Origin of the sequence: Marinactinospora thermotolerans DSM 45154, from assembly GCF_900167435.1 — a bacterium.
GTDB lineage: Bacteria > Actinomycetota > Actinomycetes > Streptosporangiales > Streptosporangiaceae > Marinactinospora > Marinactinospora thermotolerans.
In genome coordinates this window covers 1-55,787 of the sequence record NZ_FUWS01000011.1, presented here as the reverse complement: position 1 = coordinate 55,787, position 55,787 = coordinate 1, and the positions used below count along the sequence as shown (strand labels likewise).

General features: G+C 71.3%; 49 protein-coding genes and 2 tRNA genes (1 of these 51 running past the window's edge). 22 read left to right on the top strand and 29 right to left on the bottom strand.

Going from position 1 to position 55,787, the window contains the following annotated elements:
• A protein-coding gene (locus B5D66_RS18950; protein ID WP_200813716.1) for a glucose 1-dehydrogenase crosses the window boundary here: on the bottom strand, positions 1–749 show its 5' portion. The gene continues 43 nt to the left of window position 1, outside the view; only the first 749 of its 792 coding nucleotides appear in the window; it begins with the start codon at positions 747–749; its stop codon lies beyond the left edge, outside the window.
• Between the two features lie 771 nt (positions 750–1,520).
• Between B5D66_RS18950 and B5D66_RS18940 the strand changes: the two genes are divergently transcribed.
• Positions 1,521–2,108, top strand: coding sequence for a class IV adenylate cyclase (locus B5D66_RS18940; RefSeq protein WP_078763128.1), 588 nt, complete (start codon positions 1,521–1,523; stop codon positions 2,106–2,108).
• Between the two features lie 919 nt (positions 2,109–3,027).
• Here B5D66_RS18940 and B5D66_RS18935 read toward each other — a convergent pair.
• Positions 3,028–3,453, bottom strand: coding sequence for an ATP-binding protein (locus B5D66_RS18935; protein WP_078763127.1), 426 nt, complete (start codon positions 3,451–3,453; stop codon positions 3,028–3,030).
• Between the two features lie 155 nt (positions 3,454–3,608).
• Between B5D66_RS18935 and B5D66_RS18930 the strand changes: the two genes are divergently transcribed.
• The 7 genes from B5D66_RS18930 to B5D66_RS18900 all read left to right on the top strand — a co-directional run bounded on the left by B5D66_RS18930 (position 3,609) and on the right by B5D66_RS18900 (position 10,314).
• On the top strand, positions 3,609–3,917 hold the full coding sequence (locus B5D66_RS18930) for a putative quinol monooxygenase (protein WP_078763126.1): 309 nt from the start codon (positions 3,609–3,611) through the stop codon (positions 3,915–3,917).
• Positions 3,914–5,125: a helix-turn-helix domain-containing protein gene (locus B5D66_RS18925; RefSeq protein WP_078763125.1), complete on the top strand. Its 1,212-nt coding sequence runs from the start codon at positions 3,914–3,916 to the stop codon at positions 5,123–5,125. The genes B5D66_RS18930 and B5D66_RS18925 overlap by 4 nt, the downstream gene beginning before the upstream one ends.
• Before the next feature lie 153 nt (positions 5,126–5,278).
• The gene (locus tag B5D66_RS18920) at positions 5,279–5,698 is read left to right on the top strand and encodes a plasmid replication, integration and excision activator (RefSeq protein WP_078763124.1); all 420 of its coding nucleotides are present in this window, start codon (positions 5,279–5,281) and stop codon (positions 5,696–5,698) included.
• Positions 5,699–5,816: 118 nt separating this feature from the next.
• Positions 5,817–7,256 carry an FtsK/SpoIIIE domain-containing protein gene (locus tag B5D66_RS18915; RefSeq protein ID WP_078763123.1) on the top strand — a complete coding sequence of 480 codons (1,440 nt, stop codon included), beginning with the start codon at positions 5,817–5,819 and terminating at the stop codon, positions 7,254–7,256.
• Complete coding sequence (locus B5D66_RS18910; RefSeq protein WP_078763122.1) at positions 7,257–8,939, top strand: replication initiator; 1,683 nt, start codon at positions 7,257–7,259, stop codon at positions 8,937–8,939. It abuts the gene before it with no gap.
• A complete protein-coding gene (locus B5D66_RS18905) occupies positions 8,936–9,130 on the top strand; it encodes a helix-turn-helix domain-containing protein (RefSeq protein WP_078763121.1) in 195 nt (64 codons plus the stop codon). The genes B5D66_RS18910 and B5D66_RS18905 overlap by 4 nt, the downstream gene beginning before the upstream one ends.
• The gene (locus B5D66_RS18900; RefSeq protein WP_235001103.1) at positions 9,130–10,314 is read left to right on the top strand and encodes a tyrosine-type recombinase/integrase; all 1,185 of its coding nucleotides are present in this window, start codon (positions 9,130–9,132) and stop codon (positions 10,312–10,314) included. The genes B5D66_RS18905 and B5D66_RS18900 overlap by 1 nt, the downstream gene beginning before the upstream one ends.
• A 66-nt stretch (positions 10,315–10,380) precedes the next feature.
• Here the strand turns inward: B5D66_RS18900 and B5D66_RS18895 are convergent.
• The 7 genes from B5D66_RS18895 to topA form a co-directional block, all read right to left on the bottom strand.
• Positions 10,381–10,454, bottom strand: a tRNA-Thr gene (locus B5D66_RS18895).
• Positions 10,455–10,529: 75 nt separating this feature from the next.
• Entirely contained in the window at positions 10,530–12,020 is a 1,491-nt protein-coding gene (locus B5D66_RS18890) for an aminotransferase class V-fold PLP-dependent enzyme (RefSeq protein WP_078763120.1), read from the bottom strand.
• Between the two features lie 126 nt (positions 12,021–12,146).
• Positions 12,147–13,679 carry an alpha/beta hydrolase gene (locus B5D66_RS18885; RefSeq protein ID WP_235001102.1) on the bottom strand — a complete coding sequence of 511 codons (1,533 nt, stop codon included), beginning with the start codon at positions 13,677–13,679 and terminating at the stop codon, positions 12,147–12,149.
• Positions 13,676–14,527, bottom strand: a complete 852-nt coding sequence (locus tag B5D66_RS18880) for a PSP1 domain-containing protein (RefSeq protein WP_078763118.1) — start codon at positions 14,525–14,527, stop codon at positions 13,676–13,678. The genes B5D66_RS18885 and B5D66_RS18880 overlap by 4 nt, the downstream gene beginning before the upstream one ends.
• Positions 14,528–14,603: 76 nt before the next feature.
• Positions 14,604–15,776, bottom strand: a complete 1,173-nt coding sequence (locus B5D66_RS18875) for a DNA polymerase III subunit delta' (RefSeq protein ID WP_078763301.1) — start codon at positions 15,774–15,776, stop codon at positions 14,604–14,606.
• Between the two features lie 609 nt (positions 15,777–16,385).
• Entirely contained in the window at positions 16,386–18,443 is a 2,058-nt protein-coding gene (gene tmk / locus B5D66_RS18870) for a dTMP kinase (protein ID WP_078763117.1), read from the bottom strand.
• Between the two features lie 214 nt (positions 18,444–18,657).
• Positions 18,658–21,399 (bottom strand): type I DNA topoisomerase, encoded by a 2,742-nt coding sequence (topA, locus tag B5D66_RS18865; RefSeq protein ID WP_078763115.1) that lies wholly within the window; start codon positions 21,397–21,399, stop codon positions 18,658–18,660.
• A 242-nt stretch (positions 21,400–21,641) separates the two neighbouring features.
• Between topA and B5D66_RS18860 the strand changes: the two genes are divergently transcribed.
• A complete protein-coding gene (locus B5D66_RS18860; protein WP_078763113.1) occupies positions 21,642–21,827 on the top strand; it encodes a DUF5703 family protein in 186 nt (61 codons plus the stop codon).
• 443 nt (positions 21,828–22,270) lie between these two features.
• Here B5D66_RS18860 and B5D66_RS18855 read toward each other — a convergent pair whose 3' ends face one another.
• From B5D66_RS18855 to B5D66_RS18845, 3 genes are all read right to left on the bottom strand, one after another.
• Positions 22,271–23,287 carry a chaplin family protein gene (locus B5D66_RS18855; RefSeq protein ID WP_078763112.1) on the bottom strand — a complete coding sequence of 339 codons (1,017 nt, stop codon included), beginning with the start codon at positions 23,285–23,287 and terminating at the stop codon, positions 22,271–22,273.
• A 590-nt stretch (positions 23,288–23,877) separates the two neighbouring features.
• The gene (locus B5D66_RS25535; RefSeq protein WP_078763110.1) at positions 23,878–24,801 is read right to left on the bottom strand and encodes a hypothetical protein; all 924 of its coding nucleotides are present in this window, start codon (positions 24,799–24,801) and stop codon (positions 23,878–23,880) included.
• A gap of 237 nt (positions 24,802–25,038) precedes the next feature.
• Positions 25,039–26,361: a M20/M25/M40 family metallo-hydrolase gene (locus B5D66_RS18845; protein ID WP_078763109.1), complete on the bottom strand. Its 1,323-nt coding sequence runs from the start codon at positions 26,359–26,361 to the stop codon at positions 25,039–25,041.
• A 185-nt stretch (positions 26,362–26,546) separates the two neighbouring features.
• Here B5D66_RS18845 and B5D66_RS18840 point away from each other — a divergent pair.
• From B5D66_RS18840 to B5D66_RS18825, 4 genes are all read left to right on the top strand, one after another.
• A tRNA-Leu gene (locus tag B5D66_RS18840) sits at positions 26,547–26,634 on the top strand.
• A gap of 535 nt (positions 26,635–27,169) precedes the next feature.
• Complete coding sequence (locus tag B5D66_RS25190) at positions 27,170–27,427, top strand: hypothetical protein (protein ID WP_144390203.1); 258 nt, start codon at positions 27,170–27,172, stop codon at positions 27,425–27,427.
• Positions 27,424–27,951, top strand: coding sequence for a GNAT family N-acetyltransferase (locus tag B5D66_RS18830; RefSeq protein WP_078763106.1), 528 nt, complete (start codon positions 27,424–27,426; stop codon positions 27,949–27,951). Before B5D66_RS25190 ends, B5D66_RS18830 begins: the two co-directional genes overlap by 4 nt.
• 88 nt (positions 27,952–28,039) lie before the next feature.
• Positions 28,040–28,753, top strand: coding sequence for a DUF7737 domain-containing protein (locus tag B5D66_RS18825; protein WP_200813708.1), 714 nt, complete (start codon positions 28,040–28,042; stop codon positions 28,751–28,753).
• A gap of 479 nt (positions 28,754–29,232) precedes the next feature.
• On the opposite strand, the gene B5D66_RS18820 is transcribed toward B5D66_RS18825, so the two are convergent.
• Positions 29,233–29,925, bottom strand: a complete 693-nt coding sequence (locus B5D66_RS18820; RefSeq protein ID WP_078763104.1) for a TetR/AcrR family transcriptional regulator C-terminal domain-containing protein — start codon at positions 29,923–29,925, stop codon at positions 29,233–29,235.
• A 39-nt stretch (positions 29,926–29,964) separates the two neighbouring features.
• Here B5D66_RS18820 and B5D66_RS18815 point away from each other — a divergent pair, with 39 nt between their 5' ends.
• Entirely contained in the window at positions 29,965–30,849 is an 885-nt protein-coding gene (locus tag B5D66_RS18815; RefSeq protein WP_078763103.1) for a CPBP family intramembrane glutamic endopeptidase, read from the top strand.
• A 232-nt stretch (positions 30,850–31,081) separates the two neighbouring features.
• On the opposite strand, the gene B5D66_RS18810 is transcribed toward B5D66_RS18815, so the two are convergent.
• The 6 genes from B5D66_RS18810 to B5D66_RS18785 form a co-directional block, all read right to left on the bottom strand.
• Complete coding sequence (locus B5D66_RS18810) at positions 31,082–32,029, bottom strand: aromatic prenyltransferase (RefSeq protein ID WP_159457289.1); 948 nt, start codon at positions 32,027–32,029, stop codon at positions 31,082–31,084.
• Between the two features lie 706 nt (positions 32,030–32,735).
• Positions 32,736–33,950, bottom strand: coding sequence for an SMI1/KNR4 family protein (locus B5D66_RS18805; RefSeq protein WP_078763100.1), 1,215 nt, complete (start codon positions 33,948–33,950; stop codon positions 32,736–32,738).
• Between the two features lie 129 nt (positions 33,951–34,079).
• Positions 34,080–35,120 (bottom strand): FecCD family ABC transporter permease, encoded by a 1,041-nt coding sequence (locus B5D66_RS18800; RefSeq protein ID WP_078763099.1) that lies wholly within the window; start codon positions 35,118–35,120, stop codon positions 34,080–34,082.
• Entirely contained in the window at positions 35,117–36,160 is a 1,044-nt protein-coding gene (locus tag B5D66_RS18795) for a FecCD family ABC transporter permease (RefSeq protein ID WP_078763097.1), read from the bottom strand. The genes B5D66_RS18800 and B5D66_RS18795 overlap by 4 nt, the downstream gene beginning before the upstream one ends.
• Entirely contained in the window at positions 36,160–37,182 is a 1,023-nt protein-coding gene (locus tag B5D66_RS18790; protein ID WP_078763095.1) for an iron-siderophore ABC transporter substrate-binding protein, read from the bottom strand. The genes B5D66_RS18795 and B5D66_RS18790 overlap by 1 nt, the downstream gene beginning before the upstream one ends.
• A 294-nt stretch (positions 37,183–37,476) precedes the next feature.
• The gene (locus tag B5D66_RS18785) at positions 37,477–38,316 is read right to left on the bottom strand and encodes an AraC family transcriptional regulator (RefSeq protein WP_078763094.1); all 840 of its coding nucleotides are present in this window, start codon (positions 38,314–38,316) and stop codon (positions 37,477–37,479) included.
• 705 nt (positions 38,317–39,021) lie between these two features.
• Between B5D66_RS18785 and cas6e the strand changes: the two genes are divergently transcribed.
• The gene (gene cas6e, locus B5D66_RS18780) at positions 39,022–39,735 is read left to right on the top strand and encodes a type I-E CRISPR-associated protein Cas6/Cse3/CasE (protein WP_327309028.1); all 714 of its coding nucleotides are present in this window, start codon (positions 39,022–39,024) and stop codon (positions 39,733–39,735) included.
• A gap of 316 nt (positions 39,736–40,051) precedes the next feature.
• Here the strand turns inward: cas6e and B5D66_RS18775 are convergent, their stop codons facing one another.
• Both B5D66_RS18775 and B5D66_RS18770 read right to left on the bottom strand, forming a co-directional pair.
• Entirely contained in the window at positions 40,052–40,363 is a 312-nt protein-coding gene (locus B5D66_RS18775; protein WP_078763092.1) for a hypothetical protein, read from the bottom strand.
• Between the two features lie 15 nt (positions 40,364–40,378).
• Positions 40,379–40,726 (bottom strand): hypothetical protein, encoded by a 348-nt coding sequence (locus B5D66_RS18770; protein ID WP_078763091.1) that lies wholly within the window; start codon positions 40,724–40,726, stop codon positions 40,379–40,381.
• A 111-nt stretch (positions 40,727–40,837) separates the two neighbouring features.
• Here B5D66_RS18770 and B5D66_RS18765 point away from each other — a divergent pair, with 111 nt between their 5' ends.
• Together B5D66_RS18765 and B5D66_RS26170 are read left to right on the top strand one after the other, a co-directional pair.
• On the top strand, positions 40,838–41,752 hold the full coding sequence (locus tag B5D66_RS18765; RefSeq protein ID WP_078763300.1) for a helix-turn-helix domain-containing protein: 915 nt from the start codon (positions 40,838–40,840) through the stop codon (positions 41,750–41,752).
• Positions 41,712–41,840: a DUF397 domain-containing protein gene (locus tag B5D66_RS26170; protein ID WP_327308939.1), complete on the top strand. Its 129-nt coding sequence runs from the start codon at positions 41,712–41,714 to the stop codon at positions 41,838–41,840. The genes B5D66_RS18765 and B5D66_RS26170 overlap by 41 nt, the downstream gene beginning before the upstream one ends.
• Before the next feature lie 954 nt (positions 41,841–42,794).
• Here B5D66_RS26170 and B5D66_RS18750 read toward each other — a convergent pair.
• The 3 genes from B5D66_RS18750 to B5D66_RS18740 are packed head-to-tail and all read right to left on the bottom strand — an operon-like array spanning position 42,795 to position 44,904.
• Entirely contained in the window at positions 42,795–42,995 is a 201-nt protein-coding gene (locus B5D66_RS18750) for a ferredoxin (protein ID WP_078763088.1), read from the bottom strand.
• A complete protein-coding gene (locus B5D66_RS18745; RefSeq protein WP_078763087.1) occupies positions 42,992–43,696 on the bottom strand; it encodes a TetR/AcrR family transcriptional regulator in 705 nt (234 codons plus the stop codon). The genes B5D66_RS18750 and B5D66_RS18745 overlap by 4 nt, the downstream gene beginning before the upstream one ends.
• Complete coding sequence (locus B5D66_RS18740) at positions 43,690–44,904, bottom strand: cytochrome P450 (protein ID WP_078763086.1); 1,215 nt, start codon at positions 44,902–44,904, stop codon at positions 43,690–43,692. Before B5D66_RS18740 ends, B5D66_RS18745 begins: the two co-directional genes overlap by 7 nt.
• Positions 44,905–45,330: 426 nt before the next feature.
• Here B5D66_RS18740 and B5D66_RS18735 point away from each other — a divergent pair, with 426 nt between their 5' ends.
• From B5D66_RS18735 to B5D66_RS18725, 3 genes are all read left to right on the top strand, one after another.
• Positions 45,331–46,656, top strand: coding sequence for an MFS transporter (locus tag B5D66_RS18735; RefSeq protein WP_235001111.1), 1,326 nt, complete (start codon positions 45,331–45,333; stop codon positions 46,654–46,656).
• Between the two features lie 209 nt (positions 46,657–46,865).
• Positions 46,866–47,294 carry an MFS transporter gene (locus tag B5D66_RS18730; RefSeq protein ID WP_078763084.1) on the top strand — a complete coding sequence of 143 codons (429 nt, stop codon included), beginning with the start codon at positions 46,866–46,868 and terminating at the stop codon, positions 47,292–47,294.
• Between the two features lie 115 nt (positions 47,295–47,409).
• Positions 47,410–47,826 (top strand): DUF6924 domain-containing protein, encoded by a 417-nt coding sequence (locus B5D66_RS18725; RefSeq protein ID WP_078763083.1) that lies wholly within the window; start codon positions 47,410–47,412, stop codon positions 47,824–47,826.
• Between the two features lie 78 nt (positions 47,827–47,904).
• On the opposite strand, the gene B5D66_RS18720 is transcribed toward B5D66_RS18725, so the two are convergent.
• Both B5D66_RS18720 and B5D66_RS18715 read right to left on the bottom strand, forming a co-directional pair.
• The gene (locus tag B5D66_RS18720; protein WP_078763082.1) at positions 47,905–48,984 is read right to left on the bottom strand and encodes a maleylacetate reductase; all 1,080 of its coding nucleotides are present in this window, start codon (positions 48,982–48,984) and stop codon (positions 47,905–47,907) included.
• 181 nt (positions 48,985–49,165) lie between these two features.
• Positions 49,166–49,954: an MBL fold metallo-hydrolase gene (locus B5D66_RS18715; protein WP_078763081.1), complete on the bottom strand. Its 789-nt coding sequence runs from the start codon at positions 49,952–49,954 to the stop codon at positions 49,166–49,168.
• 90 nt (positions 49,955–50,044) lie between these two features.
• Here B5D66_RS18715 and B5D66_RS18710 point away from each other — a divergent pair, with 90 nt between their 5' ends.
• Complete coding sequence (locus B5D66_RS18710) at positions 50,045–50,653, top strand: CGNR zinc finger domain-containing protein (protein WP_078763299.1); 609 nt, start codon at positions 50,045–50,047, stop codon at positions 50,651–50,653.
• Between the two features lie 314 nt (positions 50,654–50,967).
• Here B5D66_RS18710 and B5D66_RS18705 read toward each other — a convergent pair whose 3' ends face one another.
• Complete coding sequence (locus B5D66_RS18705; RefSeq protein ID WP_078763080.1) at positions 50,968–51,627, bottom strand: TetR/AcrR family transcriptional regulator; 660 nt, start codon at positions 51,625–51,627, stop codon at positions 50,968–50,970.
• 98 nt (positions 51,628–51,725) lie between these two features.
• Between B5D66_RS18705 and B5D66_RS18700 the strand changes: the two genes are divergently transcribed.
• Positions 51,726–52,925 (top strand): DUF418 domain-containing protein, encoded by a 1,200-nt coding sequence (locus B5D66_RS18700; RefSeq protein ID WP_078763079.1) that lies wholly within the window; start codon positions 51,726–51,728, stop codon positions 52,923–52,925.
• A gap of 298 nt (positions 52,926–53,223) precedes the next feature.
• On the opposite strand, the gene B5D66_RS18695 is transcribed toward B5D66_RS18700, so the two are convergent.
• Positions 53,224–54,048, bottom strand: coding sequence for a methyltransferase domain-containing protein (locus B5D66_RS18695; RefSeq protein ID WP_078763078.1), 825 nt, complete (start codon positions 54,046–54,048; stop codon positions 53,224–53,226).
• A 648-nt stretch (positions 54,049–54,696) separates the two neighbouring features.
• Positions 54,697–55,787, bottom strand: a 1,091-nt coding sequence (locus B5D66_RS18690) for a beta-ketoacyl reductase (RefSeq protein WP_144390200.1), incomplete at its 5' end; no start/stop codon positions are given.

The window sequence follows — 55,787 nt, the reverse complement described above, 5'->3', positions numbered from 1 at the left end:
GAGGTGTAGCTCGACTCGTCGGAGGCGAGCATGACGTAGACGGGCGCGAGCTCGGCCGGCTGCCCCGGGCGTCCCAAGGGCGCGTCCGCGCCGAACTGGGCGACCTGCTCGGCGGGCATGGTCGAGGGGATCAGCGGGGTCCAGATGGGCCCCGGTGCCACGCTGTTGGCCCGGATGCCCTTCTCCCCGAGGAGCTGGGCCAGGCCCCCGGTGAAGTTGACGATGGCCGCCTTGGTCGCGGAGTAGGCGAGCAGCATCGGCTTGGGACTGCTGTAGTTGACCGAGGAGGTGTTGATGATCGAGGACCCCGGCCGCATGTGGGGGACCGTGGCCTTGCACAGGTGGAACATCGCGGTGATGTTGGTCTGGAAGGTGTGGTCCCACTCCTCGTCGGGGATCTCCTCCAGGGACGCCCGGGTCATCTGGAAGGCGGCGTTGTTGACGAGCACGTCGATCCGGCCGAACGCCTCGACCGCGGTCGCGACGATGTGGCGGCAGTGCGCGGGATCGGCGACGTCGCCCGGCACCTGCACGGCGGTGCGGCCGGCCTCCTCCACCAGCCGGACGGTCTCGCGCGCGTCCTCCTCCTCGTCCAGGTAGGAGACGAGGACGTCGGCGCCCTCGCGGGCGAAGGCCAGGGCGACGGCCCGGCCGATCCCGGAGTCGGCCCCGGTGATGACGGCCTTCTTGCCCTCGAGCCGGCCGCTGCCCCGGTAGGTGCGCTCGCCGTGGTCGGGCCGCGGGTCCATCGCCGCCGTGTCGCCCGGGGGACGTTGCTGCTGCTCGGAGAACTCCGGACGCGGGTACCGCTCCCCCGAACCGCCGGATCCCTGTGCCGCTGAGGCCATCTCGACCTTCCCTCCTGGTTCGCGCGGGTGCCTACCGTGGCCGGTTACCCGAGGCCCCCCCGGCACAAACGGTGGGGGATCCCCGCGGGGAAGGGAAGGTCCCGTCCTCCAGAGACCCGGCCGCCGACGCCCTGGAGAACGGCTGCCCCGCCTCCCGGCGTAGCGAACCGGAAGGGAGGAGGGACGCCCTTCGCCGTCCCGCCAGGCGGGCGTGGCGCTGCGCGGGGCGGAGCGGGTCCGCTCCTCCGCGAAGGAACCGCCGCCCCGCGGTGCGGCGCCCGGCGTTCCCGATCCCCTGTGCCTGCCCCCGGCCACGGCGGCACGGCGCATAGCGCGATGCGGTCTGGACGAGCTGCTCGTGGCACTACAGTGCCAACCACCACCGCCCGCTCGCCGAGTTCGTCGAACGTATGCAGCGCCTGATCCGTCCAGGCGGTGTGTTCGGTGCGGAGTTCATGATGCCCGTCGAAAAGCGCCATCACCTGATGGAGCACTACACCTCTCCCGAGAGCCTGCAGCGTCACTTCCCCGACGACTGGAATGTGCTGCTCACCCTGCGCACGAACGAGTTCGGCCCCACATCGGCCGGCCGCACGACCACATCCACCGCATGGGCCTGCTCCTGGCGGCTCGTTCCTCCGCCCTCACCGATCGTTTCTGAAAGAAGGAAGCATGAAGCACGAGTACGAGGCGAAGTTCCTGGCCGTAGACGTCGCCGGCCTGCAGGCCAAACTGTCCGCCCTCGGCGCCGTCCAGGCGTTCCCCCGCACTCTCCTCACCCGCAAGATCTTCGAGAGCGACTCCCTCGACGGCGGGGCCTGGCTCCGGCTGCGCGACGAGGGGACCCGTTCGACGCTCACGCTCAAGCAGGTCACCGACGCCACGACGATCGACGGCACCAAGGAGATCGAGACCGAGGTCGCCGACCTGCACGCCATGGCCGACATCCTTCGCCGGATCGGCCTCAGCGAGGTCCGGTACCAGGAGAACTACCGCGAGGAATGGCGCCTGGGAGACGTCACCTTCGACTTCGACACCTGGCCCGACCTCCCCACGTTCCTGGAGATCGAGGGGCCCGACGAGGCGTCCGTCCGATGGGCCGCCGATCTTCTGGGACTCGACTACTCCGAGGCCCGGTTCGGCAGCGTCGACGAGATCTACAAGAGCGAGGCCGGCCGCGACATCCTCGCCGAACCCACCCTGCTGTTCTCCGACGGGGAGAAGCAGGAGAACGCCTCCTCGGCGGCCCAGGGATCCTGATCGAGGAAGCGGACGAACCACCCGTCCCGGCGACCGCGGACGGCGGCGACGCATGCTCGGCAGGATCTGCTGGCCCCACCGTGGCCAGTGCTGGGCACGCGTCCTGTGGAATGGCCCCGCCAGAGTCGTCGATGCCCGAACGCCACCCGTATGCGTGCGATCCCTGCATTCGGGTGAGCGGGTTTGGCGGTCTCTCCTCAGCACGGTCGCGGCACCCCGGCAGCGGGACACGCCACGCCCCGAGCAACACAAAACCCCAGGCCACGCGCCATGTGACCTGGGGTTTCCCTGAGCCGCCTGTCGGAATCGAACCGACGACCTACGCATTACGAGTCTGGCGAGAGATGTCCGGGGACGTCCGGGTCCGGTGTCTGAGCTGGGTGAACGCCTTTCCGAGAGGGCGATGATTCCGGGACTGTCCAGACCTGTCCGAGGCCGTTGTTAGCAGCCGTGTTAGCACGGGAGGCGACGCCGAGGGATTGGGGACCGCCTTGCGTCACCCGAGATTTCGGCAACCACAGCGGCGGGCAACCACGGTCCTCGGTCCGTGGTGCTCGATCGCGCCGGAGTCCTCAGCCACAGACAGGCAGAGTCGCGCGATCGAGTGCCACGGGACCCGAGGACGTCAGGAACCACAGCTCGATAACTGCGGCGGTTGGGCGGTCGCCTGCGGCAAGCGGCATCAGAAGCCTTTTGGGGGTGGCTCCGGACCGGGCGGCAGCCCGCAGCCGGAGCCACCCCCAGACATCGCGACGGCGCGAAGCGCCGTCGCCTTGATCCCATACAGCTCAACTCGGCAGCGAATGGCCATTCAAGGCGTCATCACGCAGAGGCGCATGTGGAAACAGGCCGATCATGTGCCCACCTCTCCTTCTCCGGGATGCGCTCGCCGGTCCAGGGACATTCCGTGCAGGGGTGTTCACCTGTGGCAGTCAAGCTCGAACCAGGTCTTGCGTCCGAGGTGTTCCCTGCGGGTGCCCCAGCGGCTCGCGATGGAGTTGACGAGGAACAGGCCGCGCCCATGTAGGGCGTCGGGCGCGGGGAGGGTCGCGCAGGGCTTCTTGTCCGTTTCCAGCGCACCGGCGTCGCGCACGGTGACGCGCAGGCGGAGTCCGGGGGTGTGGTCGACGGTCAGCAGGAATCCGGTGCGCCAGCGTCGTGAGCGCGTGTGGCGGATGGCGTTGGTGGCCAGCTCACTGGCGAGAAGGCTCGCGTCGTCGGCACGGGAGCAGCCGTGGAGCCGGTCGATGACGAACCAGCGGGCGGCTGCCACCTGAGAGGGGTAACCGGGAAACCAACGGCAGTGGGAGTCGGAGGGTCGATCCTGGTCGTTGATACGAAACATGCTGGTTTCACCTCACGAGTCAGGCAGCCCTGAGAGACACTGAGCTGCGTCTCTAGTATTATTAGTACGGCTACCGTACACGAGGTATCTGTTACTGGCGCTACGTTTGGCGCACAATTAGTACTACTGCTGTCCATGCAAGCTGAGGAGTCCACATGTTCGGACTGGTCGTCCGATTCACGCTGAAGGACGCGGAGAGCGCGGCCGGCTTCGACGGCCTGGTGGCGGAGACGCTTCCGCGCATCAGGGAGAACGAGCCGGGCACGCTCGTCTACGCGGTGCATCAGGTCGACGGCAAGCCGCTGGAGCGCGTCTTCTACGAGCTGTACCGCGACCGGGCCGCGTTCGACGCGCACGAGGAACAGCCCTATGTGAAGAGGTTCCTTGAGGCGCGCGGCGCCTACCTCGACACCTTCGAGGTGGACTTCCTGGCTCTCCAGGATGGCAAGGGCGTGTCCGGGTGAGCGAGGACTACCAGCGGGCACTCGGGCGCAAGATCGCCAAGTACCGCAAGCGGCGCGGGCTGTCCCAACGTGAGTTCGCGGGCCGTGTCGGCCGATCGGAGGCGTGGGTATCCCAGGTCGAACGCGGGGTGCGCAAGATCGACCGGATGTCGGTGCTGGAGATCATCGCCGACGTCCTTGAGGTGCCGCTGAGCGACCTCGCCGCCGAAGCGCCCATCGTCGCCTCGACTGCGGAGGAGACGCCGGGAAACAGTCGTCTGCGCCTGGTCCTCAGTGGCGCGCACGCTCTGAGCGCCATGCTGCGCGCGGACCACGAACCCGTCGACGTGGCGGAACTGGGTCGACGGGTGGAACGCGCCTGGACCCTGACTCACGAGAGCCGCTATCTGGAGCTGACCGAAGAGCTGGAGTCGCTGATCCCCACCCTGGAGGCTGCGGCGCGGGCGGTGCCCAACGGGGATCGCGTGGAACTGTTCCGGCTCCTCAACGCCACCTATCAGGCGTGCTCCTCGGCGCTGACCAAGATGGGCGAGTTCGAGGCGGCCTGGATCGCTGCGGACCGCGCCATCACGGCGGCGGAGCGGGCCGGTGACCCGCTGCTCATGGCGGCCGGGGAGTTCCGGCTCTGCCTGACCTTCCAGGGAGCGCGTCACTTCGATCAGGTGGAGGCGACCGCCGGGACCGCCTGCGAGGCGCTGTCTCCCCTGGCCGAAGGCGGTGGGGATCCGGAGGCGATGTCAATCTTCGGCGCTTTGACCTTGCAACGGGCCGTGGCCGCAGCTCGGCGCAACGACGCGACCGCCGCCTACCGCAACATCGCGCACGCCCGGTCGGTGGCTGAACGCATCGGGACCGAGCGCAACGACTACAACACCGAGTTCGGGTTGACCAACGTCGCGCTCCATGAGGTCGCCGTCGCGGTGGAGCTGGGGGACGCCGGCGTCGCCCTGCGGGCGGCCGAAGGGGTCGACGCCTCGGGGCTGTCCGCGGAGCGGCAAGGGCGCTTCCTCATCGACGTCGCACGGGCTCACCTCCAGCGTCGCAACGTCGATCAGGCGGTGTCCACGCTGGAGCGAGCCGAAGAGGTCACTCCCGAACAGGTGCACACCCACCCATTGGTGCGGCAGGCGATCGGGGATCTGCTGACGATTCAGGACCCTCCCGGTCCCGCGTTGCACGCGCTCGCGCGAAGGGTCGGCGCACTCTGAGTACTAGGTGGTACATGAAGTACTAGACAAAACTAAAAGTACGGTTTAGCGTGTGGGTCATCGCCGCTCACCTTCCGTGTCTGGAAGGGGCGATGTCCCACACGCTTTCGTATGCGTCCGGCCTGGTCGGGCGCCGATTTAAGGAGGTTGTCGATGGCGATTCAGGGCGCGATCCCGGTGGAGTTCACAACGGTGTTCCCGCACGGCTGCTATGCGCTCGGGGTGGAGGCGATCACCGACTTCGAGACCAAGCGTCCCCAGACCGACAGGGCCACCGGCCTGCCGCTGTGGTCCGTTGATGTGATCGACGCCGACCCCGAGGCGCGCGGCAAGGCCAAGAGCGTGAAGGTCAAGGTGGCCTCCGAGGTCTGCCCCACCCTGCCGGACGAGGTACCGGGGCTGCCGTTCCGGCCGGTGGAGTTCGAGTCCATGTCGGTCATGCCCTACGTCGACGACAACGGGCGCCATCCCCGGGTGGCCTACTCGCTGCGCGCCAAGGGTGTGAAGACCCCCGGCGCCTCGTCCTCACGCAAGGTCCCGACCGCCTCCGGCGCGAAGGACACCGCTGCCTGACCCTGACCCCGGATGTGAAGCGGGGCGGCCTGGTGCGCCAACACCATGAGCCGCCCCCAATACCCCCTCCCGCTACGCGATTGCCCTCGCACGAACACGAGAGAGGTGTGTCCAGCTTATGCTGCGCAACAACCACGCCGGCGCTGCCCAGACACCACCGACCCTGCCCATGCCCGCGCAGGCCTTCCGCTTCTCCACCCCCGTGGTCGAGACGCCCGGGATCTTCGTCCTGGCCTCCTGGATCATCCGTCTGCTCCGCGTCCTGGTCCTGGCCCCGATCCGCTTCCCCGTCGCCGTGGGCTCGACGGCCGCCCTCACCACAACCGGCTACCTGTTCGGAACGGTGGGCCTGACCGTCACGGTGATCGCGGCGACTTCGGTCCTGCTCACCTGGCGGACTCGCTGGCCGCTGTCCTTCCACCGTCTGGTGGCGTTGCGGGTCCTGGCGGCGTGGCGGTGGATCACGGTCTACCGGCGGCATTGGCAACCCGTCCTCGTCGTGGCCGGGCTGGCCGAGTCCTACCAGGAACGCCGCTACCTTCCCCGTATCCGCAAGGTGACGTGCTCGTCGTGGGCCGACCGGGTACGGGTGCGCCTGGTGGCCGGCACCGCCCCCGCCGACGTCGAGCAGCGGGTGGCCGAACTCGCCCATGGGTTCGGCGCGGCCTCCTGCCGGGTGACGGTCCTCGGCCCCCGGGACGTGGTGCTGGAGTTCCCCCGCCACGACACCCTCGCCGACCCCCTCGACGCCCTGCCCATACCGAGGGATCCGGATCTCGCGGCGCTGCCCGTGGGCCGGCGGGAGGACGGTGAGCCCTGGCACCTGCGTCTGCACGGCACCCATGTCCTGGTCGTCGGCGTCACGGGGGCCGGTAAGGGTTCGGTGTTGTGGTCGGTGATTCGCGCGATGTCGCCCGCTGTGCGAGACGGGACGGCGCAGGTGTGGGCGGTGGATCCCAAACGGATGGAGCTGTCCTACGGCCGGGGCCTGTTCGCCCGTTACGCCGACACCGGGGAAACGGCGGTGGCCTTGCTGGAGACGGCCGTGGCCGGCATGCAGGATCGGGCTGAACGCTACGCCGGCCGCCAACGCGCCCACGTTCCGACCGTCGATGATCCGTTCGTGGTGGTGGTGCTGGACGAGGTGGCGTTTTTGACCGCCTACCACCCCGACCGCGATGTGCGGCGGCGTGCCGAGAACGCCATCGCCACCCTCACCTCACAGGGCCGGTCGGTGGGGTTCTGCGTCCTCGCCGCGTTGCAGGACCCGCGCAAGGAGGTCATGAACCTGCGCAACCTCTTCCCCGACAAGATCGCCCTGCGCCTGGACGAAGCCTCGCAGGTCGACATGGTGCTGGGTGAGGGCGCGCGGGAGCGCGGGGCCAACGCCCATCTGATCGACCCGGACCTTCCCGGCGTGGCCTTCGTCCGCGTGGAGGGCTCGCCGATCCCGGTCCGGGTCCGAGCGGCCTACGTCTGTGACGACGACATCGACACCATGGTGACCGAGTATGGTGCTGCGCCCTTGCGCCCGGTCTCGGACGAGGGGGCCGCGTAGATGCCGACTCCCACGGGTAAATCCACCCGCGCCGAACGGCTCGCGCAACCGCTGGCCCGTGAGGTGGCCGAACAGGTCGCCGCCGACCATGGGGTGTGCGTCCGTCCCGTCACCCTGCGCCGCACCGACCTCGCTTCGGGCCGCACCGAGATCATCGACGTGCCCTGCGGCTCCACCCTGGAATCCCGGTGTCCGGCCTGTGCCCGGCGCAAGCGATCGCTTCGCCGCACCCAGTGTGAAGAGGGCTGGCACCTGACCACTGAACCGGTGGTGGAACCCGACCCGCCTTCCCAAGCCCAACGCTCCTGGGTCGAACAGCGGGCCGTGGTCACCGCCGAACGCGACCGCCTCGCCGCCACCGGCACCACCGGTCCCGAGGAACTCCAAGCCCTGGACGCGGCGATCGCCGACCTGGATGAGGAGATCACCGCCTCGGGCCTGCGCGGTTCGGTGACCCGCTCGGCCTCCTCCTCGCCCCGGCCACGCCGGACGCGCTCGACCCGGCGCCGCTCCGACGCGCCCGACCTGCCCAAACGGCCCATGACCCGGCGCACCATCGGCCGGGCCTTCACCGACCCGGAAAGCGGGAAGGTGTTCCGTCCCTCGCTGTTCGTCACGTTGACGTTGGACTCCTACGGGCGCGTGCGCTCCGACGGAACACCGGTGGATCCGGCCACCTATGACTACCGGCGGGCCGCGCGCGACGCCCTGCACTTCTCCAAGCTCATCGACCGGTTCGTGCAGAACCTGCGCCGGGTGGCCGGCTTCGAGGTGCAGTACTTCGCCACGGTGGAGCCGCAGCGGCGTCTCGCCCCGCACCTGCACATGGCGATCCGGGGCACGATTCCGCGCGCTGAGTTGCGGCAGATCGCGGCGGCCACCTACCACCAGGTGTGGTGGCCCAACGCTGATGAGGTCGTCTACGAGGGGGAGCGCCTGCCTGTCTGGGATGAGGACACCGGCGTCTACGTCGATCCGGTGACGGGTGAGGTGCTGCCGTCCTGGGATGAGGCTCTGGACGCCCTGGACGACGACCCGGATGCGGAACCGCACCACGTGTGCCGGTTCGGCCCCCAGGTCGACACCAAGGGCGTCCTCGCGGGTTCAGAGGATGCGGACCGGTGCGTGCGCTACCTGGCCAAGTACCTGACCAAGGACATCGCGGAATGCCACCAGGTCGAGTCTGCGGCGCAGGAACGGCACGTCGACCGGCTGGTGGAAGCGCTGCGGTTCGAGCCCTGCTCGCCGCGCTGTGCGAACTGGCTGCGCTACGGCATCCAACCCAAGAACGCCAAGGCCGGCCTACGCCCCGGCTTCTGCCGCTCCAAAGCCCACCGCCGCGAACACCTCGGCTACGCCGGACGCCGCGTCCTGGTCTCCCGCAAATGGTCCGGCAAAACCCTCGCCGACCACAAAGCCGACCGCCTCACCTGGGTCCTCAACACCCTCGGCATCGACCCGGACAACCCCGATCACCGCGACGGGACCCAACGACCGGCCCTCCCCTTCGCGGTCACCGGCAACGGCCACGCCTGGGAGCTGGCACGCCCCACCGATCCCGACGTCCCACCCCGCGAACACCGCCTCCTGCGCGCCGTCGGCGAAGCCCTCAAACGCCGCGCCCAACTCGACGTGGCACGGCAATCCAGTCTTTCGGCAAGCAGTGAAGGCAGGGCAGCATGACCAACCCCCCGCGTCTCCTCCTCACCGTTCCCGAAGCCGCGCGCATGCTGGCGGTCTCCCGGAGCAAGCTCTACGAACTACTCGCCTCCGGAGAGGTCCGCTCACTGCGCATCGGCGGTTCCCGCCGTATCCCCGTCTCGGCGCTGAACGACTACGTCTCCGGGCTCCTCGACCAGAAGGAGGCGGCCTGATGGGCAAGCTCCGCGATGGCGTGATGAAACGCGGCAAGACCTGGTCCTACGTCATTCGCGTACCCGATCCGGAAACCGGGGTGAGCAAACCCAAGTGGGTCGGCGGCTTCGCCACCGAAGACGAAGCCAAAGCCGCCCGTGACGAAGCGCGGTTCAAGGCCCGTCGCGGCGAGTACATCGAACGCTCTGACCTGACCGTGGCGGACTACCTCGCCGAATGGCTGGACGGGCACGCGATGGAGGTCAAGCCGCGCACACTCGACGACTACCGCAACTGCCTTCGGCTGTACGTGCTGCCGCGCATCGGGTCGGTGAAGGTCCAGGCGCTGCGGCCGTCCACGTTCACCAGGCTCTACCTGGATCTGCGGGCTCGCGGCGGCAAGGGCGGTCGTCCGCTGGCGGTGAGCACGGTGACCCACCTGCATGCCGTGCTGCGCAAGGCGTTCCGCGACGCCGTAGAGGTCGAACAACTCCTTCCCAACAACCCCGTGGAGCGGGCTAAACGGCCTCGGGACGTCTACCGGGAGGTGGGTGACGTCTGGACCAAAGCGCAACTGCGGGCCTTCCTGGAGGTCGCGCGCGGGCATCGCCTGTTCGCGTTCTTCCACCTGGCGGCCTACACCGGGGCGCGTCGGGGTGAGCTGCTGCACCTGCGGTGGCCTGACGTCGACCTCGACGGCCGGCGCATCACCATCACCGGCTCCACGGCGGTGATCAGCGGGGTCCGGGTGGAGGGCACCACCAAGAGCGGCCGGTCCCGGGTGGTGACCATCGACGCCGAAACGGCGGGGGTGCTGCGCGTGCACCGCGTTCGGCAGTGCGAGGAGGCCGAGACGGCCGGGGAGGAATGGCGCGGCGAACCCAACGGCTACGTGTTCACCACGGCGTGGGGTGAGCCGGTCTACCCGGACACGGTGACCGGGCTGTTCCGCACCTTCACCAGGGTGTACAACGCGCCGACCGACCGTCCGGCTCCGGCCGAACCGCTGCCGCCCGCCCGGCTGCACGACCTGCGGCACCTGCACGCGACAACGCTGCTCATGGCGGGCGTTCCGGTCCATGTGGTGGCGGCTCGGTTGGGACACGCCGATCCGGCGATCACGTTGCGGGTCTACGCGCACGTGGTGCGCGACGCCGAGACGGCGGCGGCCGAGGTCTTCGCCCAGGCGCTCGCCGACGGCTGAGCGCGTGTTAGCAAGGGTGTTAGCAAAGGGCCTCTCCCGAGTGCGGGAGAGGCCCTTTGACCTGGGAGCCGCCTGTCGGAATCGAACCGACGACCTACGCATTACGAGTGCGTCGCTCTGGCCGACTGAGCTAAGGCGGCACGTCTCGTCGCTGACGAGACGACCACCAGTCTAACCCCCTCCGGAGAGTGCTCGCGCCCCGCCGCGGCGCGGGATCAGGGGCCGGGGCGGGACAGCAGGCCGCCCCGGTCGGGGAAGCGATCGAGGTAGGTGTCAACGGCGAACTCGACGAAACGCGACACGTCGGTCAGGTCGGAGACGATGCCGGTCGAGACGCGGACCGCCCGCGCCGGAGACGGCCCCAGGCGGTCGAGGACCTCGTCGACGACCATGGCGGGCGCCGGCCGGGCGGACAGGCGGTCACGGTCGAGGGCGAACGCCGCGGCGGCCGCGCCGGGGTTGTGGAAGTCCCCGACGCGCAGCGATATGCGCTGGGCCGCGGCGTCACGGGCGACGATCCGCTCGTCCACCACGGCCCCGGAGGGGTCGAGGAGGTTGAAGGTGACGATGCCGCCCCGCCCCTCGGCGCCGTCGGGGCCGTAGACCCGCACCAGGGGCATCCCGGTCGCGTGCCGGGCCGAGGTGAGGCGCTCCAGCAACCGGTCGGTGAGACACCGGACGCGCAGGTCCACGGTGTCGACGTCCACCTCGTCGAGGAGGCGCAGCCCCTCCAGGAGGCCCTGGAGGGCCGCGGGGCCCGGCACGTCCTCCTCGCACACCCCCGCCAGCGGCCGCTCCAGCCGGGCCAGCGCGGCACGGCGGGCGACCAGGCTCCCCAATCCGGCAGGAGGGCCGAACACCTTGTACCAGCTCACCGCGACGAAGTCCGGCGCCACCGCGCCCAGGTCGAGCCTGCGGGAGGACACGGACGCCGCGGCGTCCAGGAGCACGTCGAAGCCCCGTTCGTGGGCAAGGCCGACCCACTCCAGCGGGTGGCGGACACCGGTGAAGTTGCTCTGCGCCGGATAGGCGAACAGGCCGGCGCGGCCCCCCGCCCCGCCGTGGGCGCGGCGCAGCCTCGGCCGCGCGGCGGGACGTTCGAGGAGGGCGCGCAACCGCGCCTCGTCCCCGCGCAGTTCGGGGCCTGCCAGACCGACGGTCCGCACCTCGGCCCCCTTGGCCCGGGCGAACCCACGGATGCTGTTGACGGCCTGGTGCCCGTCCAGCAGGTGCACGAACCGTCCGCCGGGATCGAACCGGTAGCACTCGCCGACGAGGCGGCACGCCTCGGTCGCCCCCGCGGTGAAGACGACCGTGTACTCCTCCGGGGAGGCGCCGAAGTGCCGCAACACCGCGGAACGCGCCTGCTCGATCAGGTCCGCGTGGGAAGGGGAGGCCCCGCGTCCCACCGACCCCACCCGGACCGCGCGCAGGCGCTCGGCGTGCCGCACGCTCTGGGCGCGGGTGGGCAGCCCCGCGCCCGCGTAGTCGAGATAGACGTGCCCGTCGGCGTCGAGGTGGGCGTACTCCTCGGCGCGCAGTTCGTCGAGCCGCGCGGTGAGCCCGTACTCCGGGTGGGCGGAGAGAAAGGCCAGCCGTCCGGGGACGGCGTTGCCCGGCCGAGGCCGGGGGCGGAACTCCGGAGCGCGGAGACGGCGTAGTTCCGGCAGCAGGTGTGGTGGCGACGGGTAGTCGGCCCTCGTCATGGTGCATCCCCCCGCCGGGATCTTCCCTCCGGGGAGAGCACCGAGCCCACGCCGCCGCGGACTTTGTGGAGAATTTAGCCGACCGGGCGAACCCCTCCCGTCGGTCCCCGTGCCCGCGGGGACCGGTCAGGCGCAGACGGTGCCGTCCTCCGGCACCCGCTCCTCCAGCAGATAGGCGTCCACGGCGGCGTCCACGCAGGGGTCACCGGTGCGGTAAGCGGTGTGCCCGTCGCCCTCGTGGGTCAACAGCACGCCCGACTCCAGTACTCCGGCGAGATTCTGCGCCCACTGGTAAGGGGTGGCCGAATCCCGGGTCGTGCCCACGACCAGAATCGGGGGCGCGCCGCTCCCGTCGATGTCGACGGGTTCGGCGACCGCGTCGCGCGGCCAGTAGGCGCACGGCAGCGCTCCCCACGCCAGCGACGGGCCGAACAGGGGGGACGCCTCGGCGGCGGCGTCCGCCGCCTCCTCGTAGGCGGCGATGTCCCGGGGCGCGGCGCGGTCGGCGCAGTTGACGGCGATGAGCGCCGCCGTCGAGTTCTCGTACCCGCCGCCCGGCTCCCTGCCGTACAGCTCGTCTCCGAGTTCCAGCAGCGCGGTCCCGTCTCCGCGCTCGAAGGCGTCGGTGAGCGCCGAACGCACCCGCGGCCAGTAGGACTCGCTGTACAGCGCGGCCAGGACCCCGGTCTCGACCCTGGCGCGGTTGACCTCGCGCCCGTCCCCGAGCCCGTTGCGCAACGGCTCCTCTGCCGTGCGCTCCAGCAGGTCGGTGAGGCGCCCGTTGGCCTGCTCGACGGTGGTGCCGGCGCCCTCGGCCAACGGGCACTCCGCCTGGGAGAGACAGTCCTCGACGAAGGCGGTCAGCGCCGTGGTGAACCCCTTCGCCTGCTCCACGCTGGTCTCCAACTGGCCCAGCTCCGGGTCCATGGCCCCGTCGAGGACGAGCGCGCGCACCCGGTCGGGGTGGAGTTCGGCGTACATCGCCCCGATGTAGGTGCCGTAGGACTTGCCGAGGTAGGTGAGCCCGTCGTCGCCGAGGACCCCGCGCAGCACGTCGAGGTCGTGGGCGACGTCGGCCGTACCGATATGGGGCAGCAGGTCGGCGGAGTGCTCGACGCACCCCTCGACGAACCCCCGGTTGGCCTCCTCCAGCTCCTCCAGCCCTTCGGGGGTGACCTCGGTGGGATCACCGTCGCCGTCCTCGGTGTCGTACTGGCCGCCCAGGTAGGCGTCCAGTTCCTCGCGGTCCAGGCAGTGGACGGGGCTGCTGCCGCCCACGCCGCGCGGGTCGAACCCGACGACGTCGAACCGCTCTCGCACCTGTTCGCTGACGATGTGCTCCGCCGCGCGCGCGTAGTCGACCCCCGAGGCACCGGGCCCGCCCGGGTTGACCAGCAGCGACCCCACCGGATCCGCGCCGGAGGCGGGCAAGCGGATCACCGCGATGGTCAGCTCGGCCCCGGCCGGGTCGTCGTAGTCGAGCGGGACCCGCACGTCGGCGCACTCGAACCCGCCACCGCAGTCCTCCCAGGCGACCTCCTGCTCGTAGAAGGCCCGCAGGGGCGCGGGGGCCTCCTCCTCACGGGGGGAGGCGCCGCCACAACCCGAGGCGAGGAGCGCCAACGCCAACGCGGCCCCTGGCACCGCGAACCTGTTCACCGGTCGTTTCCTTCCTCCGTGCCGGTCCGCGCCGGCGGGTGGGCGCTGTCATAGGCCCGGCGAGGTCCGCAGACGTCGGCGCGGTCGCAGGCGCAGCGTCGCCCGCTGCCGCTGATCCGCACCACCACCCGCTCCCTGGGAACGTCGTGCCCGACGACCACCCCGTCGCCCTCGGGGGTGGACACCCGGCTGCCCGGCGCGGGCGTGGTGGCCTTGAACTCCTGGTAGAGGGGGTGCTCGTACTTGAGGCAGCACATGAGCCGGCCGCAGGCACCGGAGATGCGCATGGGGTTGACCGGCAGGTTCTGCTCCTTGGCCATGCGCACCGAGACGGGCTCGAAGTCCTTGAGGAAGGTGGCACAGCACAGGTCCCGGCCGCACGGGCCGATCCCCCCTTGGAGGCGCGCCTCGTCTCGGGCGCCGACCTGGCGCAGCTCCACCCGGGCGCCCAGCGCCCGCGAGAGTTCGCGCACCAGCTCCCGGAAGTCCACGCGCCGGGGAGAGGAGAAGTACACGGTGAAGACCTCGGGGGAGGGGACGTAGTCGATCCCCACCACCTTCATGGGCAGCCCGTGGGCGCGGACGAGCCGTTTGACGACCGGGCGCGCGGCCCCACGGCGCCGCCGGTTGCGCTCGTCCCTGGCGAGGTCGGCGCGCGTGGCGATGCCCGCGCACACCGGCAGCCCCTCGACGTCCTCGCTCACCCACTGCGGCGCCCACACGCACTCGGCGACCTCGGGACCGGAGTCGGTGGGGACGAGGACCTTGTCCCCCACGGCCGGGGTGAGCCCGCCCGGATCGAGGTAGTACAGCCGGCCGTACCGTTCGAAGCTGACCGCCATCATCATCCCCACGGAGGTCACCCTATGGGGTGGGCGGCGGCCCGGGAGGGATGAGGCCGGGACGGGCCACGGCCTTTCCGGCTCACCCGAGGTACAGGGCCGCGGTCATGGCCTCCATCGCGATCTGCGGGTGGACGTTGGCGCCGATCCTGCGGCGGCACTCCATGATGGCGTCGATGCGGCGCAGGGTGGACTCGGGCGTCGAGGAGGCCGCGACCCGTTCCAGGTCGGCCCGGCGGTTCGCCGTGCTCAGTTGCACGGTCGCCCCCATCTGCACGGCGAGGACGTCCCGGTAGAACGCGGCGAGATCCATCAGCGCGAGGTCGTAGGCGTCGCGCTTGATCCGGGTGGCGCGGCGTTTCTGCTGCTCCTCAAGGTCCTTGAGGGCCCCGGCGGCGCCGCGGACCGCCTTGGCGACCCCCTTGCCGGTGGACCCCTCGCCGAACGCGGCCTTCATGTCGGCCTTCTCGCGTTCGTCGAGCGCGCTGGTGCTCTCCTTGGCGTCGGCCTCGGCGAGCTCGTAGAGGCGGGCCGCCGCGGAGACGCACGCGCCCAGCCCGTCGAGGCGCGCGGGGATGGACAGCACCTCCTCGCGCCGGTCGCGGGTGGCGGGGTCGGTGGCGAGCCGACGGGCCCGCTCGACATCGCCGGCCGCGGCGCGGGCCGCCTCGGCGGCGACGCCGGGGTCGACACCGTCGCGCCGCACCAGCGCGTCGACGACGGCGTCAGTGGTGGGCGTGCGCAACGTGACCAGGCGGCAGCGGGACCGGATGGTGACCAGGAGGTCCTCGGCGGTGGGCGTGCACAGCAGCCACACGGTGCGGGGGGCGGGCTCCTCGACCGCCTTGAGCAGCGCGTTGGAGGCGGCCTCGGTGGCGCGGTCGGCGTCCTCGAACAGCACGACGCGGAACCGCCCCCCGGTGGGGCTGGAGGCCGCGCGCAGGACGAGGTCGCGGGTCTTGTCCACCCCGAAGCTCAGGCCGCTGGGGCGTACGTACAGCACGTCGGCGTGGGTGCCGGTGAGGACCTGGTGGCAGGAGGGGCAGTGGCCGCAGCCGCCGTCAGGGCACTGCAACGCCGCGGCGAAGGCGCGCGCGGCCTCGGAGCGGCCCGAGCCGGGCGGTCCGGTGAACAGCCAGGCGTGCGTCATGCCCGCGCCGGCGCCGCCGGCCAGCAGGTCGTCCGCCGCCCGCGTGGCCGAGCGCAGCTGCTCGATCACCGTGTCCTGGCCCACCAGGTCGTCGAAGACGCTCATCGTGAACCAGCATAGGAGCCCGCGGGGACGCGCCGGGCGGTGATCCACACGACGTCCCCCGTCCCCTTCCTCGTGGACGGCCCAGGTGTCCCCGTCATCCCGGCCGGCTCCGGCGCGGCTTCGCGGGCCGGGCGGGGCCTGGGGTGACCGCCGTGGTGGGCGTCGCTGGTCGCCGGGCCGGGGCCGCCTCCTCGGCGTTGTCGGCGCCCGGGACGCCGTGGGCCGGGCGGCCGGGAAGGTACGCGACGCGGGCACCCCGCGAGCGGCCCGCGTGGCCCGGCCGGAGGCGTGGGATGGGGGTGGCGGTCGTGCCGGCGAAACGGCCGGCACCTCGGGCGTCTCCGGTCCGCCGGGAACCCGCGCGGTGCGGCGCCGCCACCGCTCAGTGCACCCGGAGCGGACACCTTCCCCGGGCCACGCGAGCGGCCCGCCGACTCCCCCGACGACACCCGTCTTCCAAAACCGGTGACGGCCCTGGACGCCACGGTCGAACGCGCGACGCCCGGCCGGGAGGTCCCGGCCGGGCGTCCGGCCACGCTCGCGCCCCTCGGCCGGCCCCGGCGCGGCGCGCTCCGGCCGCCGCCCCGGGGCACCCGCGGGGTGCCGTGCTCAGTCCTTGATGATCGGCAGCATTCCGGTGATCTCCTCGGCGTCCCCGGGAACCGGGTCGGGCAGGATCGGGCGGATGCGACGCCGGATCTCGCGGGTGATCTCCTCCTGCGGCCGCTGCGCGTCGAGCACCAGGTAGCGTTCCGGGGCGCGCTCGGCGAGCGCGCGGAACCCCGCGCGCACCCGCTCGTGGAACTCCTCGGGTTCGGCCTCAAGCCGGTCGGCGGGCCGGCCGTGGCGGGCCATCCCCAGGCCGACCGGGAGGTCGAGCAGGATGGTCAGGTCGGGGACCAGCCCCCCGGTGGCCCACTCGTTGATCCGGGCGACGTCGCTGGTGGCCAGCTCGCGCCCGGCCCCCTGATAGGCGAGGGTGGAGTCGACGTAGCGGTCGCTGACGACGATCGCGCCACGCTCCAGGGCCGGCCGGATGACCGAGCTGACGTGCTCGGCGCGGTCGGCGGCGTACAGCAGCGCCTCGGCGCGCGCCGACATCCCGGTGTGCTCCTTGTCCAGCAGCAGCGCGCGCAGCCGCATGCCGAGCTTCGTGGCGCCGGGCTCGCGCGTGGTGACCACGTCGAAGCCCTCCTCGCGCAGCCAGATGGCCAGCTGCCGGGCCTGCGTGGACTTGCCGGCGCCCTCTCCCCCCTCCAGCACGATGAACGTGCCACGGACACCGGCGGCCTCCTGGGGACGCGACAGCGGCACCCCCCGCACCGCGGCGACCAGCTCGGTGAGCAGGGAGACCTCGGGGGAGTCGTTCATCTGCCGGTAGGAGACGAAGGCCACCAGCAGCAACAACAGCGCCGCGATGAGCAGGACCCCGGCCGAACCGGAGAAGTCGTAGGTGAGCTCGCGCACCTGCCAGCGGTGCGAGCCGATCAGTCCGGCCAGCAGCGGGGCGACCGCGACCGAGCCCATGAGCACGATCTTCGCGGCGGCGTGCAGGAACGCGAAGGTCCGCCCGCGGATGTCGTCCTCGACCTCACGGCCCAGCATCGTCAGCCCGGTCACCCAGGCGACACCCGCGCCCGCGCCGACGAGCACGGTCATCCCGGCGGCGAAGACCATGTTGGGGATGAGGCCCACCAGCAGCAGGGCGACCGCCGACATGCCCAGGCCCAGGCCGAACAGCCGACGCCGGCTGAAGTCGCGCAGGATGCGCGGGCCGGCGAACATCCCGACGGCCATGCCGGCGAACACCGCGCCGAACATCACACCGAACCCGGCGTTGCCGGCGCCCAGCGTCTCGACGAACAGGCGGGCCACGCCGACGACCGCGCCGCCGGCCGCGAAGGCCCCGAGCATCCCCAGGAGCAGACCGCGGACCAGGGGGGTGGTGCCGGCGAAACGCCATCCCTCCCAGATCGTGCGCAGGACCGAGGAACGGTCGGCGGTGGCGGGCTCCCGCGCGGGGACGGGCAGGCGCCAGATGACGACCGCCGCGACGAAGAAGGTGACGCCGTTGATGTAGAGGGCGAGGTCGGCCTCGGGGGTGCCCAGGGAGGGGAACAGCCCGCCGAGCACCGAGCTGAACGCGGCCAGGAGCGCGAACAGTCCCGCGGCGACCGGGGCGGAACCGTAGGTGCTGAACAGGCTGAGCTGGTTGGCCTGTTCCAGCTTGTTCTTGGGGACGAGGTTGGGGACGGTGGCGTCCTTGGCCGGGGCCCAGAACAGGGCCACGCACTCGGCCAGGAAGTTGGCGATCAGCAACCAGTCGAGGCGGCCCACGATCGGGATGGAGATGTAGAGCAGACCGCGCAGGATGTCGCCGACGACCATGGTGAGGCGCCGGTCGATGCGGTCGGCGAGGGCCCCGGCGAGGGGACTCAACAGGATCGAGGGCAGCAGCTTGAGCAGGACCACGCCGCTGACGGCGAAGTACTGCACGAGCGGGCTGCGGTCCTGGGTGAGGATCGTGGCCAGCGACATGAGGGCGAGCAGGCTGAGCCAGTCGCCGAGGCTGGACAGCGACAGCGAGATCCACAGCCGCCGGAACGGCTTGATCGCCAGGACGGAGCGGGTCTCGCCCGGCTCCCCGAATGGTCCAGATCTGCTCATGGCGAAAAGCGTAGCGACGGTTCAGACCCTAACCGCGCTTTCGGTCCAGCTCCTATTCGTGACGGAACGCGCATAACGCGGCCCTCCTGCGTGTTCACCCCTCCGACAGCATATGTGATCCACAACACATTACCGCGTGGGGAAGGCCCGGACACGGCCGTGCCGCGGCCCCGGGCGGGGCCGCGGCACGGCCGGTCGGGCGGGTGTCGCCGGGTCAGGACTTCTTCGGCGCCGGCTTCTTCTTCGCGGCGGGCTTCTTGGCCGCGGGCTTCTTGGCGGCCGGCTTCTTCGCCGGCGCCTTGGCCCGCCGCTCGGCGAGCAGCTCGGCGGCCCTCTCGTCGGTGATCGACTCCACCTCGTCGCCCTTGCGCAGGGAGGCGTTGGTCTCGCCGTCGGTCACGTACGGTCCGAACCGGCCGTCCTTGACGACCATCGGCTTGCCGCTGACCGGGTCGTTGCCGAGTTCGCGCAGCGGCGCGGCGGCCGACGCCCGCCGGCCCCGCTGCTTGGGCTTGGCGAACAGCTCCCTGGCCTGGTCGATGGTGACCGTGAACATCTGCTCCTCGGTCTCCAGCGAACGGCTGTCGGTGCCCTTCTTCAGGTAGGGACCGTAACGACCGTTCTGCGCGGTGACCTCCTCGCCGTCGATCTCGCCGACCACGCGCGGCAGCGACAGCAGTCTCAGCGCGTCCTCCAGCGTGACCGTGTCCAGCGACATCGACTTCAGCAGCGAGGCGGTCCGCGGCTTGGGCGCCGCGGCCTTCTTGCGCGTCCTGGTCTTGGTCCCACCCTCGGGCTCGGCCGCGGGCTCCTCCAGGACCTCGGTCACATAGGGGCCGAACCGCCCGTTGCGCGCCACCACCAGACGGCCGGTCTCGGGATCGGTCCCGAGCTCGCGGTCGCCGCTGGGCTGGGCGAACAGCTCCTCGGCCTTGTCCTTGGTGAGCTCGTCGGGCGCCAGGTCCTCGGGCACGTTGACCCGCTGGCCGTCGCGTTCCAGGTAGGGCCCGAACCGCCCGACCCGGATCATGATGTCGGTGCCGGCCAGCGGGAAGGAGCTGACCTCCTTGGGGTCGATGTCGGCGAGGTGGTCGTCGACCAGTTCCTTGAGACCGGCCTCGTCCTCACCACCGTGGTAGAAGCGGCGCAGCCACGGCACCCGTTCGGCCTCGCCCCGCGCGATGTCGTCGAGCATGTCCTCCATGCGCGCGGTGAAGTCATAGTCGACCAGGTTGCCGAAGTGGCGCTCCAGCAGCTGCACGACGGCGAACGCGAGGAAGGACGGCACCAGGGCCGAGCCCTTTTTGAACACGTAGCCGCGGTCCAGGATCGTGCCGATGATCGAGGCATAGGTCGAGGGACGGCCGATCTCGCGATCCTCCAGCTCCTTGACCAGGGTGGCCTCGGTGTAGCGCGCGGGCGGACGGGTGCTGTGCCCCTCGGCCTCGATGCTCTCGGCCTTGAGGGTGTCGCCCTCCTCCAACGGCGGCAACCGGCGCTCGCGGTCGTCGAGCTCGGCCTCGGGGTCGTCGGCCCCCTCGACGTAGGCCTTGAGGAAGCCGTGGAAGGTGATGATCTTGCCGGAGGCGCCGAACTCGACGTTCTCCCCGGAGGTGGAGGTGCCCGCCACGCGCACGCTCACCGACTCGCCGACGGCGTCCTTCATCTGGGAGGCGACCGTGCGCTTCCAGATGAGCTCGTAGAGCCGCAGCTCGGCGCCGCTCAGACCGGTCTCGGCCGGGGTGCGGAAGGAGTCGCCCGCCGGGCGGATGGCCTCGTGCGCCTCCTGCGCGTTCTTCACCTTGGCCGCGTAGACGCGCGGCTTGTCGGGCACGTGGGAGGCGCCGTACAGCCGGGTCGCCTGGTCACGGGCCGCGGCGATGGCGCTCTCCGACAGCGTGGTGCTGTCGGTCCGCATATAGGTGATGAAGCCGTTCTCGTAGAGACGCTGGGCCACCTGCATCGTCTGCTTGGCCGAGAAGCCGAGCTTGCGCGACGCCTCCTGTTGCAGCGTCGTGGTGCGAAACGGCGCGTAGGGGGAGCGCCGGTAGGGCTTGCGCTCGACCGAGCGGACCGCGAAGTGCGCGCCGACCAGCCGGCCGGCCAGCGCCCGGGCCGCGTCCTCGTCCAGGTGGAGCACGCCCGAATCCGAGCGCAGCCGTCCCTGGGCGGTGAAGTCGCGCCCCTGGGCGACGCGGGCGCCGTCGACCGAGACGAGGGCGGCGGGGAAGACCGAGGGGTCGGCACCCGAGCCGTTGCCCGCGGCGTCGAAGAGCGCCTTGAGACCCCAGTACTCGGCGGCGGTGAACGCGATCCGCTCGCGTTCGCGTTCGACGACCAGGCGGGTGGCCACCGACTGGACCCGGCCCGCCGAGAGTTTCGGCATGACCTTCTTCCACAGGACCGGCGACACCTCGTAGCCGTAGAGCCGGTCGAGGATGCGACGGGTCTCCTGGGCGTCGACGAGCCGCAGGTTGAGGTCGCGGGTGTTCTCCGCCGCGCGCCGGATCGCGTCCTTGGTGATCTCGTTGAACACCATCCGCTTGACCGGGATCTTCGGCTTGAGCTCCTCGCGCAGGTGCCAGGCGATGGCCTCGCCCTCGCGGTCCTCATCGGTGGCGAGGTAGAGCTCGTCGGCCTCGGCCAGCAGCTCCTTCAACTTCTTGACGTGGGACTTCTTGTCGGCGGTGACGACGTAGAGCGGTTCGAAGTCGTGGTCGACATCGACGCCCAGGCGCGCCCACGGCTCGCCCTTGTACCGGGCCGGGATCTCGGCGGCCTTGGTCGGCAGGTCGCGGATGTGGCCGATGCTGGACTCCACGACGTAGCCCCGGCCGAGATAGCCGGCGATCGTCTTGGCCTTCGCAGGCGACTCGACGATGACGAGGCGGTTTCCTCCGCCCCTTCCGCTGTCGTTCGAGCCGTTCCTGCCGGCGCTGCCCTTCTTGGGTGGCACGCTCTTCCCCTACATCTAGCCTTGCGTCGTCGTCTGCGCGATCGAGTCGGCGGATCGCGAGTATCGGTCCCCAGCCACTGACGGTAACCGAAGGGGTCGGTTCTTCGCCGCTCGAGTCGGCGCGGCCGGCCGGTTCCTCGTCTTTTCCGAGAACCGCAATGTCCTGTGGGAGCGGTGGGGCGATCACCCGCGTGAGTGAACGCTATGGCACAACACCCTCCAGCAGTCGCAGAATAGGCGCAATGCTTGAGTACGAGTACCAGGAGCTCCGCTTTCCGCGCGGCACGTCGCGTAGCGCCGCCCGGCAGGCCCTGACCGAGCACGCCGAATACGGGCGATGGGAACTCGCCCGGGTCCGGCTGTATCCCGACGGGACCCGGAAGGTGACCCTGCGTCGCAAGATCATCCGACAGAATCGCTTTATGTGATTTACGTCACCACATAAGTGCCGGGAGGCGGGTGGAATCCGGCACGGGGAGACCCCATGCCCACCCGGCCCTGTAACGCCAAGGAGCGGGCCACCCCGGTTATTCCGGGATGGCCCGCCTAGGTTGTTCGGCGATTTCGGTCGGTCCCTCCGCCCGTCCGCCGCAAGGAGGACGTCGGGACCGGCCGATCGCCAGGCGTGGCACGTCGACGGGACCGAGCGTCCGCGCCCCTCCGTCCGTCCGCCGCAAGGAGGACATCGGGACCGGCCACTCACCGGACGCGGCACGCCAACGGGATCAGATCGTCCCTCCAGCCCCTCCGCCCGTCCGCCGCAAGGAGGACGTCAGGGCCGGTCGACGACCGGATGCCCGTAAGATCCGGGGCCCGCACACCGGCCGGACCGGGACGGGTCCGGCCCGGACGGTGCCGGGCTCCGGGGAGCCTACAGGCCGGTCAGGTCCATCGCCTCGCCCAGCCTGGGCAGACCGCTCATCTCGGGCAACGCCCGGTGCGTGACGCTCTCCGCCGCGCCGGCCAGCATGGACTCGGTGTGCGCGCCGATCTTCGGCAGCGTCTCGGCGGGCTCGGGGAGCAGGTTCTCCAACGGGCCGGTCGCGTTCCCGCCCAGGCCCGTGGTGTGGTGGTGGCGCATCTCGCCGCGCTGCGACTCGCGTCCGTCCCGCAGGAAGGAACCGGTCTGCTCGACCGCCGCGTCGGCGCGGTCCACCAGCCCGGTGACCCCGCGGTCCGCGGTCCGCGGCTCGGCGACCGTGCCCATGACCGATCCGGCGTGCTCCACGACCGAGCCGACGGCGCGCACCGGCCCCGTCACGTTCTCGGCGTCGCCCTCGCTGGGCGAGAACTGGTGCTGGCGCTCGACGCTCTGGGGCACCCCGGCCATCACACCGCCGGTGTGCTCCAGGATCCGGCCCGTGGTGCCGAGCGGGGCCAGCAGGTTGTTCTCGGTCTCCTCCACCGCGGAGAGCTGGTGGGTGCGGTAGGCGTCGTGGTGGCGGTCGGTGGAGTGGTGTCCTCCCTCGACCACGGCCGCGCCGGTGTCCTCGGAGACCGCGGCGGCCGTGGCGAGGACGGCCGCGACGGCGTTGCCCGAGACGTTGACCGGGACGTCGGCGTCGACCGCGGCCTGGTTGCCGCCGGCCACCGATCCGTCGCCGGAGGAGGTGAGGTCTTGGTCATCACCCCCCTTACCACCCTTGTCGTAGACGACCGCGCCGGTGTCCTCGGAGACCGCTGCGGCGGCAGCGGCGACAGCGGCGACAGCGTTGCCGGAGACGTTGACCGGGACGTCGGCGTCGACGACGAGTTGGTTGCCGCCCAGGATCGAGCCGTCACCAGAGGTGACCGCCTCGGTGTCGGCGAAGGAGATGCCGCTGCCGAGGGCGACGAAGCCCGCGGTGAGCAGGGCGGTCTTGGCCGAGGTACGGACCCACTTCCGCATGTGGGTGTTCCTTTCGAACGAGTCTTGCGAGATGAGATGGGCTCTGCGGGCCTCGGGACGGGCCGCTCCTGGCTGGAGCGCCGTTCCGGGCCGAAGGCCGCCCGGGATGTCGCACCTGGCGGGTGCGGTTCGGGCGGGGAGGGACGCGCTGCGCTTCCCGGGGGAGGCGCGACGTGTGGTGCACGTCCGGTCGGCTCCGCCCTGGAGGGGCGGTGACCGACGTGAACCCCGCGAACGTCGTCGCGGCGCGGGACTCACGTCGACCCCCGGTCGATGGGACCGGGCAGCCGGGTTCCGCCCTAACCGGGCGGGAGGGCCGTGGTCCGGCTCGCGGTGGGAGCCGTCCCGGTGCTGACATGAGCGACGAATCGTGTTTTGTGCTTCTCGATGGACATGGGTGACCCCTGCAATCTCGAAAGGAGCGCGGTGGAGCGTCGGACGGGGAACCGGTTCGGTCCGGGATGGCGGTCACGGCGGAGAACGGGCGCGCCGGTGTGCAGACCAATGGGACGAGGCCCTGACGGTCTGGTCGGGTCGGCGCGAACAGCGCGGCTCAGGCGCGGGGTCGGTGACCGCCCGGAAGAAACGAACTAGTCAGGAGAGAAAGAGGGGTCGTCGGCGGCGTCGCGGACGACAAGAGTGGGGTCGCCGGGCAGGGCGACGCGCTCGGCGAGCGGCCGGAGCGTCCCGAACTGCTGGGCCAGGAAACCCGCGGCGGCGGGACCGGGCGAAGGGGAGGACGAGGACACGGTTCCAGCGGAGTCGGAGCCGGCGTGCCCCCACGCGCGTCCCCCCGAGGTGGCGGGGTCCGGCGTCTCGTCGGGAGCGGTGTCGGAGGCGGTGGAGAACAGGAGGGGCGCGGCGCTCATCGGCACCACCACCTCCTGGTCGCCGGAGACCTCGTCGACGTCCTCCGGGGTTTCGGAGGGTTCGGGAGCGTCGTCGCGCTGGGCGGGCTCGGCCGCGACGCCGGTCGGGTGCTCGGCGGGCAGGTCGCCCCGCTCGTGCGCCCCGGGCCGGACGGTGATGATGTCACCGGGCTGTTCGAGCGTGTCGCGGATCAGCCCGAGTTCGTCACCCGCGAGGCCGGTCAGCGGCCCCCCGGACTGGTGGGGGTCGATCGCCCGCCCGAGCCCGTCGCGCAGCCCGGCGGCGGGTTGGGCCAGTCCTTCGGAGACCTGTTCGGTGAGAGCGGTGTCGCCACCCCCGAGGGAGCGGTCGAGTCGCGCGCCGATCTCGCGGCCGGTACCGACCGCCTCGGCGACGGAGACTCCGGCGCCATGGGCCAGGGAGCCGACCGCGTGACGCGCGGCCTCGCCGGTCTCGTGGGTGTCGGTGAGACCGGTCACGTCGGCCGTCTCGGAAGAGGACGGCGCGGCCAGGCGTTCCGCGGAGAGCACCGCGGACGGACCGGCCGCAAGGGTGTCGGCGGCGACGGGCGCGGCGCCGGCGACGAGCCACCCCGCGGCGGCGAGGCCGCCCAGGGCGAGAAGACGGCGGATCGAGGGGGCCACGGCGCCACAAACCGCGCGGAGGGCATCGCCCCGCCGCTTCCGGTCTGTCAGCACCATGGAAAACCTCTCGGTTCGGCACATCGAAGGATCACGCGAAGACGTCGCGCGAGCGGTGACGGAGGATCACCTCCGGCAACCGAGAGTTACCGTAGCACTACGCAGAGGTGTGCGCGCAACCCGAACGGGAGGATCGACGCGCCCCGGGCCGCCGGAACGGTCCGACGGCCCGGGACCGCCTCAGCTCAGGTCCAGGAAACGGTCGAGGACGCGGACGCCGAAGCGCAGCCCGTCCACGGGGACACGCTCGTCCACGCCGTGGAACATGCCGGCGAAGTTCAGTTCCGGGGGCAGCTTCAGGGGCGCGAAACCGTAGTTCCTGATGCCCAGCTTCTGGAAGCTCTTGGCGTCGGTCCCCCCGGACAGGCAGTAGGGGACCGCCATGGCGCCCGGGTCCTCCGCCAGGAGCGAGTCGGCCATCGCCGAGACGATCCCGCCCTCGAACTCCGTCTCGACCGATGGCAGGTACTGGATGAACTCGCGGCTCACCTTGGGGCCGAGCAGCCGGTCGATCTCGGCGAAGTACTCCTCCTCGGTCCCGGGCAGGAACCGGCCGTCCACCTGCGCCGTCGCCGACCCCGGGACCACGTTGGCCTTGTAACCGCCGCTGAGCACGGTCGGGTTGACCGAGTTGCGCAGCGTCGCGCCGATCATCGTCGCGATCGGGCCGAGCCGGGCGACCGTCGCCTCGACGTCGTCCTCGTCGAACTCGACGCCGAACGCCTCGCACACCTCCTCCAGGAACAGCCGGACCGTCTTGGTCAGGCGGACCGGGAAGCGGTGCCGGCCCAGCCGGGCGACCGCCTCGGCGAGCTCGGTGACGGCGTTGTCGTCGTTGACCATCGACCCGTGCCCGGCGGTGCCGCGGGCGGTCAGCCTCATCCAGGCGATGCCCTTCTCGGCGGTCTCGACCAGGTACATGCGCCGGTTCTCGCCGACCGTGAGACTGAACCCGCCGACCTCGCTGATCGCCTCGGAGCAGTCGGCGAACAGCTCCGGGTGCCGGTCCACCAGCCACTGGGCGCCCCAGGAGCCGCCGGCCTCCTCGTCGGCGAGGAACGCCAGGACGATGTCGCGCGGCGGCGTGCGCCCCTCGCGCATCCGCTGCCGCACCACCGCGAGGACCATGGCGTCCATGTCCTTCATGTCGACCGCGCCGCGCCCCCACACGCACCCGTCGGCGACCTCGCCGGAGAAGGGGTGGTGGATCCAGTCGTCCGCGTCGGCCGGGACCACGTCGAGGTGACCGTGGATCAGCAGGGGCGGACGGGAGGGGTCGGCGCCCGCGATGCGCGCGACCAGGCTGCTGCGGCCGGGATGCGACTCGTAGATGCGGGACTCCACCCCCACCTCGTCGAGTTTCTCCGCGACGTACTCGGCCGCCGCCCGCTCCCCCGGACCCGAGTGGTCGCCGTAGTTGGAGGTGTCGATCGCGATGAGCTCCCGGCACAGGTCGACGACCTCGACCTCCGCCGCGCTCGGCGCCTCACGCTCGTTCGCCATGCCAGATCGCTTCCTCTCCGTGTCTGGACTGCCTGCCCTCCCCATCGTCCTCCCTCTCCCCCTCGCGTGTCGCTCCCTCGTGACGTCTCCCACCGCGCGATCGGTTCGGCGAAAACGATGTACGGGTAACGCCTGACGTTTGCTATCGTTGACCTTGTTCGGCGGCAAGGACCGCCGGAAACCCAGTCCGGGTGGCGGAATAGGTAGACGCGCTAGCTTGAGGTGCTAGTGCCCGTTAAGGGCATGGGGGTTCAAGTCCCCCCTCGGACACCACTAAAGGTCCTGGTCACAGGGCCTTTTTTGTTGCCCAGGTCGCAACCAAGGGGGCAACCAGGGCGGATCGTGCGCGCCCCGGCCCGCGGACGCGCCGGAAGACGCCCGAACTCGACTTCGCGAAACCGCTGACATGCCCCGGCCTTTGCACGCCGCGGCCGGAGCGGGCTGACACATCGCCCTCGGCAGCAGCTCGCCTCGTGGGAATCACCGTGTTCGCCGGCCCGTCCTCGCGCCCCGCCGACGTCGGCGGGGCGCGCGCCACCGTCGCCTCGACCGATCTGCGGATGGCATTTCGGCCCCGTGCGCCGCCGCGTCCTCATCGGCCTAGCCGGCAAGCGCCTCCCGGGAAGACGGCGGCCGGACAGGGGACCGACCCCTGAACCAGGGAGAACCCGGCACCGTAGTGGTCCTCGACGGGGAGTCCGGCCAGTCCTGGAAGTCAGGGTCGCCGGGATCCGTGCCGTCCATCCTCTGACCGGCCGGCGACCGCGTCCTGACCGCGGGCGCGGCCCGCCTCGGCAGCATCACGGCGGTGACGCTGATCTGCGTCGTCGTGCTCCTGCCCACCGTGGCGGAGCCGCGTCGGTTCACCTCCGCCTGGGACTGGCGTATGGTCTGGCACCTGAACTCTCCCTGGCGGGGGATCTCGGCGGATTCGTCCCGCACTCGGCCGCGCAGAATGTGGTCGGGTCTGCAGCTCGTGGCCGTGGTGATCGCCGAAGCGGACCTCCCGCCGACGCCTCGCTCCGCCGCCTCCACTACATCGGTCTCAGGCAAGGACATCAGTTGACGTTCACCCGGCTCCTCACCCCGGACGACGCCCCGGAACTCGCCAAGATCCTCACGGGCAACCGCGGCTTCCTCGCGGAGTGGGATCCCCTCCGCGACGACGACTACTTCACCGTCGAACGCCAGTCGACCCTGCTGGAGCAGGACGCGCGCGACCACGAGGACGGCACCTTGGTCCCATTGGCCATCCTCGACCCCGACGGGCGGATCGTCGGCCGCCTCAACATCGGCGACATCGTCCGCGGCGCCCTGCAGTCGGCCCGCCTCGGCTACTGGGTGAGCCGTTCCCACAACGGCCGGGGCCTGGCCACCAGGGCCGTCGCCGAGGCCAGGGAGATCGCCTTCGGCCGGCTGGGACTGCACCGCCTCCAGGCCGAGACCCTGATCAAGAACACCAGATCACAACGGGTCCTGGAACGCAACGGGTTCACGACCTACGGGATCGCCCCGCAGTACCTGCTGATCGCCGGCCGGTGGCAGGACCACATCCTCTACCAGCTCCTCAATCCCGAATGGTCCGAATAAGGCACCGCAGACCCCGCGCCAGCGGTCTCAAAGCCGGCGAGAACTCCTACGCGGGGTGGATCGTCCGCATCGAAGCGAGGCGGTCGCGGTGGCCACGCCGGCCTTAACTGCCGGGGTAACGGCATCCGAGACCGCCGATATCCACGCCGGGCCCCTCCTCGGCGCCGCGCGCGACGCCTTACCCCACGGCAAAGGCGCCTACGCGCTGCTGGCCACCGACCAGGTGCGGTTCTATCCGGTCGACACACCGCAGAACCTGGTCGGCACCATGGATGACGGCGGGTTCTTCATGCCCGGGCCGGTGAAGGTGGAGCCGCTGCCGCTGGAGGAGATACCGGTCCGGGTGCTCAGCGAGGCGCTGCGGGACGTGGACCTGTTCGTCGGGGTCACCAGCGTCGGCAACGACCCCACGTGGCAGGACGGCGGCCCCGAGGGGCGCTACCAGGCGTACTGGTCCTCCCACGGCTTCGGCGAGCTGGGCGAGACCGCCCGGACGCGCCGGGACCTGCTGACGCGGCTGCCGCCCCGGCTGGCCGTCGGCGACCGCTGCCACGTCGAGGGGCGTTTCCTGCACGTCAAGGGGGAGCTGAACACCTACCGGATCCACTTGGGCTCGGGGAACATCCTGATGGTTTCGGGCGACCGGTACCTGTGCATCGTCCCGGGCGACGTGCCCGTCACCTATCTGCCGTTCGACGGCGATCGGATGCTGTCGATCATCCTCAGCAAGGCGCTGCTGCTCGCCGAGGACACGAAGATCACCGACCCCACGATCCTCGGCCAGATCCGGCGAGGCGGGTAGCCGGTCCATCCACCGGCTCCGATCGGTGCCGGCGACGAAGCTCCCGGTGCGGCTTGCCTCCGGCGCCCGCAGTCTCGAACCACGCGCCGGGGATCACCGGCCGTGACGGTCCGCGTCGGCCGGCCGGTCGGGCGTCCAAACCGGTGGGCCTCCCGGTTCGGACGCCCCCACGCTCGCCGAACCGTACCCGCCACGGCGGTGCGCGACGTGGGCTGGCCCGGCCGGTGGGGACACCGCTGTTCCGGCCCGGCCGCACGACTACGGCGCTCGAACGACCGGGCGAAGCGGTCCGGCGTCAGCAGCGCGGGGAGACCGGCCGCACCGCTCCCGGCGGATATCGGGTGACGGGCCGGGAGACGGCCAGCGCGCCCCGGGCCGCGTGTTCCCCTGGGCGATCGGGCCGTCCACCCGCGCGGCGGCGTGGAGACCAAGGGGCCTCCCCGCCCGGTCGGCCGGGGCCGGCGCCCCGGCACCGACGGTCACCGTCCCCGGGTGCCGCGCCGCGCCTTGACGCCTTCCACGATCAGGTCCAGCGCCTGGTCGAAGTAGGTGTTCTCCACGGCCAGAAAGTCCGAGTCCGCCACCGCGGTGGCGACGGCCTCCTCGTGTTCCTGCGGGGACCGCGACTTGGCCACGCGCATCGCGACGGCGGAGGTGGCCGCGCCGAGGATCTGGTTCGACACCGCCCGGATCGCGGCCGCCCGCGCCTCCTCGTCGCCGCCGGACTCCTGGATGGCGGCGACGACCCTCCGGGACAGGGCGACCGCGTTCGGCCCGATCAGCGGCCGGGAGCCCGCGAACTCCGCCGCCCAGGTGTGCGCGGTCAGCGCCGAGTAGAACCGGCGGGCGGTCTCCTTGAGCGCGGTCTCCCAGGGCACGTCCGAGGCGGGCAGGGCCGCGGCCGCCTCGGTCAGGATCTCGTCCACGGCGAGGTCCACGAGGTCCTCCCTGCGCTCCACGTACCAGTAGAGGCTCGTCGCGTGCACTCCCAGTTCGGCGGCGACCTTGCGCATCGTCAGGGCCGTGGCGCCCTCGCGGTCGAGTAGCGCGATCGTCGCGGCGACGATGCGTTCGCGGCTGAGAGCGGGCTGGGAGCGGCGGCGGCGCTGTGGACGGTGGAAGACGCTGTCGAACTGCTGGTCGGGTCCTGGTTCAGCCATGTCCAACAGCATACCGGTAATCCAACATTGTCGGATTGAATCAAACGGTGTATGTTGCTGGCCATGGCAACCGACCTCCCCATGACCCGACCGCGCCCCTCCGCCTCGCCGGCCGCCCCCGACCCGGCGCGCACGACGGCCGTCGCCCCCCAGGGCCTCACCGCCTTCCTCGTGATCGCCTTCGCCTTCTCCTGGACCGCGTGGTGGGCCGGACCCCAACTGATCACCGGCAACCCGATGCCCTACGTCCTCGTCGGCGGGTTCGGGCCGATGGTGGCCGCGATCCTCGTCACCGCCGCCACCCAGGGCCGAGCCGGGGTGGGCGCCCTCTTCCGGCGGTACTCGCTACGGCGCAGGGGCGGCATCGCGCCCTACGCGATCGCGCTGCTCGCGCTCCTGGCCATCGCGGCCTCCGCCGCGCTCCCGGTGTTCCTGGAACAGGCGCCGGTGGACGAGGCGCTGCTGAGCGCCACGCTGGCGATGGCGCCCGCCCAGTTCCTCCTCATCGCGCTGGCCGGCGGCGGCAACGAGGAGCTGGGCTGGAGGGGGTTCGCGCTGCCCCGGCTCCAGGGTGTGCTGCCCCCGCCGGCGGCGAACGTGGTGCTCGGCGCGGTCTGGGCGGTGTGGCACGCTCCCCTGTTCTCCGTGCCGGGCACCGCCCAGCACGAGATGCACTTCCCCTCCTACGCCCTGCTCTGCGTCGGCTTGACGGTCATCCTCGGCCACGTCTTCAACTCCGCCCGCGGCGGCGTGCTCGCCGCGGTGCTCGCCCACGCCGGGATCAACGTCGTCTCGGGCGTCAAGGGAACCGTCATGGGCAACCCCGCCAGCGCGGGTGAGGTCATCCTGGTCGCCCTCGCCGCCCTGTTCCTCGTGGCCATCTCCCGTGGCCGCCTGGGACTGCGCCGCGCCGAACACCGGACACCGTCGTCCTGACGGTCTCGAACCGGGGATCCGCACGGCCCCGACCGAGGTCGCGGCCCACCATGGACGGTGGGCCGCGACCTCGCGCTTTCCCCGGACGGGGCGGCGGCACATCCGGGCGAAGGCCGGGGCCGCTCCTGTTACGCCCGAACCCCGTGCCGGCTACCCGGCGGTGCGACGGCCGGCCGCGCCACCCGGCGCACCGATTCCCTCAGCCGGCGCGCCGCGACCGGCACCCCACCGGTCATGGCGTGGCCACGGGGTCCAGGACCGGGCCGGCCTGCCCGCCACGCCCCGGCAGAGCCCTCCAGTCCCGGAGCAACCCGGCCAGGTCGCCGCAGTAACTGCGCTCACCCTTGACATAGGACGTGCCTCCGGCGCCGAAGGACCATCCGACGATGTGCACGTCCGTCGGATCGTAGGAGGGCGCGTCGCGCAGGAACCCCGCCAGGCGGGGGCCGACGTCGGGGATGCGCCCCTCGGGAATGTGCGGGGCGTAGAAGCAGGCGCGCTCGAAGCATCCCGTGTCGGCGGACCAGGTGAGGGCCGCGAGGTAGTGCTCCTCGCGCATGTAGCCGCCGATCTCCTCGACCAGCGCGGCGTCGGCGGGCGGGCTGTGCACCAGCTCCGCGACGGCCGCTTGTTGCCCGGCCCGGAACCGGCCGAGCACGCCGAAGTAGAGGTTCACGGTCTGATGCCGGAAGTCCACCGAGACGTGCCTGACGAATTCGAGTCCCCGGCCGGCCAGGGCCGCCTCCTGCCGCCGCAGGGCCTCGGGCATGTGGTCGACGGCGAGCACCTCCTCCAGACGCAGCATCCCGCCCAGGAACACCCAGCACTTGGCGAGGCCCCGGTCCGCGTCGAAGTCGCAGGACTGGAGGGCGGCACCGCCGTTCATGGCGCTCAGCGAGGTGACGAGGGGGACGAGCGGCGACCTGACGTCGATGAACCCCGCCCGCGCCGCGATCTCGACGGTGTCGGTGGGCTCACGGGAGTAGAAGCGGTAACTGAGGGCGTCGCCCGCGCGGCTGGTGGTCTTCCACAGGACGGCGCCGGTGCTGAAGCTCTGTTCGTAGGCGTCGATGACCCGGCGGGTCCGCTCCTGGTCGAAGGCGGCGCCGATGCTCGTCGCCGTGCCCTGGACGTCCTTGATGAAACGCGACGGGGAAAAGGCGTTCGGAGGCACGTTCATTCCATCTCCCGGTGCCGGTGGTCTCTGCGAAAAGGAACGACGGTGAACCATTCAGCTTGATTCCCATCTTCCCCCCGAGAGGAACCTGGGTTTTCACGGAGAACCATCCTCGAGGAGGGACGAACCAGCGCGCGCACCCCTGTTCAAGCGCGAATCGAACAGCCCGCCACCCCGCTTCGGTCCAGTTGGCACCCCCTCTCCGGCCGACCCCCTCTCGAATTCCGCATCTCCTTCCGAGAAGATCTATTCCACCCTGATAACAGACAAGTTCGGAATTCCATATTTCCGGGGTGTAGTTCCGCCTTCACCCGAACGTCATCCGCACCCACGATGATCTGACAAGGTTTCACGTCCCCTTTTCATCGTCGAGCGAGGAATGGATATCGCCGGCGAGCGCGTCACCTCCCCGCTCAACGCCGCGAGGCTCGTTGGAGGACGGTTCCCATACCCGCGCCCCCGGAGGAGGGCCGAGCCATCCGGGTTGTGGCGCCTCCGAGCGCTTCTCCCCCGAAGGGTCCCAGGATGTGGTGCCGCCGCGGTCCCCCGCCCGTGGGACGTCCTCCCCTTCTCCCCCGCAGCGCGGCGCGCGAAGGAGCCCGCGAGGGCGGACCGCCCGGGCGACGGGTGGCCGCGGCAGCAGCCGGGCACCTGGACGCGCCCCGCCCGTCGGACGGCGGGGCGCGTCCGGCCACACGACTGTTCCTTCTCAGTCCCGGCCGGCCCGCCCAACGGCGTCGCCGCCGCGGGGAGTGGACACCACCTCACGGGCGCGGTCCGGGGTGACCACGTCGCGCAGGGCGGGATCGGTGAGCAGGACGACCGGGGCGACGCGGTTCGGCGAGGTCGGGGTCCAGTCGGGAAGCGCCCGCCGGACGACCGTCCAGGCGTCGTCGCCCCGGCCCTCGGCCGCCAGCGCGCGGGCGGTCTCAAGGGCCCGCTCGAAGGCCGGGGGTTCGGGCACGCGCCGGGCGACGATCCAGGCGTCCGGGTCGGCCGTGGCCCCGCCGCTGTCCGCGAGGAGCTCGGGCAGGGCCTTCGTGAAGTCGCGGGCCGCCTCCTCAAGGGGCGTGCGCCCGACCGGGGTGGTGGAATCGCGGGCGTGGTGGACCAGGTAGAGCGGAACCGCCTCGGCCGCAAGCTGCCCGGCTCCGATCGCGGCGACCACGTGCGGGCGGTCCAGGATCCCGCGGAGCAAGTAGTGCAGTCCCGTCTCGCCGAGGAAGGCTCCGAGGATGACCTTGAGGTAGGAGGCGGCACCGGACCCCTTCACCTCGGCGCGGTCCAAAAGATCCAGCGCGGCCTCGACCTCGCCGCGCAACGCCGCCCGGCGCCCCTGGTCCAGCAGCTCCTCGGCCCCCTCGGGGTGCACCGGGTTGCCCGCGCGCCCCTGAAGCCACTCGAACTCGGCGCGTTCGGTGGCGACGAGGTCGGCGAAGCTCCGGCACCGCTTCCCCAGTCCGCCGTTCCAGGGGGACCAGGTGTAGGCCGCCCATTCGCCGTCGGGCGAGACGTCCCCCGAGTCCAGCAGCCAGGACTGGAGGTCGCTGTCGCCGGAGATCAGCAACGGCCGTCCCAACAGTTCCTCCATGCCCCACACATCGACGTGCTCGACGTCGGGGTCGTCCAGCCATGCGACGTCGCGGGTCGCCAGCAACTCGTACATGAACCGGCTGATCCTGCCCCAGCCGTTCGAGGCGGCGAGGAAGGAACGGTAACTGGGCGGCAGCGCCGTGCCGAGGCGCTCCTCCAGCGCGGTGAGCTCGGCCTCGGTGGCTCCGGCGTGGCCGAGCCACCCGGCCGCGCGCTGCTCGTCGTCGAACTCGCCCGCATCCGCCACGCGCAGCATGTCGCGGCTGTACTCGGCCAGATAGGTCCGCCAGTGCTCGACGGTGTCGGGGAGCGCCGCCGTGTCGTCTGCCATGTCGTTTTCGCCTCGGGGTCGGAGTGGCCGGAGACCGGGCTCGGGCCGCGTGGTCGGGATCCGCTCAGAACCTAGTTCCGGAGTCCGACATTTCATGGCGCGCCGTCCCGCCCGCTCCCGGTCACACGCTCACAGGGAGCCGCCCGTGCGGTTGGTGCGGATGATCAGGTAGACGAGGTAGGGCGCGCCCAGCACGCCCGTGACGACCCCGACCGGGTAGCGGGTCCCGAAGGCGAACTGTCCGCAGAAGTCGGCGACCAGCACCAGGAGCGCCCCGACCAGTGCCGCGGGCACCAGCAGCGACCCGTTGCCGTTGCGTCCGATGATGCGGGCGGCGATCGGGCCGGAGAGGAAGGCGACGAACGCGATCGGCCCCGTCGCGGCCGTCGCGAACGCGATGAGCCCCACCGCCCCGATGACGGCGACGAACCGGACGAGGTCCACCCGGACGCCGAGGGCCGACGCGGTGTCGTCGCCCAGCTGGATCATCGACAAGGGGGTCGACTGGGAGAGCAGCACGGGGCCGATGACGAGCAGCGCGACGCAGACGAGGACGACGTTGTCCCAGCCGGCCCCATTAAGGCTGCCGGTCAGCCACCGCATCGCCTCCTGGAGGTCCCAACCGGCCGCCTGGTCGAGGATGTAGGAGGTGATGCTGTCGAGCATCGCGGCGATGCCGATACCGATGAGGATCAGCCGGGTTCCCGAGACCCCGTTCTTGAACGACAGCACGTACACGACCACCGCCACCAGCAGTCCAGCGACGACCGCGAAGGCCGCCACCCCGGCGTCGTCGAGCGAGAGCGTCACGATCGCGAAGGTGGCCGCCGCGCTGGCCCCCGCGCTGATGCCGATGATGTCCGGGCTGGCGAGGGGGTTGCGCAGCAGGGTCTGGAACGTGACGCCGGCGAGCCCGAAGCACAGCCCGGCCAGTACCGCGAGCACGGCCCGCGGCAGCCGGAGCCGGCCCACGGTGAAGGAGGCGCCCGGCACGTCCTGGCCGAGGATCACCCGCGCCACGTCGCCGGGGGGATAGAAGGTCTGCCCGACCATCAGGGACACGGCGAACATGAGGACGATCAGCGCGGCGAGGACGCCGATGACGCCACGCCGCCGACGCGCGCGGAGCACCCGGTCGCGGGCGGCGGATTCGACGGTGGAGATGCTCACAGCGAACGGACCTTCTGGCGACGGACGATGTAGATGAAGAAAGGGGCACCGATCAACGCGGTCACGATCCCCACATCGACCTCTCCGGGACGGGCCACGATCCGGCCGGCCACGTCCGCCGCGGTCAGGAGCGCGGCCCCCGCGAGCGCCGAGAACGGCAGCAGCCACCGGTGGCCGACACCGACCAGCAGCCGGCACACGTGCGGCACGACGAGGCCCACGAACCCGATCGGCCCGGTGACCGCGGTGGTCGCGCCGCACAGCACGACGGCCCCGAGGGAGGCCACCCCCCGCGCGAGCGCGACGCGCGCCCCCAGCCCGGCGGCCAGGTCGTCGCCCAGGGCCAGCAGGTCCAGCCCGTACGCCGACAGCAGGCAGACCGCCATCCCCACCACGAGGAACGGCAGCACCTGCGTGACACTGTCGAACGTCCCGCCGCCGACGCCGCCGATCTGCCAGGACCGGACGTCGTCGGCGATGTCGTTGCGCGGGAGCACGACCGCGCTGATGAACGACGTCAGGGCGGCGGAGGTCGCCGTTCCGGCGAGGGCGAGTTTGAGCGGCGACGCCCCGCCCCGGCCCAGTGAGCCGATGACGTAGACGAACACGGCCGTGATGGTCGCCCCCACGATCGCCACCCAGGCGAACCCGGCCGCCGTCGTCAGGCCGAAGTAGGCGATGCCCGTGACGACGGCGAGCGAGGCGCCCATGTTCACGCCCAGGATGCCGGGGTCGGCCAGCGGGTTGCGGGTCACCCCCTGCATGACCGCGCCCGAGACGCCCAGGGCCGCGCCGGCGACGACGGCGAGCAGTGTCCGGGGAATCCGCTTGGCCACCGCGGCCTGGTCGAAGCCCTCGGCCGATCCGCCCAGCGCCGCCACGATGTCGGGCCACTGCACGTTGCGGGAGCCGACGGTGATCGAGAGGAACATGAGCGCCACCAGCGCGACGAGCAGGCCGAACAGCCACAGGAGCCTGCCGCGTTTCCGGGCGCGCAGGACTGCGGCGCCCGGAGCCGGCGGCGCGTCGGTCGCCGTCACTACGCCTCGGCGGCTTCGGCGAGGAGCGACAGGTAGTCCTCCAGGACCCAGGAGATCGACAGCGGCGTCGGGTTCGCGGCCGTGCCGAGGGGGCTCTCACCGGGGAGGTTGACGACCGCGCCGTTCTCCACGGCCGGCATCTGCGACAGCAGCGGGTCCTCCTCCAGGCTGGTCACGAGTTCGTCGCCGCCGTAGGTGACGATGATGTCGACGTCGTTGAAGGCGTCGGCCTGCTCGGCGCTTCGGGTCAGCGAGAACTTGTCGGTCTCGGCCGAGGCGGTGGCGACGCTCTCGGGGGTGGCCATCCCCAGGTCCTCGAAGAACATGGCGCGCGTGTCGTGCGTCGTGTAGAAGCTGACCTCGCTCAGGTCGGTGGCGTCCACGTGCGTGAGGAACATCGCCGACTTGCCCTTGATCTGCGGGTACTCCGCGACCGCCGCGTCCATCTCCTTCTCCAGGTCGGCGATGAGCTCGGCGCCCTCCTCGGCCATGCCGAGGGCCTGGCTGTTCAGTTCGATCACCTCCCGCCACGGGGTGCCCCACGCGGTCTCGGGGTAGGCGACGACCGGGGCGATCTCGCTGAGGGTGTCGTAGTCCTCCTGGGTCAGGCCGGAGTAGGCGGCGAGGATCACGTCGGGCTGGGTGTCCGCGACCGCCTCGAAGTCGATTCCGTCCGTCTCGTCGAACAGCACCGGCGTCTCCGCGCCCAGCTCCTCCAGCTTCTCCTCGACCCACGGGAGCGTGCCGTCGCCGTCGTCGTCGCCGAAGTTGGCGGCGGCCATGCCGACCGGTACGACGCCCAGGGCCAGCGGGACCTCGTGGTTGGCCCAGTTGACGGTCGCGACCCGTTCGGGCTTGGACTCGATGGTGGTCGTGCCGAGCGCGTGCTCGATGGTGACGGGGGTCCAGTCACCGGAGGCGCTCTCCTCCTCTCCGGTGGACGAGGAGGAGGAGCAGGCGGCGAGCCCGAAGACGAGCAGGGGGGTCGTGGAGAGCGCGACCAGCCTTGAGACGCGGGGCATGGTTTCCTTCCGGTTATGGCCGGCTGCGCGGCCTCCGCCATGGCGGTACCGGGGTTCGGCTCTCGCCTCCCGCGGCGCCCGTGGCGCAGCGGCAGCGTACGCCCCAAGGGAGCGGTCATCAGCCAAAACGCCTCGGTGCGACGCGTCGGTGTACTCGTACACGCCGCCGCGACCATGACGACTAGTTAGCTTTGCCTAACCAAATCTAGAAGAGCGCACGAGGGGTCGCAATACCGCATATATGACACGCTTTGTAGTGAAACGGACAGGTCGGAGCGGGCGGCCCAGGGGACGTCACCGCGCGCGGAACATGCCCGGGCTCATCCCGGTGATCCGCCGGAAGGCCGCGCCGAACGCGCTCGCCGAGTGGTAGCCGACGCGGATGGCGACCTCGTCGATCTCCTCCCCACGCGCCAGCATCGTGATCGCGTGCTGCACGCGCACGGTCGCCAACCACCGGCTGAACCCGGTCCCCGTCTCCGCCCGGAAGGCCCGGGCGATGGTGCGGGTGCTCACCCCGAGCCGCACCGCCCACGCGGCCAGCGTCGTGGTGTCGGCGGGATCCTCGTGCACGGCGGCGACAATGGGGGCCAGCAGCGGCGACCCGGGATTCTGGAAGCTCAGCCCGTGCCGGACGGGCGTGAGGACGTCGAACACGATCGCCTCGGTCCGCGAACGCGCGTCCGGATCGAGGTCCTCAGTGCCGAGCCGGTCGAGCAGGAGCCGCAGCAGCGGCGTGGCCTCCACCGCGACGGGCTCCTCGGAGATCGACGGCACCGCGTGGATGCCGAACTGGGCGGCCCGGTGCAGCATCCCCGCGGGTGCCCAGCCGGAGTGGGGCACGCCGGCCGGTATCCACAGGGCGGCCATCGGCGTGATCGCCCAGACCCGCCGGCCGACCGTCGCCCATGACACCCCCCGCTCGGTCCAGATCAGCTCATGCGTCGGATGCGAGTGCTCCTCCCAGAACGTGTCATGGGGGATGACCTCGGCGTGGGTCGCGATGGCGAACGGCACATCGATCTCCCCCGCGGCGTAGAGGGGGAACCTGCGGCTGTCGACCGTGCCGCGCCGCGCCGGTCCGGCGGCGCGCGCCCGGGTCGCCGGATTCGACCGGATGTCTCGTATGACCACGTCACCAAGGCTAGGCAGCCGAGGGCACCCCGGCGGAGTGGCGTTGTGCACGCTCCCTCACCGGCGCCCCGTGGGAACGGGCGGCCGGGGCGCGGGACCCCTGAACAGCGGGACAGAAGCCGGGAACCGGTTCGACGCTCCCGGTACGAGAACGGGGCGTGAGCACGCGAGCACAGTGGACAAGGAGGCTCGGGCCTCCCGGCGGGACAGTGTCCATCGTCTGTCCGGCGGGGACGAGACCGGCCACCTGCCTCGTCCCCGGGAAGCGCTGGGACCCGGCAGCCGGCCAGGACCAGGGCGCGTGGACCGCGTAGCAGCGACGAGGATCGGCACGCGTCACCGGCTCTCCGTGGCCGGACGAAGCACACGGGCAGGTCTCCAGCGCCAGGCCGGTCCCAGAGAGCACCCCGCACTCCGGTTCGTTCCGTCCGCTCGTTCGCCCGGCCTCAGCGCTCCTGAAGCGGTCGACAACGACCAGGACAGGGCCGGCCCCGCTCTCTCCGGCCCGTCTTGGGCACGTGCGCCCTCCCGGCCTTCAACACCGACTTCACACCGTTCCGTTCCGGAATAAATGGAAACGGAGCGACATAAGGGAATTTCACGTCCGTATCGAACGCTCCACGCCTGGTCGAAAATATGAATCGGCTCTGCCCTGAATAGCCGCACGACCATAGCAGAGAGCCGGTATCCGGCTCCCCGTCCTCGATTGTCCGCGGCACGCCCTCCATTCACGGCAGAGCGTTCGCGGTAGTCGGACAGGGGAGCTCAGGGAATGGCCAGCGCGGTGGTGGTCGATCCGATCGGGAACGACGGCAGGCGGCGATACGCCGCGATGCCGAGCGCGCGTCGAGAGAGGCGGCGCGCCGTGAGCGCGGCCTGCTTTGGAGGATGGACTCGATCCGCTCCGGCCACCTCCTGCTCGTTCAGAGCAGCATGCCTCCGGATCGGGGAAGGCTTCCCGACGGATACTTGGCGGGGGAGGCTCAAACACGCCCTATCGACGGTGTCCTGGAGGCGATCATCCCCGGCCGATCGCTGATGTTCCGCCTCACCGCCGACCCCACTCGGATCGTGCGCGCTCCGGACGCTCCGAAAGAGGGGCGCGGAAGACGGGTGGCGTTGCACGACCCTAAGGAGCAGCTGGGCCGGCTGGCCCGTAAAGGGGAGCAGTGCGGCTTCGTGGTGCCCGCCGGCGCCGACGGCGGGATGGCCGTGACCGTCTCTCCATGTCCGCCTGTGGTCGGCTATAAGGACGAGAACGGGAAGCGGAACAAGATCACGATCTCCCCCACCCGTTTCGACGGCCGTCTCGTAGTCACCGACGCCCGTCTCTTCGCCGACGCGGTACGCACGGGCATCGGCCGGGCCAGGGCCTATGGCTGTGGCCTGGTGAGCCTGGCACCGGTCACCGCAGGCTGAGGCCTGCCGGACCGGACAGGAGGACGCTCAGAACCTCACATGTCCCACACCGTGCGTGGATCCGGACGGGCCCTCTGCGGTGCGTTCCGAGAGCCATTCCTCCTGTCCCCGGCCGTTCGCCCAGGGACGGGAGGAAGTCCGAGCGGCTCGCACCCCGACCGCCGTCCGTCAGGGGCGTGGCGCGGGCCGGCGGTCCACGTGACGGCCACGGGCCGGGGCGGTGGGGGATCGGCCGCGTTGGGGCTCCGCGAGGTTCACGGGAACGCCGGAGGTCGCCCCTCCTCGCCCCTCCGGCGCTCCCGTGAACCCGCCGAGGTCACCCGGGACGTTCCGGCTCCGGGCCGTCGCCCCCACCCCACGGCCGCTCCCTCCTGGCGAACATCGCGACGATCAGCTCCGCGCACTCGTCCGGCCTGTCGGCGGAGATCGCCACCCACCCGCCGGACGGCTCCCGGAAGTGGAAGAAGAGCCCGCAGCTCGTCACCGTGACGTGGCCGATCCCGTCGTCCCCGTGCAGGGAGGGCCCGTACCGCGCGTCCGCGGGGATCAGGCGGCTGCCCGCGCCCCTGGCCCGCAGCTCCTCCCCCAGGGCGCGTAATTGCCGGGTCTGGGTCCGATGCGCCCGCATGCCCGCAACCGCCGATCACGCCGGCGCGAGGGCCGCGGCCACCGAGGCCGTCGCCGCCGCGACATCCGCGACGGACGCCCTCCCCGGGACACCGTCGCGGTCCTCCCAGCAGAAGTGACCGTCCTCGATCACGATCAGGACATCGGGGACCCCCACCCGCGAACCGGCCCCCACGAAAGGCGGATAACCGGGTTCCCAGTCATACGGCCCCTTGCCTCCCCTGACCGGAAGGGGGCTCCCATAGATCCGGCTGGGGACCTCCACATCCTCCAGGCCCTTTTGCAACTCCCGCAGCCTGAACCACCGATAACGACGTTCCCCGCCGGGCACGATCGCCCGCCACTCGGGTTTCACCCTGCTCATGTAGCGAACCTTTCACCTTTTCCCAAGCGGAATCCATACCCCCGCCACAACTGCGCGGGAGGAGTGAAGGCCGGTAGCAGGGTGTTGTGAGGCTGTGGTTAAGTGGTTGCCATGGGACAGCGAAAGCCGCAGGACAACCCCGCGTTGCGGAAGTTCGGCAGAGAACTCGCCCGACTGCGTGGTTTGGCTGATATGTCTCAAGAAAGGCTTGGAAAGGCGCTGAACGTTTCCGGTTCCCTGATCGGCCACTACGAACGCGCCGAGAGGAGACCCAGCCGGGCGTTCACCGAGAAGGCGGATGAGGCCCTGAACGCGGGCGGCCGGCTTTTGGAGTTGTGGCCCAAACTCCGGAAAGCCGGTTATCCGGAATACGCCGGTGACTTCCTCGAAGCCGTCCCCCTCGCCTCCATCATGCGCGACTACCACCCCACGCTGATCCCCGGACCGTTGCAGACGGAGGCCTACGCCCACGCCACGTTGAAGGCCGGGAGCGCCCTCGCGACCGAGGAGGAGGTCGCCGTGCTGGTGGCGGCCAGGATGGAACGCCAGCACACGCTTTTGGAGGCCGGCTCCCCCGCCATCTGGGCGATCATCGACGAGGACGTGATCAGGCGCCTCACCAGCGACCCCGACATCCTGCTCGGCCAGCTGGACAAGCTGCTGGAGCTGTCGGAGTCGGGCCGCGCGGACATCCAGATCGTCCCGTCCAGTGTCAGCATCCGGCGCCATCCCGGCCTGTCAGGCCCACTCACCATCCTGTCCTTCACCGACAAACCCGACGTGGTTTATGTAGAGGGATTCGGAAGCGGCAATCTCATCAGCGACCCCGAAACAGTCGAGGAGATCTCGCTCGTGTTCGGGAAGATCCAGGCCGCTGCCTACCCACCGGAACAGACGGTGGACCTGCTCAAGCAGATCAGAGGGGAATTCAATGGAACCGGTTTGGCACACGTCCAGCTACAGCAATGGCCAGGGAGGGCACTGCGTGGAGGTGGCCGAGACTCCACGAACGGTCATGGTTCGTGACACCCGCAACCGCGATCTCGGTCATCTCTGCTTTCCCGCCGACGAATGGGCTTCCTTCCTGGAGGGTGTGAAAACCGGCGAGGTGTAGCGGCCCCGCGCCCTTCCGGGAATCACCGCGAAGGGCTCACGCTCTCCTCGACGGACCGTAGACGATCACAGCTCTCCGTCTTTCTCCCACCCTTCTTTGTGAAGGGATCCGGTGGTTTTCGTTGGCGAATCACCGCCGGAAGAGAACGGGACATCCGTATAACGTCGGTGTGGACCGCGTGACAGTGGGCGTCTTCCGCGCGCCTCCGGCGGAGACCGAGAACCAGGACAGGCCGGCTCATCCTTCCCGGTGCCGAGCCGGCCTTCCAACGGGACGGAAGACTCCCGTCGAAGACGGGTCCCGCCAAGTGACCGCGCTACGCCCCGGAACGCGCTCGGGGGGCGCTTCTGCCCGGGACACGGCTGCGAGGGCGGACGGCGGTCCGTCCGCCGTGCCGGCCACGTGTCGGCCGGCCGATGCGGCGCCTCCCCATCGCCCGGCCCGCCACCGGTGCCACGCCCGCGAGGGGCCGGGTCCCCAATAGCGCAGGCGTGCCACACGGGCATGTTCCCGCCGGACACGGCCCGGCTTCCACCCGGTGGCGGGCGACGAAGCGGCCGACCGCCGGCTCCCTCATGGCGTTCTCCACGTCGACGCCGAGGACGCCGGCGACCTTGGAGCCCGGTATCGGACCGATCGGTCCATCCCGGTGGAACACCGGCGCGTGGGACCGTGGGCGCCGAGGACGACGCGGGCGGTGATCCACCCGGTGACGCCGGCCCGGTCTCCCCAATGCACCGGCCTCCCCGGCGCGGCGCGCCACCGGGGACTCGCCTGGACGCGGCCGGCTCCGCTCGGCCTTAGCGGACCCTCACGGAGGGACCGGCCGTGGGACGGGGGCTTCCCCGGCTCCCGGGACGGCGCGGGAACCGCTGTGGCCGCCACACCGCCGCGCCGCCACGCTGGTCGGGCCGGCGATCGAGGCCCCGGCCCCGGGCACTCGGGAGGTACGGCTCACCCGTCCTCGCTCACCGCGATCGCCGCCCCCGGGCACACCTCGGCCGCCTCCCGCACGATGGCGTGCAGGGACGGCGCGGGTTCGGCGTCGAGCAGGACGACGATCCCGTCCTCGTCACGCTGGTCGAACACCTCGGGGGCGAGCAGGACGCACTGGCCCGCACCACAGCACCGGTCCTCATCGACGGTGACCCTCATGCCGGTTCCTCCTTCGTCGTCGTGCGCGGGTCCCGGATCCCGCCGTCCGGCCCGGTGATGGGGGCGGTCCACAGACCGACGAGGGCGTCGACCAGCCCCGCGGCGGTCATGGCCCAGCCGTCCCGGCCGGCGGCGCCCCCTTCGGCGAGCGCCAGCTCCCGTTCCGCGCACATGTGCACCATCAGGAGCCGGGCCATGTCCCCGCGCTCGGCGCGCACGCGCGCCGGCATGCCGGGAAGGCAGCGGTCGAACCCGCGTATGGCCTCGATCAACGACGGGGAGCGGAAGGTCTCCTCGTACATGATCGAGCGCGACGCCGGATCGGCCGTCATCTGGGCACTGAAACGGGCGAACCAGGTGGGAGGCCCCAGTTCGGCGAGGTGATCGGTGGCCGGGTGCACCAGGCAGGTCGCCCAGGCGCGCACGTCGGTGGAGTCCCGCACCTGGCCGACCATGGCCGTGCGCAGCTGTTCGATGCGTTCGCTGTGTCTGCGCACGATGGCGCGGAGCAGGTCGGCCTTGGTACCGAAGTGGTAGCCCACCGCCGTGTTGTTGCCCTGGCCCGCGGCCTCGCTGATCTGGCGGTTGGAGACCGCGAACAGCCCGTGCTCGGCGAACAGCCGTTCCGCCGTGGTCAGGATGAGTTCGCGGGTCGCCGCGGAGCGCTCGCCCCGTGATCGGGTCCCGCCGGCCCTCACCATCGGACCGGGACCGCCCGCAGTCCCCCGACGACGAGCCCGTCGACCCGCTCCAGCTTCTCGGGCGCCACCGCCAGTTCCAGGGTGGGCAGCCGGTCGAGCAGGACCTCAAGAACGGTCTGCAACTCGGTGCGGGCCAGGGCCTGGCCGAGGCAGGAGTGGGCGCCGGTGCCGAAGGCCAGGTGCGGGTTGGGGGAGCGTTCGAGGACCATCTCATCGGCGTGCTCGAACGCCTCTTCGTCGCGGTTGGCGGCGGCCATGCTGCACATGACGGTGGTGCCGCGCGGGATGACGGCGCCCCCCACCTCGACGTCCTCGGTGATGTAGCGGGGCAGGCCGATCCCGGAGTTGGCGTCGTAGCGCAGGGTCTCCTCGACGGCCACGCGCACCAAAGAGCGGTCGGCGAGCAGCCGCTCCCAGCGGGTGCGGTCGGCCAGGAGCATGGCGACCATCTTGCCGATCATGTTGGCGGTGGTCTCGTGTCCGGCGACCAGGAGCCCGAGACCGGTGGCGATCAGCGTGGTCTCGTCGAGTCCCTTCCCGTCGGGTCCCGTCTCGGTGAGCAGGCTGCTGAGCAGGTCGTCGCCGGGATCGGCGCGTCTGGCCGCGACCTGACGGCTCATGTAGCCGAAGAACTCGACCTGGGCCTCCGTGATCTCCTGGTCGCTGTAGCGGGTCAGGTTGAGCAGGGTGTCGGACCAGTGGGAGAACCGGTCCCGGTCGGACTCGGGGACGCCGAGCAGGTCGCAGATGACCCACACGGGCAGCGGAAAGCCGAGGGAGGCCCTGAGGTCGGCCGGCCGACCGTCGTCGACCATCGCGTCGATGAGCTGCTCCGCCATGGCGGCGATGCCGGGGCGCAGAGCGGCGATGCGTTTGGCGGTGAACCACCTGCCGACCATGCGGCGCCAGCGCTGGTGGTCTTCGCCGTCCTGGGGGATCGCCTGGGACATGGGGCTGCTGAACACGCCGCCGGACTCGTTGGCCGCGACGCGGGCGCCGCCCGCCGCGCCGAGGTCGCGGGTGAACCGGGGATCGGCCAGGACCTGCTTGACGTCGGAGTAGCGGGTGAGGAGGGCGGCCTGGTCACCGCTGGGCAGGCGGATCGGGGCGACCGGGCAGCGACCGCGCAACTCCGCCCACTCCGCCGGTGGCTCCAGGGCCTCATCACTGGGGATGGGGTAGGCCAGTGGCTCAACGTGCCGCTCCATGCCGCGCCTCACTATCCGTCACTGGGATGTGCGGTTTCAGTCAACATGGGCCGCCTTATTCAGTCAAGCGACTGACTTAAATGTCGCGAATTCAGCTCCGAGTACCGTTTCCACCCATTTTTCCCTGTCACACCACGGCATCCGGCACCACCACGACGAACCGGTCCCTACTCGCTCTCGCGGAAGAAGATCCGAAATCTCCGAAGATCTACAGGGCGTTCAACGTTGAGTCATCACCCTTTGTCACCGAAGATACTTTTTCCGTTAAGGCGCGATGATAAATTCAATCAAGTGACTGAATTGAACGGCGTGCACCGTCCCGCTCACTCCTCCGGCGCACCCACGGCGCGGGCGGACAACCCCCCGTCTTCGAGCCCCAGGACCGTCATCGCGGTGCTGGCCTTCACCGGAATCGTCGTCTCGCTGATGCAGACCCTGATCGTCCCGCTGGTCCCCCTCCTGCCCCGTCTCCTCGACACCACGGCGGCGGGGGCCTCCTGGGCGGTGACCGCCACGCTCCTGGCCGCGGCCGTCGCGACCCCCGTCATGGGCCGCCTGGGCGACATGTACGGCAAACGACGGATGCTCCTCGTCAGTGTCGCCTTGCTGGTGGCCGGCTCGGTCGTCGGGGCGTTGAGCGACAGCCTGGCGCCGATGGTGGTCGCGCGGACCCTCCAGGGATTGGCGTCCGGCGTCATCCCGCTCGGGATCAGCATCATGCGCGACGCGCTCCCCGCCGAGCGGCTCGGTTCGGCGACCGCCACGATGAGCGCCTCTCTCGGCGTGGGTGGGGCGCTGGGCCTGCCGGCGGCGGCGCTGCTGGCCGAGCGCACCGACTGGCACGCCCTGTTCTGGGTCTCGGCGCTCTTCGGTGTGATCGCCCTGGTTCTGGTGCGCGTCCTCGTGCCCGAGTCAGCGACGCGCACCGGGGGACGGTTCGACCTGGTCGGCGCCGTCGGGCTGTCGGCCGCGCTGGTGTGCCTGCTCCTGGTGATCTCCAAGGGCGCGGACTGGGGGTGGACGAGCGGCCCCGCCCTCGGCCTGGCCGCGACCGGCGCCGTGGTCCTGTTCCTGTGGGCGCTGTGGGAGCTGCGCGTCCCGCGTCCGCTGGTCGACCTGCGCACGACCGTCCGCCGCCAGGTGCTGCTGACCAACGCGGCGTCGATGGTGTTCGGCTTCTCGATGTTCGCGATGTCACTGGTTTTGCCCCAGTTGCTGCAACTGCCGACCGCCACCGGTTACGGGCTGGGGCAGGGCCTGTTCGCCGTCGGCCTGGTCATGGCCCCCTCGGGCCTGGTGATGATGGCCATGGCTCCGGCGTCCGCGCGGATCACCCGGGCGCACGGCCCCAGGACGACCCTGATGGTGGGGGCCGGCGTGGTCGCCCTCGGCTACGGCCTCAACATGGTGCTCTTGTCCTCGCTGTGGCACCTGGTGCTGGTCTCCAGCGTCATCGGCGCGGGGATCGGGCTGGCCTACGGGGCGATGCCCGCGCTGATCATGGACGCGGTGCCGGTCACCGAGACGGGGGCCGCCAACAGCCTCAACACGCTGATGCGCTCTGTGGGCACCTCGGTCTCCAGCGCCGTCGTGGGCCTCCTGCTCGTCCGGTTGAGCGCGCCGATGGGCACCGGCACCGTCCCCACTCTGGAGGGGTTTCGCGTGGTGATGGCGCTCGGCGCCACGGCGGCCCTGACCGCCCTGGCCATCGCGGCTTTCATCCCCCGTTATCGCAACGCCCGGACGGCCTGACAGACACCGGACGGCTTCGCGCGTTCGGTCGTCGGGGGAGGACCGGGAGGGCGGCGCGTCTCAGCCGACGATGCGGCGCAGGTCCTCCCGGCAGCGACGGTAGAGGGCGGCCGGGTCCCCCGCGTCCCCCTCGGCGGCGATCCCGCCCCGCCTCTCCCAGCAGGCGCGCCACACGGCCACGACGATCGATCGGGCGGATCTACGACAGGGTGGGACCGCGCCCGCTGGTGATCCCCGGCGCGCTGCTGCTGTGCGGCGGCCAGTGGTGGCTGAGCCGAGTGGACGCCGACACCTCGCTGGACCTCGTGGTGGCCATGCACGTGGTGTTCCGCATCGGCATGGCCATGCCGATGACGCCGCTCATGACGCTGTCGCCGGGGTCGCCGCCGCGTCGCCTCTACGCCCACGGCAGCGCCATCATGAACACCCTCCAGCAGCCGGCCGGCGCCATGGGCACCGCCCTGCTCGTGGCGGCCCTGTCCCTCGGTGCCGCAGTGGCGATGTCGGCCGGCGACGCCCTGGCCACGGCGCAGGTGGCGGGCGCGCAGAAGGCGTTCGTCCTCGGCGGCCGCCTGGGACTCGTCGCCGTGGTGTGCCCGCCGTTCGTGCGGCGCCTCCGCCAGGACGCCACCACCTGATCCGGACGGGCGCGCGGGGCCGGCCGGGAGCCATCCCGGCCGGCCCCGGGCGTCGTCCCGCTGTCAGCGGGCTGCGCGAGGATGAGGCGATCCCCACCCCAGGAGGCCGGAACCGATGCCCGAGTTGCCCCAGACCGAGGTGCCGATCGTGGTCCGCACCGACTACTCCGACCAGGCCGGTTGGCGGGCGCTGAGAACAGCGATCGAGGCGACGGTGCCCGAGGACGAGGGCTCCTACGTCTTCGTCGAGGATCCGCTCCGGTGGGACCTCCCCGAGCAGCGCCTGCTCGACCTCCTCCCCGCGCGGGAGGAGGACCCCACGTTCCTCCTGGTCGCCGACCGGCAGGCGGTTCACGGAGAGGAGCCCACCCTCCTCGTCGTCGACCTCTTCCCGGAGAACCACGGCGCGGCCTTTCGAGCGGTCCTGCCCGAGGTGTGGCTGATCGCCGTCAACCTCTTCCTCGCCAACATGGACTTCGAGGACTTCGCCGACGCCGTGGGACCCGACGGCGTGTTCCGCGGTTTCGACTGACCTCGCGTCCCCGCCCGCACCCCATCGGCTCCTCCTCGGCGACAGCGGGAACCGTGCCCCGTTCGCGACCCCTGCGGCCTACCACGCCCCGTTGAGCAGATCGGTGACCTCCTCGACGGTCAACGCCCGGGGGTTGGGGTAGGGCGCGGCCACCACCCGCTCGGCGACGTCGCGGAGGCGCCCGCGGGCAACGCCGAGGTCGGCCAGGCTGGTCGGCCCCTCGTAGCCTTGGGCGAGCCCACGGACCACGGCGACCGGGTCGGGCCCGGCCACCCGGGACAGCCGCTCCCCGGCCGCCGGAGCGGCCGGCAGGTTGACCGCCATCACGTGCGCCAGCAGCATCGTGTGCAGTTCGGCGTGGGGAAGGTCGAAGGTACCGCCGAGGACATGTGCGAGCTGGTGGTGCAGGCCCATACGGGTCTGGGCCAGGCACACCCCGGCGAGCCAGGCGGCGGACTGCAACCGCCCACGCGCTCCGGGATCGCGCGGCGCGGCGAGGACCTCGGGCAGCGCGGTGAGGATGCCTCCGACGGCCTCCGTGGCGAGCGCGTCGGTGTAGCGGGTCGCATCGGGGGCCCACAGGGCCTCGACGGCGTGGGCGAGCGCGTTCATCGCGCTGGTCCTGGTCAACCCCGGTGGCATCGCCAGGGTGAGGTCGGGGTCGTAGACGACCGTGCCCGGGGCCAGGGCGGGGTCGCGGCGCGTGGTCTTGCGCCCGTCCTCGGTCTCGCCCAGGACCGGCGTCACCTCGGACCCGGCGTAGGTGGTCGGTACGGCGACCTGCGGCGCCCCGATCCGCGCCGACACCGCCTTGCCCAACCCGATCGCCGACCCGCCACCGATGGCGACCACGCAGTCCACGGCCGCGGCCTCGGCGGTCGCCACGGTCTTCGCCGTCACGGCCACCGGCGTGTGGGGGACCGGCCGGTCGAAGCGCGACGCCAGCCGCTCTCCCAGCCCCTCCGCGACCCGATCGGCGGCCGCGGCCGCGGAGGGTGTCGCGACGAGCAGGACCCGCCGCGCGCCCAGCCGCGCGGCCTCGTCGGCGACCCGGCCGCACGCGCCCCTGCCGATCAGGACACGGGCCGCGAGGGTCTGGTGGACGGCGACGGACTCCCCCTCCGTCGGCTCCGGTCCCCTCGCGGTGGTGGCGCCCATCGGCCGTCCCCCTCGTCTCGTCGCGTGCCGCGACCCGTCCGACGTCCCCGGCCGGGGCCGCGACACCACCGTAGGGGACGCGGCCGGCGCGGGGGTGACGCCCCACGGCCGGGGCGGCCGGCGGCGTCCGTCCGGCGGCTGTTGTCGTCTCCCACGGACGATGGGCGGCGGGGTGGTGGAGTCAGGCGCCCTGGACCCAGTCCCGGTCCAGCCGGTCGGTCAGGCCGGCGGCGGTGAAGGCCGCCTCCAGCTCGCCGCGCCCCTCGGTGAAGTGGGCCCAGCTGTCGTGGTGGACGGGGACGACACGGCGGGCGTCGAGGAGCCGGGTGGCCTCGGCGGCCTGGGCGCTGTCCAAGACGAGCGGCGCACCGTCGAAGAGCATGGGGAAGCGGGGGGCTCCGGCGAAGAGGATCGCGGTGTCCACCGGGGCGAAGCGCCCGGCGATCTCCCTGACCGCGTCGAGGGAGGCGTTGTCACCGCTGACGTAGACGGTCGGTAGGCCGTCCCCGGTCAGGACGAAGCCGACGACCTGGCCGGTGAACGGTTCGACCTCCTCGCGCGGGCCCGGGCCGTGGATCGCGGGGACGCCGGTGACGGTGACCGTGCCGCCGCCCGGGCGGTCCAGTTCGACCGATTCCCAGTCGGCCAGGCCCCTGGCCCCGCCGCCGAGGCGCTGACCACCGCCGGGGGTGGTGAGGGTGAGGGGGACCTCGGTGAGCAGGGCGCGGCCGGAGGTGTCGAGGTTGTCGGCGTGCTCATCGTGGGAGAGCAGGACCACGTCGATGGGGCCGAGGTCGGCGGGGGTGGCGCTGGCGGGGGCGGTCTTGGTCAGGAGCGGACCCGGCTGGGGGTAGTCACCGGGGGCGTCGAAGGTGGGGTCGGTCAGGAAACGGAGACCGCCGTACTCGAAGAGGGCCGTGGGACCTCCGAACGTGCGGACCTGGAACTGTTCGGCGCCGTGTTGGGACATGCTCCTCATTCCTCACGGATTATCTGTAAGTTTTCCGTGAGGAAGGTTAGGCAGATGTCATGGAAAAACGCAAGCGTTACCATGATGCGCATGGAAGAGGCCACGGTCACCGACAGCACGCCGACCACTCTCCCCCCGGCTCCGGGAGCCGATCGGTACCGCTGCCTGGACTTCGCCGACACCACCGCGACCCTGCCCGCCGGGCAGAACTACGACCTGCTCGCCACCCCCGGGTCCGCCATGCGCTGGCTCGCCGCACACGGCCTGACCCCTCCGGACGTCCGGCTGTACGAGGTGTGCGCACAACGGATGCGAACGCTGCGTGGGCACATACGGGCCCTGTTCGCCTCCCGCGTCGAAGGCGTCACCCCGCCCGAGGAATCCCTGCGGGCCGTCAACGAGGCGATCACCGCCGTTCCCACCGCGCCCCTGCTCGCCTGGGACCCGGCGCGAGGACCGCACCGCGTCCAGGCCCACCCGGCCGACCAGGCCGTCAACCACGCGCTCGCGATCCTCGCCGCCGACGCCGCCGACCTGCTCACCGGACCGGACGCCGACCTGCTCACCGCCTGCGGTTCCACCCCCTGCGACCGTTTCCTCCTGCGCACCCACGGCCGGCGCCACTGGTGTTCCACCCGCTGCGGCGACCGCGCCCGAGCCGCCCGCGCCTACGCGCGCCGCAACCGTCCCCCCTCCTGACGCCGGGCGCCCGCGCGCCCTCACCCTCGTCGAACGGTCGAGAGCATCCCGGCCACCGCCGACCGTCCCGCGCCCCGCTCGGGACAACCCGCGGGAACGTCGCCGCGGGACTCCTCGGCGATCCGGACGTCACGCGGGTGCGAACGGCGAGGAGCCCCGGGAACGCCGTTGACAGCGCGCCGGCGGCCAGTGCCCCGGCCGCGTCCGTGTAGCCCGCACGGGCCGCCTCCCGCAGGACTGCCGCGATCCTGGAGAGCGGGCTCGTCGAGGGGTACGCCCTTACCGGTCGAGGGCGGGGAGAGCGACGGGCAGCGTCACCCCGCGGGTCTCCCCCGTCCCCCGGTATCGCATCCGGCGTCGTGGCCGAGCGCGGGGAGGATCGCCTGGTCGACGATCGCGGCGATGTAGGCGTCGTCGGGAAGCTTCGCCTCGTCGACGCCGTACTTGATCATCAGGGCCTCGCCGATGTCGAGGACGACGGGGGTGAGCCGGGCGGGGTCGACCTTTCCCCGCTCGGCGTAGTGGTACAGGACGGTGCGGGTGAAGCGGCCCCCGCGCGGTTCGAACACCTCGCCATAGAGCCGTTCGCGCAGTTCGGGGTTGCGCTGCGCCTCAGCGAGGATGGCGGTCACCACCGCGCCGTAGAAGGGCTGCATGAACTTGTCGCGCATGAGGGTGAGCGCGGCGATGAGGTCACCGCGCAGATCATCGGCCATCGGCGACGGCTCCTCCACCGGGAGGACGTGGTAGAGCGCGTCGAGGACGATCTCCTCCGGGGATGACCAGCGCCGGTACAGCGAGGTCTTGGCGGTCCCGGCCCGACGCGCGATGCCCTCCATGCCGATCCGCCCCAGTCCCTGCTCGGCGGTCTCCTCCAGGGCAGCCTGATGGATGGCCGCGATCAGCTCCTTACCACGACGGCGCCGCGCCGGCTCGGGTCTCTCCGTGGCCTGTGTCCGGTTCCGGTCAGACATACCCACCCATTTTCTTAGATACGGCTCCGTATCCTATATTCCTCTTATTAGATACGTCAGCGTATCTATCTCGACTCACCCTTGGAGGACGTCCCCCCATGCCCCATACCACCACGCCCCACAGCGGTCCCCCTCCACCCCCGGGCGCTTCCCTCGGCGCACTCCCCACCTCCGAGCGCTCCCTCGCCCCCGACCTGGCCCGGGGCGTCATGCTGCTCATCATCGCCACCGTCCACGCCCACATGTTCCGCGTCGCCACCACCGGAGACGGCTACTCCCTCGACGGCGCGCTCGACATCACCGCCACCGCCGCCATGGCCCTGTTCGGCGAGAACCGGGGCTACCCGATGTTCGCCGCGCTCTTCGGGTACGGCCTGGCCGGGATCTACCTCCGCCGTACCGCGGAGGGCCGCCCCTGGCCCTGGACGCGGGGACTGCTGCGCCGGCGCGGCCGCTGGATGGTGGTCATCGGCGTGGCCCATACGGCCCTGCTGTTCTACGGCGACGTCATCGCGGTCTACGGGCTGCTCGCGCTGTTGTTCGCCTCGGTCCTGCGCTTCTCCGACCGCCGACTGCTCGCGCACGCGTTCGCCTGGATGGCGGCGGGCTCCCTCGGCTACGCCCTGACCGAGAAGGCCTTCTTCGCCGGCATGCAGGAGAGCGGCGACGGGAACGTCTCCGCCCTGCTCGACATGGTGATGCGGTTGATGACGCTGCCGCTCTTCTGGCCGATGATGATCGCGATCTCGGTCTTCCCCTTCTTGATCGGCGTGTGGGCCGCGCGGCGCCGTCTGCTGGAGGATCCACAGCGTCACCGCGCGCTGCTGCGCCGCGTCGCGCTGTGGGGAATCTCCACGGCGGTCGTGGGCGGCGTCCCCCAGGCCCTGATCAACATCGAGTTGTGGGACGTCTCCGTGCCGGCCCAGGTCGCCTTCTTCTGGCTGCACCTGGCCACCGGGTACGCGGGTGGATTCGGCTATGCGGCGCTGATCGCCCTCGTCGCCCTGCGGCTGGGGCAGCGGCGCGGCCCGATCGTCACCGCGCTCGCCGCGACCGGACAGCGTTCGATGACCTGCTACCTGCTCCAGTCGGTGGCGTGGGCCGTGCTGATCCCGCCCTACGCGCTGGGGATCGGGCCCGCGCTCGGCGACGCGGAGGGGGTCGCGCTCGGCGCCGCCGTGTGGCTGGCGACCGTCGTGGCCGCCGACCTCATGCGCCGGGCCGGCTTCCGGCAGGGCCCCGCCGAGTGGTTCCTGCGCCGGATGACCTATGGCCGCCCGGCCGTGTCCCGGAGCTGAACGCCGGCCAGGGGTGCCGCCGCTCTCACCGAGACGGCGGTACCCCGCGTTCATGAGGCGTCGGGGCCGTCCACCCGGGCGCGGTCCCGGTGCCTCTCACCCCGGACGACCCGGGGGCGTCGGTCCCCGCCCGTACGCACGCGACCCGGACGCCCCGCTTCCCGACGGGCCCGCCGAAGCCGGCGATGCGGCACCCGGGCGCGGTCCCGACGTCCTCGTCCCGAGCGGAGCGGAGACCGGGAGAAGGCTCCTCGGCCGAGCCGGCGTCCCGCACCGGCTGGTCCGCGCTCCGGACGGGTCAATGGATCCCCGACTCCGGCTTGTGCGCGATGAAGAGCGCCCAGCCGATCTCCCCGTCCTCGACGGCCGCCTGGACCAGGGCGCAGGAGGACGCGAGCCGCAGGATCCGCTGCCGGTCCACGGGGTCGGCCGTCCGCTCGGCGCGTTCACGCAGGGTCTCGGCCCGGGCCCGGAACCTCCGCACGAGGTCGTCGCCGAGGTCACGGCTGAGGACCGTCTCGAACCCCGCCCTCTCCAAAGCGGTCCGGTACTCCGGCAGGGACGGTCCCCCCGGCCAGCCGAGCCGCTCACAGACGGCCTGCCGGACGGCCGGTGACATCTCCGCGCGGGATTGGACGAAGTCCGTGCAGGCGAGGATGCCCCACGGGCGCAGCACCCGGTAGATCTCGGCCCGGACTCGATCCCCATCGGGCATCCCGCACATCGCGTTGCGGCCCACCACATGGGTGAAGCCTGCCTCGGGGTAGGGGAGCCGGTCGGCCGGGGCCCACCGGAAGTCGATGCCGAGGCGCCGCCGCCGGTGGCACAGGATCTCCCGCGCGAAGTCGACGTACTCCTCGCTGTGGAACACCGCCTCTCCACAGCAGCCGAACCGCTCGGCGAGGTGGACGAGCATGCTCTCGCCGCCGGCGCCGATCTCCAGAACCTCGGAGGACTGGTCGATGGCCGCCTCGGTGGCCAGGAAGTCCGCCGCGCGCTCCGCATCCGTACGGAATTCGTCGTCCTGTATCACGTCGTCAAGGCCCTGGGCATGGTGGACCTCCTCCAGGACCACATCGGTCTCACGGGCTCGAAAAGGAATCTGCAGACTCTGCTCTTTCACGTCCCCGGTTTCCCTTCGAGTCGTGGAGATGGCCGCGGAACGGCCACGGGATCGTCTTCCCCATCCCGGGGGTGGTGACCGAAGAGACGATGGAGCCGATGCCTCCCCGGCTTTCCGGGATCGTCTTCCAGGGTGCTAAACCCCGTCTGAGCGGGCAATGGTGTGCTCTTCTCTTCCGGAGAGGGGTGTGTACCCCACCGGGGAGGGGGCGCAGCGGAGAGGATCCATATGCAACCCTTTGCCCGGTTTGGGAGAAATCCACGGAGCCTAACGGTGATTTCCTCCGGCCTGTCCGGCGAGCACGGCTTTCGTTAAACCCTATGGCGTCCAGAGGGGACAAATAATCCGTTCATCCCGTAGCTGAATCGCTATCACAAATAGCGCGGACGGCGGGTTCCCGCAAGCGGGATGACGACCGCGTCGGTTTTCGGCGCAGCCCCCACGCCACGTCACCGCCCTCTCCCCGCAGACGGCCCCGAGCGGGTCCGCCCTTCACCGGAAAGCGCCCAGCAGCGGAGGAGCGGAGCCCCGTCCTCCCATCTCCCGGGGCCACCACGCCGGTACACGAACGGGACGCCGCCCCGGCTCTCCACCGGTCCGGCGCCCCGTTGCCCGCTGTAGCGTCCGCCTACGGCGTCCCCCGCGTGCTCACAGCCCCTTGTCGATCAGGGCGAAGAGCTCGTCGGCATCCGCCGTCCGGACGTCACCGGCCGCGCCGTCCCCGTCCGCGGATCCTCCCTGCCAGCCGTCCAGCAGCTCCCGGAGCCGGCCGGTGATGGCGGTCCGTCCCTCCTCGTCCCCGGGTACCTGCCGCAGCAGCTCCGCCAGCGCATCCAGGCTCTGGAGGACCTGCGGCGTGACCGGCTCCTTCTCGGGCAGGATCTCCTCGCCGATGTGCTCGGCGATCGCGAGCACGTTGGGGTGGTCGAAGACCAGGGTGGCGGAGAGGCGCAGACCGGTCGCGCGGCCCAGCCGGTTGCGCAGCTCCACCGACGTGAGCGAATCGAACCCCAGCTCGCTGAAATTGCGCTCGGGGTCGATCCGATCCGCCGAGGCGTGCCCCAGCACCGCCGCGGCCTCCCCACGCACCAGCTCCACCAGCACCTGCCCGGCCTCCTCACGGGACAGCCCGGCCAGCCGCTGCTCCAACGACGTCCCGGCCTCCTCGGCGGGCGCCGCGGCCTGCGCGGTCCGCCGAACCGGTGCCCGCACCAACCCGCGCAGGAGCTCGGGGATACCCGCGTCGCGGGTGGCCAGGGTCCGTTCGTCGAACGGCGCCAGGACCACCGACGCCTCCGGGGCGGCCATCGCCGCGTCGAGGAGTTCCATGCCCTGTTCGGCCCTCAGGGGCAGGAATCCCGAGGCGGTGATCCGCTGGAGGTCGGCCTTCTCCAGGCCGGCGGTCATGCCGCCCGTCTCCGGGGACCACAGTCCCCAGGCGAGGGATTGGGCGGGGAGTCCGTGGTCTTGCCGGTGGTGGGCCAGAGCGTCGAGGAAGGCGTTGGCCGCGGCGTAGTTGCCTTGTCCGGCGCCTTCGAGGGTGCCGGCGGTGGAGGAGTACAGGACGAAGGCGGTGAGGTCGTGGTCGAGGGTGGCCTGGTGCAGATACCAAGCCGCATCAGCCTTAGCCGCCAGCACCCGATCGATCCGTTCAGGGGTCAACGAGGTGATCAACCCGTCGTCCAGCACCCCGGCGGTGTGGAACACCGCGGTCAACCCCGACGCGGACGCCGACGCTC

Excerpts from the sequence above, each read along its gene's own strand:
- B5D66_RS18940 (WP_078763128.1), top strand. The coding sequence starts at position 1,521 with ATGAAGCACGAGTACGAGGCGAAGTTCCTGGCCGTAGACGTCGCCGGC.
- B5D66_RS18935 (WP_078763127.1), bottom strand. The coding sequence starts at position 3,453 with ATGTTTCGTATCAACGACCAGGATCGACCCTCCGACTCCCACTGCCGT.
- B5D66_RS18930 (WP_078763126.1), top strand. The coding sequence starts at position 3,609 with ATGTTCGGACTGGTCGTCCGATTCACGCTGAAGGACGCGGAGAGCGCG.
- B5D66_RS18920 (WP_078763124.1), top strand. The coding sequence starts at position 5,279 with ATGGCGATTCAGGGCGCGATCCCGGTGGAGTTCACAACGGTGTTCCCG.
- B5D66_RS18915 (WP_078763123.1), top strand. The coding sequence starts at position 5,817 with ATGCTGCGCAACAACCACGCCGGCGCTGCCCAGACACCACCGACCCTG.
- B5D66_RS18910 (WP_078763122.1), top strand. The coding sequence starts at position 7,257 with ATGCCGACTCCCACGGGTAAATCCACCCGCGCCGAACGGCTCGCGCAA.
- B5D66_RS18905 (WP_078763121.1), top strand. The coding sequence starts at position 8,936 with ATGACCAACCCCCCGCGTCTCCTCCTCACCGTTCCCGAAGCCGCGCGC.
- B5D66_RS18900 (WP_235001103.1), top strand. The coding sequence starts at position 9,130 with ATGGGCAAGCTCCGCGATGGCGTGATGAAACGCGGCAAGACCTGGTCC.
- B5D66_RS18890 (WP_078763120.1), bottom strand. The coding sequence starts at position 12,020 with ATGACGAGGGCCGACTACCCGTCGCCACCACACCTGCTGCCGGAACTA.
- B5D66_RS18880 (WP_078763118.1), bottom strand. The coding sequence starts at position 14,527 with ATGATGATGGCGGTCAGCTTCGAACGGTACGGCCGGCTGTACTACCTC.
- B5D66_RS18875 (WP_078763301.1), bottom strand. The coding sequence starts at position 15,776 with ATGAGCGTCTTCGACGACCTGGTGGGCCAGGACACGGTGATCGAGCAG.
- tmk (WP_078763117.1), bottom strand. The coding sequence starts at position 18,443 with ATGAGCAGATCTGGACCATTCGGGGAGCCGGGCGAGACCCGCTCCGTC.
- B5D66_RS18860 (WP_078763113.1), top strand. The coding sequence starts at position 21,642 with ATGCTTGAGTACGAGTACCAGGAGCTCCGCTTTCCGCGCGGCACGTCG.
- B5D66_RS18855 (WP_078763112.1), bottom strand. The coding sequence starts at position 23,287 with ATGCGGAAGTGGGTCCGTACCTCGGCCAAGACCGCCCTGCTCACCGCG.
- B5D66_RS18845 (WP_078763109.1), bottom strand. The coding sequence starts at position 26,361 with ATGGCGAACGAGCGTGAGGCGCCGAGCGCGGCGGAGGTCGAGGTCGTC.
- B5D66_RS18820 (WP_078763104.1), bottom strand. The coding sequence starts at position 29,925 with ATGCTGTTGGACATGGCTGAACCAGGACCCGACCAGCAGTTCGACAGC.
- B5D66_RS18815 (WP_078763103.1), top strand. The coding sequence starts at position 29,965 with ATGTTGCTGGCCATGGCAACCGACCTCCCCATGACCCGACCGCGCCCC.
- B5D66_RS18810 (WP_159457289.1), bottom strand. The coding sequence starts at position 32,029 with ATGAACGTGCCTCCGAACGCCTTTTCCCCGTCGCGTTTCATCAAGGAC.
- B5D66_RS18805 (WP_078763100.1), bottom strand. The coding sequence starts at position 33,950 with ATGGCAGACGACACGGCGGCGCTCCCCGACACCGTCGAGCACTGGCGG.
- B5D66_RS18790 (WP_078763095.1), bottom strand. The coding sequence starts at position 37,182 with ATGCCCCGCGTCTCAAGGCTGGTCGCGCTCTCCACGACCCCCCTGCTC.
- B5D66_RS18775 (WP_078763092.1), bottom strand. The coding sequence starts at position 40,363 with ATGCGGGCGCATCGGACCCAGACCCGGCAATTACGCGCCCTGGGGGAG.
- B5D66_RS18770 (WP_078763091.1), bottom strand. The coding sequence starts at position 40,726 with ATGAGCAGGGTGAAACCCGAGTGGCGGGCGATCGTGCCCGGCGGGGAA.
- B5D66_RS18765 (WP_078763300.1), top strand. The coding sequence starts at position 40,838 with ATGGGACAGCGAAAGCCGCAGGACAACCCCGCGTTGCGGAAGTTCGGC.
- B5D66_RS18750 (WP_078763088.1), bottom strand. The coding sequence starts at position 42,995 with ATGAGGGTCACCGTCGATGAGGACCGGTGCTGTGGTGCGGGCCAGTGC.
- B5D66_RS18745 (WP_078763087.1), bottom strand. The coding sequence starts at position 43,696 with ATGGTGAGGGCCGGCGGGACCCGATCACGGGGCGAGCGCTCCGCGGCG.
- B5D66_RS18740 (WP_078763086.1), bottom strand. The coding sequence starts at position 44,904 with ATGGAGCGGCACGTTGAGCCACTGGCCTACCCCATCCCCAGTGATGAG.
- B5D66_RS18735 (WP_235001111.1), top strand. The coding sequence starts at position 45,331 with ATGCAGACCCTGATCGTCCCGCTGGTCCCCCTCCTGCCCCGTCTCCTC.
- B5D66_RS18725 (WP_078763083.1), top strand. The coding sequence starts at position 47,410 with ATGCCCGAGTTGCCCCAGACCGAGGTGCCGATCGTGGTCCGCACCGAC.
- B5D66_RS18720 (WP_078763082.1), bottom strand. The coding sequence starts at position 48,984 with ATGGGCGCCACCACCGCGAGGGGACCGGAGCCGACGGAGGGGGAGTCC.
- B5D66_RS18715 (WP_078763081.1), bottom strand. The coding sequence starts at position 49,954 with ATGTCCCAACACGGCGCCGAACAGTTCCAGGTCCGCACGTTCGGAGGT.
- B5D66_RS18710 (WP_078763299.1), top strand. The coding sequence starts at position 50,045 with ATGGAAGAGGCCACGGTCACCGACAGCACGCCGACCACTCTCCCCCCG.
- B5D66_RS18705 (WP_078763080.1), bottom strand. The coding sequence starts at position 51,627 with ATGTCTGACCGGAACCGGACACAGGCCACGGAGAGACCCGAGCCGGCG.
- B5D66_RS18700 (WP_078763079.1), top strand. The coding sequence starts at position 51,726 with ATGCCCCATACCACCACGCCCCACAGCGGTCCCCCTCCACCCCCGGGC.